Source organism: Gordonia polyisoprenivorans NBRC 16320 = JCM 10675 (assembly GCF_000241325.1).
In the GTDB taxonomy this organism is placed as follows: Bacteria; Actinomycetota; Actinomycetes; order Mycobacteriales; family Mycobacteriaceae; genus Gordonia; species Gordonia polyisoprenivorans.
Genome location: NZ_BAEI01000075.1, coordinates 1 through 57671, shown reverse-complemented (window position 1 = coordinate 57671; position 57671 = coordinate 1). Strand labels below are relative to the sequence as shown.

The 57671-nt window shown below is 67.4% G+C and carries 48 protein-coding genes; 19 read left to right on the top strand and 29 right to left on the bottom strand.

Annotation, left to right across the window (positions count from 1 at the left end; genetic code table 11):
• Positions 1 to 222: 222 nt before the first annotated feature.
• Both GOPIP_RS20215 and GOPIP_RS20210 read right to left on the bottom strand, forming a co-directional pair.
• On the bottom strand, positions 223 to 942 hold the full coding sequence (locus GOPIP_RS20215; RefSeq protein WP_006371645.1) for a type 1 glutamine amidotransferase: 720 nt from the start codon (positions 940 to 942) through the stop codon (positions 223 to 225).
• Positions 939 to 2231: a MurT ligase domain-containing protein gene (locus GOPIP_RS20210; RefSeq protein WP_006371644.1), complete on the bottom strand. Its 1293-nt coding sequence runs from the start codon at positions 2229 to 2231 to the stop codon at positions 939 to 941. The genes GOPIP_RS20215 and GOPIP_RS20210 overlap by 4 nt, the downstream gene beginning before the upstream one ends.
• Before the next feature lie 65 nt (positions 2232 to 2296).
• On the opposite strand from GOPIP_RS20210, the gene GOPIP_RS20205 reads away from it, so the two are divergent.
• Positions 2297 to 3352 (top strand): alpha/beta hydrolase, encoded by a 1056-nt coding sequence (locus tag GOPIP_RS20205; RefSeq protein WP_006371643.1) that lies wholly within the window; start codon positions 2297 to 2299, stop codon positions 3350 to 3352.
• Here GOPIP_RS20205 and GOPIP_RS20200 read toward each other — a convergent pair.
• A complete protein-coding gene (locus GOPIP_RS20200) occupies positions 3291 to 4268 on the bottom strand; it encodes an EamA family transporter (protein WP_006371642.1) in 978 nt (325 codons plus the stop codon). The genes GOPIP_RS20205 and GOPIP_RS20200 overlap by 62 nt on opposite strands.
• Before the next feature lie 260 nt (positions 4269 to 4528).
• Between GOPIP_RS20200 and GOPIP_RS20195 the strand changes: the two genes are divergently transcribed.
• Together GOPIP_RS20195 and GOPIP_RS20190 are read left to right on the top strand one after the other, a co-directional pair.
• A complete protein-coding gene (locus GOPIP_RS20195; RefSeq protein ID WP_006371641.1) occupies positions 4529 to 5944 on the top strand; it encodes an MFS transporter in 1416 nt (471 codons plus the stop codon).
• The gene (locus GOPIP_RS20190) at positions 5941 to 7332 is read left to right on the top strand and encodes an enolase C-terminal domain-like protein (protein WP_006371640.1); all 1392 of its coding nucleotides are present in this window, start codon (positions 5941 to 5943) and stop codon (positions 7330 to 7332) included. Before GOPIP_RS20195 ends, GOPIP_RS20190 begins: the two co-directional genes overlap by 4 nt.
• Positions 7333 to 7348: 16 nt before the next feature.
• On the opposite strand, the gene GOPIP_RS20185 is transcribed toward GOPIP_RS20190, so the two are convergent.
• The 5 genes from GOPIP_RS20185 to GOPIP_RS20165 form a co-directional block, all read right to left on the bottom strand.
• Complete coding sequence (locus GOPIP_RS20185) at positions 7349 to 8242, bottom strand: LysR family transcriptional regulator (RefSeq protein WP_006371639.1); 894 nt, start codon at positions 8240 to 8242, stop codon at positions 7349 to 7351.
• Between the two features lie 85 nt (positions 8243 to 8327).
• Complete coding sequence (locus GOPIP_RS20180) at positions 8328 to 9263, bottom strand: 5-dehydro-4-deoxyglucarate dehydratase (protein ID WP_006371638.1); 936 nt, start codon at positions 9261 to 9263, stop codon at positions 8328 to 8330.
• Between the two features lie 38 nt (positions 9264 to 9301).
• A complete protein-coding gene (locus GOPIP_RS20175) occupies positions 9302 to 10936 on the bottom strand; it encodes an aldehyde dehydrogenase (NADP(+)) (protein ID WP_006371637.1) in 1635 nt (544 codons plus the stop codon).
• 93 nt (positions 10937 to 11029) lie between these two features.
• Positions 11030 to 12052 (bottom strand): LLM class flavin-dependent oxidoreductase, encoded by a 1023-nt coding sequence (locus tag GOPIP_RS20170; RefSeq protein WP_006371636.1) that lies wholly within the window; start codon positions 12050 to 12052, stop codon positions 11030 to 11032.
• Positions 12053 to 12060: 8 nt separating this feature from the next.
• Entirely contained in the window at positions 12061 to 12468 is a 408-nt protein-coding gene (locus GOPIP_RS20165) for an SRPBCC family protein (protein ID WP_006371635.1), read from the bottom strand.
• 76 nt (positions 12469 to 12544) lie between these two features.
• Between GOPIP_RS20165 and GOPIP_RS20160 the strand changes: the two genes are divergently transcribed.
• Positions 12545 to 13429: a LysR family transcriptional regulator gene (locus GOPIP_RS20160; RefSeq protein ID WP_006371634.1), complete on the top strand. Its 885-nt coding sequence runs from the start codon at positions 12545 to 12547 to the stop codon at positions 13427 to 13429.
• A gap of 43 nt (positions 13430 to 13472) precedes the next feature.
• Here the strand turns inward: GOPIP_RS20160 and GOPIP_RS20155 are convergent, their stop codons facing one another.
• The 9 genes from GOPIP_RS20155 to GOPIP_RS20115 form a co-directional block, all read right to left on the bottom strand.
• The gene (locus GOPIP_RS20155) at positions 13473 to 14174 is read right to left on the bottom strand and encodes a glycoside hydrolase family 25 protein (RefSeq protein WP_006371633.1); all 702 of its coding nucleotides are present in this window, start codon (positions 14172 to 14174) and stop codon (positions 13473 to 13475) included.
• Positions 14175 to 14509: 335 nt separating this feature from the next.
• Positions 14510 to 15604: an MSMEG_0565 family glycosyltransferase gene (locus tag GOPIP_RS20150; protein WP_006371632.1), complete on the bottom strand. Its 1095-nt coding sequence runs from the start codon at positions 15602 to 15604 to the stop codon at positions 14510 to 14512.
• A gap of 8 nt (positions 15605 to 15612) precedes the next feature.
• Positions 15613 to 16464 carry a carbon-nitrogen hydrolase family protein gene (locus tag GOPIP_RS20145; RefSeq protein ID WP_006371631.1) on the bottom strand — a complete coding sequence of 284 codons (852 nt, stop codon included), beginning with the start codon at positions 16462 to 16464 and terminating at the stop codon, positions 15613 to 15615.
• 43 nt (positions 16465 to 16507) lie between these two features.
• Positions 16508 to 17965, bottom strand: coding sequence for an MSMEG_0567/sll0787 family protein (locus GOPIP_RS20140; RefSeq protein WP_006371630.1), 1458 nt, complete (start codon positions 17963 to 17965; stop codon positions 16508 to 16510).
• A gap of 4 nt (positions 17966 to 17969) precedes the next feature.
• Positions 17970 to 19025, bottom strand: coding sequence for an MSMEG_0568 family radical SAM protein (locus GOPIP_RS20135; RefSeq protein WP_006371629.1), 1056 nt, complete (start codon positions 19023 to 19025; stop codon positions 17970 to 17972).
• 36 nt (positions 19026 to 19061) lie between these two features.
• Positions 19062 to 20348: an MSMEG_0569 family flavin-dependent oxidoreductase gene (locus GOPIP_RS20130; RefSeq protein WP_006371628.1), complete on the bottom strand. Its 1287-nt coding sequence runs from the start codon at positions 20346 to 20348 to the stop codon at positions 19062 to 19064.
• Positions 20349 to 20372: 24 nt separating this feature from the next.
• Positions 20373 to 20669 (bottom strand): MSMEG_0570 family nitrogen starvation response protein, encoded by a 297-nt coding sequence (locus GOPIP_RS20125; protein ID WP_006371627.1) that lies wholly within the window; start codon positions 20667 to 20669, stop codon positions 20373 to 20375.
• A complete protein-coding gene (locus GOPIP_RS20120) occupies positions 20662 to 21552 on the bottom strand; it encodes a carbon-nitrogen hydrolase family protein (RefSeq protein WP_006371626.1) in 891 nt (296 codons plus the stop codon). The genes GOPIP_RS20125 and GOPIP_RS20120 overlap by 8 nt, the downstream gene beginning before the upstream one ends.
• Before the next feature lie 34 nt (positions 21553 to 21586).
• Complete coding sequence (locus GOPIP_RS20115; RefSeq protein WP_006371625.1) at positions 21587 to 22111, bottom strand: MSMEG_0572/Sll0783 family nitrogen starvation response protein; 525 nt, start codon at positions 22109 to 22111, stop codon at positions 21587 to 21589.
• Between the two features lie 338 nt (positions 22112 to 22449).
• Here GOPIP_RS20115 and GOPIP_RS20110 point away from each other — a divergent pair, with 338 nt between their 5' ends.
• From GOPIP_RS20110 to GOPIP_RS20100, 3 genes are all read left to right on the top strand, one after another.
• The gene (locus GOPIP_RS20110) at positions 22450 to 23556 is read left to right on the top strand and encodes an enoyl-CoA hydratase/isomerase family protein (protein WP_006371624.1); all 1107 of its coding nucleotides are present in this window, start codon (positions 22450 to 22452) and stop codon (positions 23554 to 23556) included.
• Positions 23557 to 23656: 100 nt separating this feature from the next.
• On the top strand, positions 23657 to 24439 hold the full coding sequence (locus GOPIP_RS20105; RefSeq protein ID WP_006371623.1) for an enoyl-CoA hydratase: 783 nt from the start codon (positions 23657 to 23659) through the stop codon (positions 24437 to 24439).
• Positions 24440 to 24519: 80 nt separating this feature from the next.
• Positions 24520 to 26118, top strand: a complete 1599-nt coding sequence (locus GOPIP_RS20100) for an MFS transporter (protein ID WP_035728502.1) — start codon at positions 24520 to 24522, stop codon at positions 26116 to 26118.
• A gap of 7 nt (positions 26119 to 26125) precedes the next feature.
• On the opposite strand, the gene GOPIP_RS20095 is transcribed toward GOPIP_RS20100, so the two are convergent.
• The 3 genes from GOPIP_RS20095 to GOPIP_RS20085 form a co-directional block, all read right to left on the bottom strand.
• Complete coding sequence (locus tag GOPIP_RS20095) at positions 26126 to 28198, bottom strand: neutral/alkaline non-lysosomal ceramidase N-terminal domain-containing protein (protein WP_006371621.1); 2073 nt, start codon at positions 28196 to 28198, stop codon at positions 26126 to 26128.
• On the bottom strand, positions 28195 to 28833 hold the full coding sequence (locus tag GOPIP_RS20090) for a TetR/AcrR family transcriptional regulator (RefSeq protein WP_006371620.1): 639 nt from the start codon (positions 28831 to 28833) through the stop codon (positions 28195 to 28197). The genes GOPIP_RS20095 and GOPIP_RS20090 overlap by 4 nt, the downstream gene beginning before the upstream one ends.
• A gap of 82 nt (positions 28834 to 28915) precedes the next feature.
• The gene (locus tag GOPIP_RS20085) at positions 28916 to 29686 is read right to left on the bottom strand and encodes a FadR/GntR family transcriptional regulator (protein WP_006371619.1); all 771 of its coding nucleotides are present in this window, start codon (positions 29684 to 29686) and stop codon (positions 28916 to 28918) included.
• 204 nt (positions 29687 to 29890) lie between these two features.
• Between GOPIP_RS20085 and GOPIP_RS20080 the strand changes: the two genes are divergently transcribed.
• The 4 genes from GOPIP_RS20080 (at position 29891) to GOPIP_RS20065 (ending at position 34302) form a co-directional block, all read left to right on the top strand.
• Complete coding sequence (locus GOPIP_RS20080; protein WP_006371618.1) at positions 29891 to 30631, top strand: (Fe-S)-binding protein; 741 nt, start codon at positions 29891 to 29893, stop codon at positions 30629 to 30631.
• Complete coding sequence (locus GOPIP_RS20075) at positions 30628 to 32178, top strand: LutB/LldF family L-lactate oxidation iron-sulfur protein (RefSeq protein WP_006371617.1); 1551 nt, start codon at positions 30628 to 30630, stop codon at positions 32176 to 32178. The genes GOPIP_RS20080 and GOPIP_RS20075 overlap by 4 nt, the downstream gene beginning before the upstream one ends.
• Positions 32175 to 32804 (top strand): LutC/YkgG family protein, encoded by a 630-nt coding sequence (locus GOPIP_RS20070; RefSeq protein WP_006371616.1) that lies wholly within the window; start codon positions 32175 to 32177, stop codon positions 32802 to 32804. The genes GOPIP_RS20075 and GOPIP_RS20070 overlap by 4 nt, the downstream gene beginning before the upstream one ends.
• 91 nt (positions 32805 to 32895) lie before the next feature.
• Positions 32896 to 34302 carry a purine-cytosine permease family protein gene (locus GOPIP_RS20065; protein WP_006371615.1) on the top strand — a complete coding sequence of 469 codons (1407 nt, stop codon included), beginning with the start codon at positions 32896 to 32898 and terminating at the stop codon, positions 34300 to 34302.
• Between the two features lie 541 nt (positions 34303 to 34843).
• On the opposite strand, the gene GOPIP_RS20060 is transcribed toward GOPIP_RS20065, so the two are convergent.
• The gene (locus GOPIP_RS20060; RefSeq protein ID WP_006371614.1) at positions 34844 to 36133 is read right to left on the bottom strand and encodes an HNH endonuclease; all 1290 of its coding nucleotides are present in this window, start codon (positions 36131 to 36133) and stop codon (positions 34844 to 34846) included.
• A gap of 335 nt (positions 36134 to 36468) precedes the next feature.
• Positions 36469 to 38115, bottom strand: coding sequence for a helix-turn-helix domain-containing protein (locus GOPIP_RS20055; protein ID WP_006371613.1), 1647 nt, complete (start codon positions 38113 to 38115; stop codon positions 36469 to 36471).
• A gap of 9 nt (positions 38116 to 38124) precedes the next feature.
• On the opposite strand from GOPIP_RS20055, the gene GOPIP_RS20050 reads away from it, so the two are divergent.
• Together GOPIP_RS20050 and GOPIP_RS20045 are read left to right on the top strand one after the other, a co-directional pair.
• Positions 38125 to 38628: a nucleoside deaminase gene (locus tag GOPIP_RS20050; RefSeq protein ID WP_006371612.1), complete on the top strand. Its 504-nt coding sequence runs from the start codon at positions 38125 to 38127 to the stop codon at positions 38626 to 38628.
• Entirely contained in the window at positions 38625 to 39629 is a 1005-nt protein-coding gene (locus tag GOPIP_RS20045; RefSeq protein ID WP_006371611.1) for an isopenicillin N synthase family dioxygenase, read from the top strand. The genes GOPIP_RS20050 and GOPIP_RS20045 overlap by 4 nt, the downstream gene beginning before the upstream one ends.
• Positions 39630 to 39643: 14 nt before the next feature.
• On the opposite strand, the gene GOPIP_RS20040 is transcribed toward GOPIP_RS20045, so the two are convergent.
• Positions 39644 to 41332: a SulP family inorganic anion transporter gene (locus GOPIP_RS20040; protein ID WP_108772645.1), complete on the bottom strand. Its 1689-nt coding sequence runs from the start codon at positions 41330 to 41332 to the stop codon at positions 39644 to 39646.
• 148 nt (positions 41333 to 41480) lie between these two features.
• Between GOPIP_RS20040 and GOPIP_RS20035 the strand changes: the two genes are divergently transcribed.
• Positions 41481 to 42131 carry a GAP family protein gene (locus tag GOPIP_RS20035; protein ID WP_006371609.1) on the top strand — a complete coding sequence of 217 codons (651 nt, stop codon included), beginning with the start codon at positions 41481 to 41483 and terminating at the stop codon, positions 42129 to 42131.
• 9 nt (positions 42132 to 42140) lie between these two features.
• Here GOPIP_RS20035 and GOPIP_RS20030 read toward each other — a convergent pair whose 3' ends face one another.
• The 3 genes from GOPIP_RS20030 to GOPIP_RS20020 all read right to left on the bottom strand — a co-directional run bounded on the left by GOPIP_RS20030 (position 42141) and on the right by GOPIP_RS20020 (position 47781).
• Positions 42141 to 44042: an alkyl/aryl-sulfatase gene (locus tag GOPIP_RS20030; RefSeq protein WP_006371608.1), complete on the bottom strand. Its 1902-nt coding sequence runs from the start codon at positions 44040 to 44042 to the stop codon at positions 42141 to 42143.
• Between the two features lie 108 nt (positions 44043 to 44150).
• The gene (locus GOPIP_RS20025) at positions 44151 to 45152 is read right to left on the bottom strand and encodes a TIGR00341 family protein (protein WP_006371607.1); all 1002 of its coding nucleotides are present in this window, start codon (positions 45150 to 45152) and stop codon (positions 44151 to 44153) included.
• Between the two features lie 133 nt (positions 45153 to 45285).
• Entirely contained in the window at positions 45286 to 47781 is a 2496-nt protein-coding gene (locus GOPIP_RS20020) for a LuxR C-terminal-related transcriptional regulator (protein WP_138944146.1), read from the bottom strand.
• Positions 47782 to 48091: 310 nt separating this feature from the next.
• Between GOPIP_RS20020 and GOPIP_RS20015 the strand changes: the two genes are divergently transcribed.
• The 3 genes from GOPIP_RS20015 to GOPIP_RS20005 all read left to right on the top strand — a co-directional run bounded on the left by GOPIP_RS20015 (position 48092) and on the right by GOPIP_RS20005 (position 51898).
• Entirely contained in the window at positions 48092 to 49024 is a 933-nt protein-coding gene (locus tag GOPIP_RS20015; RefSeq protein WP_014361818.1) for an LLM class F420-dependent oxidoreductase, read from the top strand.
• Positions 49025 to 49154: 130 nt separating this feature from the next.
• Positions 49155 to 50570: a M28 family peptidase gene (locus tag GOPIP_RS20010; protein ID WP_006371604.1), complete on the top strand. Its 1416-nt coding sequence runs from the start codon at positions 49155 to 49157 to the stop codon at positions 50568 to 50570.
• A gap of 86 nt (positions 50571 to 50656) precedes the next feature.
• Complete coding sequence (locus GOPIP_RS20005; protein ID WP_006371603.1) at positions 50657 to 51898, top strand: oxygenase MpaB family protein; 1242 nt, start codon at positions 50657 to 50659, stop codon at positions 51896 to 51898.
• Positions 51899 to 51914: 16 nt separating this feature from the next.
• Here GOPIP_RS20005 and GOPIP_RS20000 read toward each other — a convergent pair whose 3' ends face one another.
• Both GOPIP_RS20000 and GOPIP_RS19995 read right to left on the bottom strand, forming a co-directional pair.
• Positions 51915 to 52466: a dihydrofolate reductase family protein gene (locus tag GOPIP_RS20000; protein WP_006371602.1), complete on the bottom strand. Its 552-nt coding sequence runs from the start codon at positions 52464 to 52466 to the stop codon at positions 51915 to 51917.
• Positions 52467 to 52542: 76 nt separating this feature from the next.
• Positions 52543 to 53442, bottom strand: a complete 900-nt coding sequence (locus tag GOPIP_RS19995; protein ID WP_006371601.1) for a LysR family transcriptional regulator — start codon at positions 53440 to 53442, stop codon at positions 52543 to 52545.
• Between the two features lie 117 nt (positions 53443 to 53559).
• Here GOPIP_RS19995 and GOPIP_RS19990 point away from each other — a divergent pair, with 117 nt between their 5' ends.
• Together GOPIP_RS19990 and GOPIP_RS19985 are read left to right on the top strand one after the other, a co-directional pair.
• A complete protein-coding gene (locus tag GOPIP_RS19990) occupies positions 53560 to 54960 on the top strand; it encodes an MFS transporter (RefSeq protein ID WP_006371600.1) in 1401 nt (466 codons plus the stop codon).
• Entirely contained in the window at positions 54957 to 55715 is a 759-nt protein-coding gene (locus GOPIP_RS19985) for a 3-hydroxybutyrate dehydrogenase (protein ID WP_006371599.1), read from the top strand. Before GOPIP_RS19990 ends, GOPIP_RS19985 begins: the two co-directional genes overlap by 4 nt.
• Positions 55716 to 55825: 110 nt before the next feature.
• Here GOPIP_RS19985 and GOPIP_RS28390 read toward each other — a convergent pair.
• The coding region (locus tag GOPIP_RS28390; RefSeq protein WP_006371598.1) for an MFS transporter at positions 55826 to 57671 on the bottom strand (1846 nt) is incomplete at its 5' end.

Genomic DNA, 57671 nt, shown 5'->3' with positions numbered 1-57671 from the left:
CAGTACGTCGGGCTGCGGATTCCCGACATCCGCCGTCGTCGTGCGGCGTAGGGTGAGGCCATGTCCCAGCGTGGTGATCAGGTGTGCCGGTGCGGTCATCCGCGGTCGGCGCACGACCATCTGCGCGCGGGCACCGACTGCGCCCTGTGCGGGGCGTCGGGCTGCTCGCGGTTCCGCCGGCCCCGCTTCTGGCATCGGCGCGGACCGGGTGCGGCCGACGGCTCAGCGCCGGGCGGCGGCGAGTCGCTCGGAGCGCAGCCGGTTAACCTCTGGGAGGTCCAGCGGCGCAAGCGAATCGGTCCCGATCGCCCGGGCGAGGAGAAAATCGGCTAGCTCAGGGTTGCGCGCCAGCGCCGGGCCGTGCAGGTAGGTGCCGATCACCGAGCCGGCGACCACACCCTCGGTGCCGTCGCCCACGCCGTTGCCGACGCCGTGACGCACCCGCCCGAGCGGGGTGGCATCGGCCCCGAGAGTACTTCCGCCCCTATGGTTTTCGAATCCCGACAACGGCTGGGTGAGTCCGGGCAACACCGGGTCGGTGACGAGCTCGCCGATGCTGCGGGTCTGCTGCGGTGCGGTGGTGAGGTCGAACAGCGAGATGCCGTCCACGCGTTCGCCCGCCGACGTCTCGTACCAGTGGCCGAGGACCTGGATGGCCGCGCAGATCGCCAGCACCGGACGGCCTGCTGCCGCCGCACGCTGCAGCCCCGGATAGCGGGTGAGGTGCCGGGTGGCCAGCCGCTGCGCGTAATCCTCGGCGCCACCGAGGGTGTAGACGTCGAGTGAGTCGGGGACCTCGTCGTCGAGGGTGATCGAGATGATCTCGGCGTCGATGCCCCGCATCCGGGCCCGCTGCCGCAGCACCAGTGCGTTCCCGCCGTCACCGTAGGTGCCCATCACGTCGGGGAGCACCAGCCCGATGCGCAGTGTCGAGTCGCTCATTTGCGTTCCTCCCGTACGCGTTCCATCGCGGTGCCGAGATCGCGGAAGGCGGTGTAGTTCGCCAGGACCTCGACGCGTCCCGGGGGACATGAGGCGATGGCCTTCATCGGGTCGGCGATGGTGGTGTGCTCGGCGCCCGCGTAGAGCAGCCGCACCGACAGGTCGGCGGCGCGTTCGCCTGCGGCGACCACCGTCATCGTCTCGAACGCCTCGAACCGCACATCCCACAGCCAGGAGAGATCCTCACCGTCGGGGACCTGGCCGTTGACGGCGATGACCAGTCCGTCGGCGTCGTGGTCGATCATCGACAGCGCTTCCTGCCAGCCGGCCGGATTCTTGGCCAGCAGGGTGCGCACCGAGTGGTTGCCGACCTGATGGATGCCGTAGCGTCCGGCGACCTCGCCGACGGTCTGCACCGCCGCCACCGCCTCGGCCGGGTCGGCGCCCATCGCGACGGCCGCAGCGACCGCCTGCGCCGCGTTGCCGCGGTTGGCGCGGCCCGGGACAGCGAGCGTCATCGGCGCGATGAACCCGTCGGGGCCGTAGATGTTGTCGTCGTCGACCCACCAGTCGGGGGTGGGGCGCCGGAAGTTCTCGTCACCGGTCGAATACCAGTCGATACCGCCGGGTGGTATCGACGGTCCGTCGCTGGAGTCGGCGGTGGCACGCGCGATGGGTTCGCCGGTGCGCGGACAGCTCACCGAGTCGCCGACCCAGCTCGACCCGGCCGCCACCCACACCACCTTCGGCGCATCGAAGGCAGCGGAGGTGACCAGGACGTCATCGCAGTTGGCGACGACGATCGTGTCGGGGTGGCGGGCGATGCCGGCGCGCAGGGCGCGTTCGATCATGTTGATCTCCCCCACCCGGTCGAGCTGATCGCGCGAGAGATTCAGCATCACCACCACCTCCGGATCGGTGGCGTCGGCGACGTGCGGGACGTGCAATTCGTCGACCTCGAGTGCGCAGATCGGCGCCGAACGTTGCAGGCTGAGCGTGGCGATGATCCCGGCGTCCATGTTGGCGCCGTCGGCCTGGGTGGCGACCTCGCCGAGTTCGGCGAGCGCCGCCGCGGTCATCCGCGTCGTCGTCGACTTGCCGTTGGTACCGGTGATCAGCGCCGTACGCTTGCCGGCCGCCAGGCGGGTCATGATCTGCGGGTCGATCTTCTCGGCGACCAGCCCGCCGATCATCGAGCCCTTGCCGCGTCCGGCGGTGCGGGAGGCCCAGCGGGCGGACGCGGCGGCGGCCAGGGCCAGCGAGGTGCGCAGCGGAACTCGGTCGGACATGGGGACGAGTCTGGCACAGGGGCGTCGGCGGTGCCGCCGGACCTCGGCGGGGTACCCTCGCGGCCGTGAGTAGGGCCACAACGCTGACGATTCCGCTTCCGTTCCGCGCCGTCCGTTCGGTGATGCGCCTCGGCGGACACCTGCCGCCGGGTCTGCTGGGCGTTGCCTCCCGGATCTGTCCGGTGAACTCCGACGGCGAGCACATCGCCCCGGAGATGTTGGCCGCCGGTGTCGCCACGCGACTCATGCCCGGCGGCGACATGAGCGGCGCGACCGTCGAGCGCGCCCGCCACAACCTCGAGGTGAATTCGGCCATCTCCGCCGAGCGGACCCCGCCGCTGGCGGTCGTCGAGGATCTGGTGATCGACGGGCCGGGCGGCGACCTGCCGGCCACCCGCTACCGCGCCGAGGTCTCCTCGACGGGGCTGGTGCTGTTCTTCCACGGTGGTGGGTTCTCGCTGGGGAGTCGGGCCACCCACGACGCCTACTGTCGGCGACTGGCCCTCGACACCGGCGTCGACGTCCTATCCGTCGAGTACCGGCTCGCCCCCGAGTATCCGTTTCCGGCGGCCGTCGACGACGCCCTGGCCGCGTGGCGCTTCGCGGTGAGTGCGGCCCCGCGCTGGGGTGTCGACACCGATCGCCTCATCGTCGCCGGCGACAGCGCAGGCGGGAACCTGGCCGCGGTGCTCTCCCAACTCGTGCGCGGCGAGGAGGTGACGCCGCGTCTGCAGCTGCTGCTGTACCCGGTCACCGACATGACGCGATCCGGAGGTTCGCGGGAGGAGTTCGCCACCGGCTACTTCCTCACCGCCGAGCGCATCGAGTGGTTCACCGAGCGCTACGTCCCGGCCGGCGTGCCGCGCAGTGATCCGCGGATCTCCCCGCTGCTCGCCGACGACCTCACCGGACTGCCGCCCGCCCATGTGGTGGTCGCCGGCTTCGATCCGTTGCGCGACGAGGGCATCGCCTACGCCGACGCCCTCTCCGGCGCCGGAGTGCGTACCTCGTTGCAACGCGAGTCGGGCATGATCCACGGCTTCGTGAACATGCTCGGCTTCAGTCCCGCTGCCCGACAAGCGGTCTCGGGGATGCACGACGTGGTGCGTGGGGTGCTCTGACAGAGGTCGCCCCCGCGCCGGCCCGCACCCTCGACCGCGGCGCCGCCAACACCCCGGCGGCGCATCCGGCGATGACCAGTGCGGCACCGGCGATCTCGACCCCGCTCGGCACCTCGCCGAGCAGTAGCCAGGCGGCGCTGATCCCGACCACGGGTACCAGCAACGACAGCGGCGCGACCCGGCTGGCCTCGTACCGCTTCATCAGCATCGTCCAGAGCCCGGACCCGGCGATGGTGCCCAGCAGCACGACGTAGGCGAGGCCGGCCAGCGCGATCAGCCCGGACGACGACCCCAGCGTCGTCAACGACGTCAGGTCGGCGCGAGGGCCTTCGGTGGCAAAGCTCAACGCCAGGAACGGGATCGGCGGTACCACCGACATCCACAGTGTCATCCGCAGGGCGTCGTCGGGTTGGGCCAGGCGGCTGCCGATGTTGCCGAACGCCCACGACAGGCCCGCCAGCACGGTCAGCACCATCGGGACGACGATGCCCACACCGATCGACGAATGTCCGGCGCGGTCGACGCCGATGACGACGATCCCGGCGACGGCGATCGCGATGCCGACGATCTGCGCGGGCACCAACCGCTCACGAAGGAAGAACACGCCCAGCAGCACGGTGAACGGCGCCGAGGTCTGCAGGACCAACGAGGCCAGCCCGGTGGGCATCCCGAGGTTCATGGCGAGGAACAGGAACGCGAACTGCCCGAACCCGAAGCCCACTGCGTACAGCAGGAACCATCGCATCTGCACGCGCGGGAACTTCACGAACAGCACCACCGGGACGGCCATCACCGCGAACCGCAGAGCCGCGAAGAAGAACGGCGGGAAGTGGTCGAGACCGACGCGGATGGCGATGAAGTTGAGGCCCCAGAGGACGACGACGGTGAGGCCGAGCAGGCGATCGCGAGTGGTCATGAGTCCATCGTCGGGCCGACTTCGATGAAGAACAATCGAATTCTTTTGCATTGACTGTTCGGAATCACTTCAGTATCTGCGCAGTCTCGAGGACTGATGCTGATCAAGCATTAATCCATGTGTAATCGGTGTTGGACAGGCATCGCCGCAGGCCTCTAGCGTCTGTCGTGTGAGGTGACTCACTGAGGGTCACGCTGGTTGTATAGGTCGCAGCGCAGGGTTTCGTCCCCGACGGCTGCCAGATCGGAAAGGAGTGGGCGATGTCGTTCACTCGCACCCACGGCGCCGCGGTTGACCGCGCGGTCGCCAAGTTCTATCGGCGGGTGGTGCCGCTGTTCATCGTCATGCTGATCTGTAATCAGCTCAACCGCGCCAATATCGGGTACGCCGCCGAATACCTGCACACCGACGTCGGGATCGGTGCTGCCGCCTACGGATTCGGTGCCGGCGTGTTCTTCATCGCGTACGCCATCTTCGAACTGCCCAGCAACATGATGATGGAGAAGTTCGGGGCGCGGATCTGGTTGACCCGCATCATGATCAGCTGGGGTGTCATCTCCGCGGCCATGATGTTCGTACAGAACGAGATGATGTTCTACATCCTGCGCTTCTTGCTCGGCGCCGCCGAGGCCGGATTCTTCCCCGCCGTCATTTTCTACCTCGCCAAGTGGCTGCCCAACAGTTCCCGAGGTCGCGCCACAGCACTGTTCGTGGCGGGTTCGTCTCTCGCCGCAGCTATTTCGGGCCCGGTGTCCGGGCCGCTGTTGTCGATGCACGGGCTGCTCGGACTGCACGGGTGGCAGTGGCTGTTCCTCATCGAGGGTTCGTTGTCGGTGGTCGTGGGCATCATCGCCTACTTCTTGCTCAACTCACACATCTCCGATGCGAAGTGGCTGTCCACCGAAGAACGCGACGCGCTCTCGTCGACGATCGCCGAGGAGGAACGTCGCAAGGCGGCCGGTTCGGGTGTGGCGCACAAGACCTCGCGGTGGAGCATGCTGGCCGATCGGCAGCTCATCATCTTCTGCGTCATCTACTTCGCCATCCAGCTGTCGATCTATGCCAACACCTTCTGGCTACCCTCGATCGTGCGACGTATCCAGGGCACCAACGACGTCACCGTCGGGCTGCTGTCGTCGCTGCCGTGGATCTGTGCGGTCGTGGCCATGTATGTCTCCTCGCGCATCGGGGACCGCACCGGCAATCGCCGCCCGCTGCTGGTGATCGCGTTGCTGGTGGCCGCAGTGGGCACCTACGCCGCAGCCGTCGTCTCCCCGTGGCCGGCGCTGGTGTTCCTGTGCATCGCCGCCATGGGCTTCAAGAGCGCGAGCCCGTTGTTCTGGTCGATCCCACAGTCGACCTTGCACCCGATGGTGCTCGCACCGGCGATCGCGATCATCAACTCCCTGGGCAACCTGGGCGGTTTCGTCGCGCCCTTCGGCTTCGGTCTGGTCAAACAGGCCACCGGACAGGTCACCTGGGGTCTCTACGGTCTGGCCATCGCCTCGGTCATCGCCGCGATCCTGGTGTTCTTCCTGCGCCGCCCGACTCCCGAGTCGGAGGCTTCGGTGAATACCGACGTCCTCACCGACACGCCGGCGGTGACCCCCACCGCCGCCAACGCCGTGGCCACCCGCGCGGCGGAGAACAAGACCGCGCACGGTGTGGACCGATGACCACCGCCGTCGCTGCCACCCCGTCGCCCAAGGAGCGCCCGATGTCAAGCCACACCACTCCCGTCGTCGCCGAGATGGCCGTTTATCCGGTTGCCGGACGCGACAGCATGCTGCTCAATCTCAGCGGCGCCCACGCCCCGTACTTCACCCGGAACCTGGTGGTGCTCACCGATTCCGACGGCCGCGTCGGTGTGGGCGAGGTACCCGGCGGCGAAGCCATCCGTCGTACCCTGCAGGACGCGCGTGAGCTGGTGATCGGATCGTCGATCGGCCGCTACCACGCCACGCTGGGTGCCATCCGGACGACCTTCGCCGGACGCGATGCCGGCGGCCGGGGAGCGCAGACCTTCGATCTTCGGGTCACCGTGCACGCGGTCACCGCGATCGAATCGGCGTTGCTCGACCTGCTCGGTCAGTACCTCGACGTTCCGGTGGCGGCGCTGCTCGGTGACGGCCAACAGCGAGATCGGGTGCAGGCGTTGGGATATCTGTTCTTCGTCGGTGATCGCACCAAGACCGACCTGCCCTACGCCGCGCCTTCCGACGAGCCGACCGACGCCGACGACTGGATGCGCCTGCGTCACCAGGAGGCGCTGACACCCGAGGCGGTGGTCGCCCTCGCCGAGGCCGCCCACGCGCGATACGGATTCGCCGATTTCAAACTCAAGGGCGGTGTCCTCGCCCCGGTCGAGGAGGCCGCCGCGGTGCGCGCGCTGCACGAACGCTTTCCCGACGCACGAATCACCCTGGACCCCAACGGTGGTTGGCTGTTGCGGGAGGCCGTCGACATCTGCCGTGACCTCACCGATGTCCTGGCCTACGCGGAGGACCCGGTGGGACCCGAGGGATCGTTCTCCGGCCGTGAGGTGATGTCGGAGTTCAAGCGTGCCACCGGTTTACCGACCGCCACCAACATGATCGCGACCGACTGGCGGGAGTTGGGTCACGCCATCCGCTCCGGAGCCGTCGACATCCCGCTCGCCGACCCCCACTTCTGGACGATGAACGGCTCGGTCCGCGTGGCACAACTGTGCGACGCGTGGGGACTGACGTGGGGATCGCACTCCAACAACCACTTCGACGTGTCGCTGGCAATGTTCACCCACGTCGCCGCTGCCGCGCCCGGCACCATCACCGCGATCGACACCCACTGGATCTGGCAGGACGGTCAGCGCCTCACCACCGAGCCCCATGCGATCACCGACGGATTTCTCACCGTCGGTGACAAGCCCGGGCTCGGCGTCGAACTCGACATGGATCGGGTCGAGGCGGCGCACGAACTCTACCGCCGCGAGGGCCTCGGAGCGCGCGACGACGCCGTCGGAATGCAGTACCTCATACCCGGATGGACCTTCGACAGCAAGCGGCCCGCACTGTGCCGCAACTGAATCCGATATGGCGCGGCTAGTCCCATTCCTGCGTGGGCAGGACGTCGGCGAGCATCCGCGCCAGCGCCGGGTTGGTGTTGTCCGACCGCCACGCCGCGTGTAACCGAACCGGCCGCTCGCGGACGGCGGTGACCGGTCGGAACACCACTCCTTCGGGCCGCATCGTGGCCGCCGACTCGGGTACGAGCGCCATGCCGAGCCCTGAACGTACGAGCACCAGCATGGTGTGGATCTGCGTCACGTACTGCACGTGGCGAGGGGTCGCACCGACCGCGGTGAACGTGCTGATGAGCAATTCGTGGAAGTAGCGGGCGTCGACCGGGGAGTACATCACCACTTCACGCCCGTCGAAATCCTCGATGGTCAGCTCGTCGGCGTCGGCGAGGTCGTGATCGTCGGGCAGCGCGGCGATCAGGCGTTCGTGGTGCAGTGGCCTGCTGCTGACACCGGGCCTGCCCGGGCCCGGACGGACCAATCCCAGATCCAGTTCGCCGCCGGTCAGGGCTTCCATCTGGGCGTCGGTGACCATCTCGCGGAGCACGATCTTGACGTCGGGCAGCACTCGTCGGGCGGTGTCGAGGAGTCGTGGCAGGACGGCATGAGCGGATGCCCCGGTGAATCCGACGATGACGGTGCCCAGGTCGCCCGCCGGGATGCGCTTGACCATCAGGGAGGCGCTCTCGGCGAGCCGGACGATGCGGCGTGCCTCGGGGAGGAAGGCGTGTCCGGCGGCGGTCAGGGTGACGGTGCGGCTGGTGCGGTCGATGAGTTGCACGCCGAGCTCGTGTTCGAGTTGCTGGATCTGGCGGCTCAGCGGCGGCTGGGTCATGTGCAGTCGTTCGGCCGCCCGGCCGAAATGCAGTTCCTCGGCGACCGCGATGAACCCCGTCAGGCGCGACAACGCGAACATTGATCCACTCTCCACATGACAAACCCGTACCGTGATACCCGATTCGGATATCACGGTACGGGTTCGTCGATCGGCACGGGCCGGGTCAGGCGCCGACCTCAGCCGCCATCGCCCCGGCGAGCGCGGCACGCCCGGCTGCGGTGATCGCTGCCAGCTCGTCGAGATGAGCCGGGCTCGGATCGACCAGAGGTGCGCGCACCGACCCCGCGGGGATGCCCTCGAGCGTGACGCCTGCCTTCACCAACGACACCGCGTACCCGGGAACGCGATTGCGCAGACGGACGAGCGGATGGAAGAACGTACGCAGCAGATCGTCGGTGAGCGCGGTGTCACCGGATTCCAGCGAGTGGTAGAAGGCCAACGCCAGTTCCGGGGCGAAGGCGAAGGTCGCCGATGAGTACAGCGTCACGCCGATTGCGCGGTAGGCCTGCTGGGTGATCTCGGCGGTCGGCAATCCGTTGAAGAACAGGAACTCCTTGCCGGAGCCGACGAGTGAATCGGTCACCGCACCCACGATGCGTGCCATGGTGTCGAGGTCTCCGGTGCCGTCCTTGAGGCCGATGACCGTCGGCAGCGCGGCCACCTCGACGGCGGCCTGCTCATCGAAGACGGCGTTAGCCCGGTTGTAGACGATCACCGGTAGATTCGTCTGCGCCGCAACCTGTGTGGTGTAGGCGACCAGTCCGGCCGGCGGCATCGTCACCAGGTACGGCGGCAGCAGCAGCAGTCCGTCGGCGCCCTGATCTGCCGCGGCGGCGGCGAATTCCTTGGCCTGCACGAGGGAACCACCGGTGCCGGCGAACACCGGTACCCGACCGGCGACGACGTCGACGGCGCACCGCACGATCCGGGTGAACTCGGCGAGTCCGAGAGCATGGAATTCGCCGGTGCCGCAGGCGATGAACACCCCGCCGGGGCCGGCTGCGACACCGCGCTCGACGTGCTCGGCGAGTCGGTCGTAGTCGACCTCGCCGTCGGCGTCGAAAGGGGTGACGGGAAAGAACAGAACGCCGTCGAGCATGTCAATCTCCTTGTGGTGAAGGGAAAACCGGTGTGGAATCAGTCGCGGGTGAGTGCGCCGTCAATGCGCCGCCAGATGTTCTGCGGGTTGCCGTCGGCGATCGCGCCGGGCAACAGTGCGGCGGGAACGTCCTGGTAGGCGACCGGCCGCAGGAAGCGTTCGATGGCGCGTGAGCCGACCGAGGTGCTCCGTGCGTCCGACGTCGCCGGGAACGGCCCACCGTGAACCATGGCGTGGCCCACCTCGACGCCGGTTGGCCAGCCGTTGAACAGGATTCGGCCCGCAGTGCGCTCCAGGGTCGGCAGCAGGGCGCGCGCCGCCTCGAGGTCGGCGTCGTCGGCGTGGACGGTCGCGGTGAGCTGGCCGTCGAGACCGGCCGCCACCTCGGCGACCTGCGCGGTGTCGCGGCACTTGACCACGATGCTCGACGCCCCGAATACCTCCTGGCGCAAGGACTCCGACGAGAGAAAGGTGTCGGCGTCGGTGGAGAACAGCGCGGCACGGCACGCGTGGGGCGAGTCGGTGTCGAGGCCACGCGCCTCGACGGTGGCAACGCGTCGGAGGTCGTCGACGCCGGCACGATAGCCGGCCGCGATCCCCGGACTGAGCATCGTGGCCGGAGAGGTTGCGGCGACGGCGCTGGCAGCGGCGGAGATGAAGGTGTCGAGGTCGGGGCCGTCGACGGCGATCACGACTCCGGGGTTGGTGCAGAATTGGCCGGCACCGAGGGTCAGGGAGCCGACGAATGCGGCGCCGAGATCGGCTGCGCGGGTGGCGAGAGCGGCGGGGAGCGGGAACACCGGGTTGATCGAACTCATCTCCACATACACCGGAATCGGGCGCGGGCGACCCTGGGCGGCCGCGACGAGCGCCAGGCCCGCGCCGCGGGAACCGGTGAAGCCGACGGCCTGGACACGCGGGTCGGTGACGAGGGCGATTCCGAGGTCGGGTCCGTCGCCGTAGAGCAGCGAGAACACCCCGGCCGGCATGCCGGTGTCGCGTGCGGCGTCGGTGATGGCGCGGCCGACGAGTTCTGAGGTGCCCGGGTGCGCGTCGTGGGCCTTGACGATCACCGGGCATCCGGCGGCGAGCGCCGAGGCGGTGTCGCCACCGGCCACCGAGAAGGCGAGCGGAAAGTTACTGGCGCCGAACACGGCGACGGGCCCCAGTGCGACCTTGCGCTGTCGAATGTCGGCTCGCGGCAAGGGCGTGCGGCCGGGGAGGGCGGGATCGATCCGCGCGCCCTGCCAGCTGCCCTCGCGCAGGGTGTCGGCGAACAACCGGAGCTGGCCGCTGGTTCGAGCGACCTCGCCGGTGAGTCGCGCTGCAGGAAGCCCGGTTTCGCTGCCGGCACGGGCGACGAGGTCGTCGGTGAGTGCGTCGAGTCGTTCGGCGATCCGCTCCAGGAAGGCTGCGCGCTCGGTGGCGCCGGTGCTCCGGTAGGTGTCGAACGCGGCATCGGCCGCGATCGAGGCCGATGTCACGTCGGTGGCGGAGCCGTACCGGTAGCTGGGCTCGAGGTGTTCGCCGGTGGCCGGGTCGATGGCACTGATCGTTGCCCCGCCGCCGGTCACGAGTTCGCCCGCGATGATCATCTGGCCGGTCAGCGTGGACTCGGTCGGCGTGGACTCGGTCGGCGTGGACTCGGGTGCAATCGTGGATTGTGGGGCCATGTCTCGACGGTAGGACCCGGATCAATACATGTCCAAGACCACTTTGGGACCGATCAATGCCGAATGGGTATCAGTCATCGCCGAACGGTGGAGCTACCGCCATCCGAGTGCCGGTGCCACGTCCTTCAGGATCGCCTCGATGACATGCGCGTTGTACTCGACGCCGAGTTGATTCGGCACCGTCAGCAGCAGGGTGTCGGCGGCGGCGATGGCCTCGTCCTCCCGGAGCTGTTCGATGAGCTTGTCGGGTTCTTCGGCGTAGGACTTGCCGAACCGCGCGATACCGCCATCGATGTGACCGACCTGGTCGGAGCTGTGCCGGTCCCGGCCGAAGTAGGCCCGGTCCATGTCGTTGACCAATGGGAAGATACTGCGGCTCACCGATACTCGTGGCTCACGCTCGTGTCCGGCGAGCTTCCAGGCGTCGCGGAACCGCTGGATCTGTTCGGCCTGGAGTTGGTGGAACGGCACTCCGGTGTCCTCGGTGAGCAGCGTCGACGACATCAGGTTCATGCCCTTCTCCGCGGTCCACTCGGCTGTCGCGCGCGTGCCCGCACCCCACCAGATGCGATCGCGCAGGCCCGGTGACTGGGGTTCGATGCCCAGCGGTCCCGGCGGGTTGGGGAACATCGGCGATGGATTCGGCTCGGCGAAGCGCGCACCATCGATGACCTGGAGGAACACGTCGGTGTGCGAGCGCGCCATGTCGGCGTCGGTCTCGCCGTCGGCGGGAACGTAGCCGAAGTACTTGTAACCCTCGATCACCTGCTCGGGGGACCCCCGGCTGATGCCGAGCTGGAGTCGTCCGCCGGAGATCAGATCGGCCGCGCCGGCGTCCTCGGCCATGTACATCGGGTTCTCGTACCGCATGTCGATGACGCCGGTGCCGATCTCGATGGTCTCGGTTTTCGCGCCGATCGCGGCGAGCAGCGGAAACGGCGAACCGAGTTGCCGTGCGAAGTGGTGCACGCGGAAGTAGGCGCCGTCCGCGCCGAGTTCTTCGGCCGCGACCGCGAGGTCGATGGATTGCAGCAGGGTGTCCGCGGCCGAGCGGGTCTGCGAGCCGGCCGACGGGGACCAATGTCCGAAGGAAAGGAAACCAATCTTCTTGCTCATGACACCAGTTAACCGGACTTGGGTCCGCTTTGTTCCACCAGGTCGGCGAGGCGTGCAAGATCGGCCGCGACCGTCGCGGCGTCACGGTCGAACTCTTCGTCGGTGAGGTCGAGTTGGCGCAGGGTGAAGACCACTTCCGAGCCGTCGGGGTGGGCCAGCACCCGCACCGGATTGGTGACCGTCGACCCCGTCGGAAGGGTGACGTCGTGGTCGATGACCCCGTAGTCGTTGGGCGGGACAAAGCGCACCGTGACGGTGCCCATCGGGGATTCGACGAGGAGGTCGTCGCCACGGCGCGTGACCGGTGCCTGCGCCAGCCCCGACGCCCAGAGCGCCAGGTTGCCCGGGTCCGACGCGAACTCGTAGACCTGATCCGGCGAGGCGGCGATGACGTGACTCACGTGGCGACTACGCATTCATCCATCATGCGTGCCGGGTCCGACATGCGTGGAGCTTCCCTGACGTGGGATCTCACCGTCATAGGATCGCGCCATGGAGGTTCGCCGACTGCGGTTGCTGCGCGAGTTCGCCGATCGCGGCTCGATCGGCGCGGTCGCCGACGCGCTGCACATGACGCCGTCGGCGGTCTCGCAACAACTCAAGGTGCTCGCCGAAGAGGCCGGCGTGGCGCTGCTCGAACCGGATGGCCGACGCATCCGCCTGACCGGGGCGGGCCACGCGCTGGTGCTGCGCGCCGATGACGTCATCGCCGCGGTGGAGCGAGCGCAGGAAGAGATGGCGTCGTACCGATCCGGTCACGCCTCGGTGCGTCTGGCGATGTTCCCGTCGGGCGCGACGCTGCTGCTTCCTGACGTGCTGACGCGGGCCGCCGAGGCGGGAATCGACGTGCACGCCTTCCACCTCGATGTCGGATATCCGGAGGCCGCACCGGGTTTGGCCGATTTCGACATCGTCGTCACCCACCGTGACGAGCGGATGCCCGCGCTGACCGATCCGCGGGTCGCGGTCACCGAGCTGATGCGCGAACCGCTGGATGTGATCGTGGCGCGCACCTCGGATCTCGCCGGCCAGCGGCGGGTCGCGGTCTCCGAACTCGCCGACCGCGACTGGATCAGCGTGGAGGGCGGATTCCCGGTCGATGATGTGCTGCAATCGATCTCGGCGCTCACCGGCGTGGCACCCCGGGTGATCCAGCGGATGCTGGATTTCACGACGATCGAGGCGCTCGTCGCCGCCGATCACGGGATCGCCCTGATGCCGCGGCATGCGGCCCGGCAGCCCGACGTGGTCGCGTTGGAGCTCAAGGGAGTTCGTGCGGCGCGGGTGTACGAGGCATTCACCCGGCCGCATCCGCGCGCCGCGATCGCCTCGGTCGTCGACGACCTGCGCTCGGTTGCCGACGCCGTGGCCCGCTGAACGGCTCGCCCCGCTCAGCTGCCGGTGTGCCGGTCGTACTCATTCAGGCGGCGTTGCCCATCGTCTGCAATTGCGATGGCGTGCCGTTGAATCGGTTGAGATCGACCGGCGTCGGAATGCCGGGTAGCTGGCCGGAATCCGTGTACTGCCAGAACGTCCAGGTGCTCCAGCCGCCGTGCGGCATCTCCGGTGCGGCCTGGCCGTTGTAGGACGCGATCCACAGCGGGTGGTCGGCGAACTCGGTGGTGCTGCCCATCGCGGTGTCCCAGAACTTCGGATAGGTGTACAGGATCGTCTTGCGCCCGGTCAGCGACTCCAGGGTGGCGAAGAACTCGCGCACCCATGCGGCGAGGTCCGTCGGATTGAGCCCGCCGGAGTTCTCCAGGTCGAGAACCGGTGGGAGATCCAGCATTCCGTTCTGTCCGAGCACGACCCCGGCGTAGAAAAGTGCTTGCGCGGCGGCCGACTGCGAGGGGTCGGCGTAATGATAGGTGCCGCGGATGAGGCCGGCGGCACGCATGGTGAGGCTGTCGGGAACGAAGTACGGATTGACATAGTTGAGGGATTCGGTCGCCTTCACCATGGCGATCTGCTGGCCGGCGGCGCGCACCGCGAACCAGTTGATCAGCGACACGTTCGGATGCTGGTAACTCGACACGTCCGGCCCGACCGACGGGGCCGCGGTGGCCGGCGCAACGGTCAGTGAGCCGGCGACACCCACCACCGTCGCGACGGTGGCGGACATGACAAGACGACGGCGCATCATGCGCCCCAGGATAGGTCTGCTCGTATCGGTTTACACCTCATTCGTCACTTCTGTAACACACTCGTGGCCGCATGCTCCCGTAACGGTCAAGTCCGGCAGGGGTTTTGACCGAGTTGGGTGGATAGGAGGGTCTCGAGGCCTCGTCGCTGGCGCTCGTCGGCACCTCGACCATCGGCTAGGGCGCCGCCGAAGCGGGGGTGTTTCCCCACCAGGGGGCGGTTGGCAGGGCGTTTCCCACCCGATGGTCGAGGTGTGAGGCGCGTGCGCCGAGCCTCGAGACCGCTTGTGGCAGTGCTGGTTCCGGACCAGGCGGACTACCAGGTCGGATGCTCGCGATAGAAGTCCAGGTGTGCCCGCGCGGCGGAATCCCAGGTGAGGGATCGGGTCAGGACGCGGCCGGCGTCGACGCGCGAATCGGGATCGGCGAGAGCGGCGGCGAGGTGGTCGGCGAGGTCGGCAGGATCGGTGGCATACCGCACGGTCTCACCGAACACCTCACGGAGAATCGGCAGATCACGGGCGACCACGGGACGGCCGGCAGCCAGTGCCTCCATGGCGGCCAGCCCGAATCCCTCCTTGGTCGACGGGAAGGCGAAGGCGTCACACGCGGCGACCAGCGGTGGCAACACGTCGTCGGCGACCGCCCCGAGGACGACGGGCTCGACCCCGAGATCGTGTGCTCGCCGATCGAATTCCGCACGGTAGTTGCGGTAGTCGAAAAGCGTTTCACCGCCGGCGAAGACGAGCGACAGGCCCGGAACGCGAGCCCGCAGCACCGCAAATGCCTCGACGAGATCGATACTGCCCTTGCGGGGTTCGATGCCACCGACCGCCAACACGAAGGGGCCCAGCCGATCCCGCCATCCTTGCCGAGCGGCCGTTGCCGCCGGGTCTGCACCCGCCGCGACCGAGAACCGATCGTGGTCGACCCCGTTGGGAATCACCGTGGGGTGCAGTCCCCATCCCGCTCGCACCTCCTCGGCGACCGATCGTGACACGCAGATCCGCGCATACGGGTTGACGACGGCCTTCTCGTGGCAATCGACGAGGATCGGGGTGGTGAATTGGTCGAGATGATGAATCGTGCGGATGCAACGTCCGACGGCGTTGGCGCTGATGCAGTCCTGGGCGTGCACGATGTCGGTGCCGGTGGCGTCGAACTGTTCACGCATCGTGGTGATCGACCGCATGATCCGGTCGGTGATGGACTCGTTCTCACGATCGGGAAACGGGATGAGACGCAACGCGACCGACGGATTCACGGCTCGGAAGAATCCCTCGTCGCCGCCCCGCGCCAACGACCACACCGTCACCTCGGCGCCCTGATCGACCAGTGCCTCGGCGAGATTGAGGGTGTGGACCACCCCGCCACGCGGCTTGGTCGAATAGGTCAGGAGCGCGATGCGCATGGAGTTCGTCATCTCCGGATCTCGGTGTTGCTCGGCAATCGGTAGGCGTCGGTACGCAATTCGGCCAGATGGTCCAGAACCCTGCGAGCCCGGCCGATCTCGTGCTCGACGTCGACGGTGACCTTGGCGAGCCCACCCTTGGAACGGGTGGTCGTCAGGATGTCACCGCCGGGGCCGACGACCTTGGCCTGGCCGAGGAATCGCAGCGACCCGGTGATGCCGGTCAGATTCGACGACACGACGAACACCTGGTTCTCCGCGGCGCGGGCACTGTCGTAGAGGTCGAACAGGCGCGACTGTCGGTCGGCGGGTAGCCGTGCGGCGCGGTCGGTGACGCTGGCCGGCCAGGCCGAGAGCGCGGCGATGGTCGTCGCCCCGTCGAGGGCCAGGGTGCGCGCCGATTCCGGAAAGGTTTTGTCGTAGTCGATCAGCATGCCGAGCCGGCCGATCGGGGTGTCGAACGCCTCGAACCGATCACCGGCCGTGTACGCGAGGGACTCGCCGGCGGGCTGGTGGACCTTGCGATGTGTTCCGAGCACACCATCACCGTTGACACAGACCGCCGAGTTGTACCGAACCCCATCGGCTGCCTCGGCATAACCGATGCACACCACCATCTTTCCCGCGGCCGCAGCGATGGCCGCCAATTCGGGCCCATCCCGGTCGAGGGTCGGCGGCAGGTCGTCGACGTCGGGCGCGCGGAGATCACCGATGTACCCGCCGAGTGCAGCGTCGGGAAACACGAGCAGGTCCACACCCTCGCGTGCGGCGGCCTCGATGATGCCCAGCGCCTTGGACACTGCGCGCTCGACGTCGCGGCCGAAGTGCGCGGCGAGAGCTCCGAGTGTCACGGTTGTCATGGACGTTCAGCCTACCGAGTGCGGTGGTCGGTTGATGGGTAACTCACGCCGCCCCGAGCCCGGTCACACCGCCGGCCACGGCGACGGTACTGACCCCGTCCGGCCAGCGCAGCCGTACTCCGGCTCCCGCAACCAGACGTCCACACGCCGCCGACACCACGGGTGCGGCCGACCCGGGGTCGGCGGGTCGGGTGTCGGCGAGGAGCATGCCGTACCCCGGAAAACAGGTGAGCCAGTCACCCATCGCGGCTTCGGTGGGCCGCGGCACCGCGGAGACATCGAGTTCGGCACCGGTCCCCGACGCTTCCGCGAGCATTCCCAACGTGCCGACCACCCCGGCCATGCTGACGTCCTTCGCGGCGCGCGGGCGCAGCCGCGCGGGCAACTCCGTCATCTGTCGCAGCGCCTCGGGATCGCGTGAACTGGTGCTGTCCCATTGCCTTCCGTGATATCCGGGCCGCCACTCCCCGGTGGTGTCGGCGAGTAAAGACACGACGTCGCCGACGCGGCCGGCGCCCGCGGCGATCGGACGATCCGTACGGCCCAGCGCGGTCACCGCCAACACCGACGGCACCCCGAACTGTGTATGGCCGCCGAGAACCGCTGTGCCCCAGGCGTCAGCGGCCTCGGCGATACCGCGGATCACGCGTTCGACGTGTGCCCGGGTCGGGCCGCCGACCGCGTCGAGCAGACCGATCGGCGCCGCGCCCATCGCGGCAAGGTCGTTGATGTTGACCAACACCGAGCACCACCCGGCCCACTCGGGATCCCGCTCGACCATGGACGGAACGATCGCGTCGCAGGCCGCAATCAGATCAGTGCCCGGGACCGGCGCACCGTCGTCACCGCGAAATCCCGCCGGACCCAACCCCGTCGGCTGGGCCCGGAACGGCGTGAGGATCTGCGCCAGAGGTGCTTTGGTGGCGTCGGCGGCTCGCTGGATGCGACCGATCGGCCAGCGCATCCGGCGATGGGCCCGGCCGCGCACGGTGACGTCGGCGCCGCAGTCCTCCCAGCCGAGTCCGGTGAACAACCCGGCGAAACGGTCCTGGACGCATGCGTCGAACCGTAGGGCGCCCGCGGTCTCCACGTACGCGCACGCGGCCCGGATCAATGCCGCGCCCACACCGCGGATCGGACGGTCGGGGTCGACGACGAGTCGGCTGCCCGCCCAATATCCGATGTCGGGGTCCAGACAAGGAGCCACCCGCACTCCGCCGACCACAGCACCGTCGTCGGTGACCGCGATCAACGCCACCATGCGTGGATCGTCGTCGACGTCGTCGGCATCGGAACCGTCGAAAAGTCCTTGACGGAGTACGAATTCGGCGCGCCGCAGAGCCCGATAGGCGTCCACCTCGGCGCGGGAGTCGGCGACGTGGATCAGGTGGGCGGTCTCGTTGCCGGACTGTCGACGATGCGGGGTGCCCGCGAGGATCGACAGGTCGCCCCGAGCGGGAGCTGGTGGCGCGGCGTGGGGGAGGCTCCGATGATCGAGCATGTTCTCACCCACCGACGTTCGCCAACACACTGCACGCACCGCAGGCAGCGCATCCGGCGCGTTGGTCGCTGCCGGCCATGTCGATCAGCTGTAGATGGGACGCGACCTCGCGGCTGATCTTCTCCACCGTCGCCGCGTCGGGGCCGGTGGCCCCATCCACATCGACGGCCAGGGTGCCCTGTTGCGGGCGGAACGGCACGATGAACGGGTAGACCCCCATGTCGGCGAGTTCCATGGCACCAGAGATCATTTCGTCGGCATCCTCGCCCAACCCGACGAGGAGGTAGGTGGAGACCTGGTTGCGGCCGAACACGCGGACGGCCTCGGCCCACGCTGCCCGATACTCGGCGAGCGGTACCGTCGACTTCCCCGGCATCCACCGGCGTCGCACCTCGTCGTCGAGGGACTCGACGTGGATGCCGATCGCATCGGCACCGGCGTCGCGCAGGTCGCCCAGAACCGAGAGATCGGCGGGCGGCTCGCACTGCACCTGAATGGGGAGGTCGGGGACGGCATCCTTCACCGCGCGGACGCATCGTGCGAGATGCCGTGCGCCCCGGTCACGTCCGGCCGATGTCCCGGTGGTCATCACCATCTGGGTCACACCGTCGAGGTCGACGGCGGCACGCGCGACCTCGGCGAGTTCGTGGGGTCGCTTGACAGCGGTCGTGGAACCGGCTCGCAGCGACTCCTCGATGGAGCAGAACCGGCAGCGTTGATCCTCGGCGTAGCGGATACAGGTCTGAACGACGGTGGTGGCCAGGACGTTCTGACCGTGCAGCCTCGCGATCTGCTCGTACGGCACGCCGTCCGCGGTGGCGAGATCGTAGAATCTCGGCCGGCCGATCGGCGTGATCTGCACGCCGACGTCGTCCCCGTCGAGGAGTACGCGATCACCGTCGAAGATGAAGGGGCTGTTGTCGTTCCGGGGGATCGCGGCGTGCAGTCCGTCGACGACGAGGTGCCCGTCATCGCTCGGACCGGCACCGCCGGTGCGATGGACCGGCGGCGTGCCCCGGATTCCCAGCAGTGCGAGGTCGACGCGGGTGGAGACGCTCATGATCGTCCTCCGATCGGTGGGGTGAGGGAGCAGGGGTTATTGGCTGGCGGCGAGGCGTAGCGGGGAGCGGGTGATGCCCTCGCAGATCGTTTCCGCGATGTGGCGGGCGTCGCGGTCGATGCCGAGGAATCGTCCGGAGCCCCAGGTGTGCATCCACGGCAGACCGACGAAACTGAGTCCGGGTACCTCGGTGACGCCGCGGGTCTGCATCGGACGGCCCGACCCGTCGAAGGCGCTGGCCTCGATCCACCGGTAGTCGGGTCGGTAGCCGATCGCCCAGACGATGGAGGTGATGCCGGCGTCGGCCAGGTCGAGGGACTCGGGTTGCGAATCCGGTTGCCACACCGGCGTGTATCGGGTCGGCGGGGGTGCGTCGACGCCGTTGGCCGCGATGTGGCGGTCGATGTCGGCGCAGATGGAGTTGTACACCGTATCGGCGTTGTCGAGGGCCGCGGTCAGCGTCGGTGCGAATCGCAGGTGCGCGTCCTTGCCGTCGATGAGGGTGCCGTACAACCGCATGCCCTCGAGTGCGAAGCGTCGCAGATCGATGTCACGGCCCCCATCGCGACCGGTGACATAGTGGTTGGTCTTCTCCCGGGCGGCTTTTCCGCCGGGATACTCCTGCGCCGGGGTGTCGTAGAGGCCCATCTCGGCCAGCCACGTCATGCAGTCGCGTCCACGGTAGGTGCGCGCGACCCGGGGAGCGTTGCCGATCGCGAGATGTACCTCGCGGCCGGCGAGATGGAGATCCTCGGCGATCTGTGCGCCGGACTGACCGGACCCGACAACGAGTACCGCGCCCTCGGGCAATTGATCGGCGTTGCGGTACTGCTCGGAATGAATTTGTGTGACAACGGGATCGAGCGATGAGGCGAACGCCGGGACGACGGGCAGTGGATAGCCGCCGGTGGCGATGACCACCTGATCGCAGGTGAGTACCTCCTCGCCGGCGTCGCCGCTCACGGTCAGCTCGAATCGGTCGTCGGCGATCCGGGACAGGCGCGTCACGGTGGTGTGGGTACGCAGCGGCGGCTCGAAGGTCTCCAGCCAGCCCGCGAGCCAGGCGACCACCTCGTCGCGGGTCATGAACCCGTCGGGGTCGGCGCCGTCGTAGGAGTAACCGGGCAGCCGGCAGTGCCAGTTGGGGGTCACGAGGGTGAAGTTGTCCCAACGGGTATCGGCCCAGGCGTGCATCGGTGTGTCGCGCTCGATGACGACGTGATCGATGTGTGCGTTGCCGAGATACCAACTGACCGACAGGCCGGCCTGGCCGCCGCCGACGATGACGACGGGGATGTGCGGGGGATGGGCGGAAGTGCTCATGGGAGCTCCGAACGATGTGGGGATTCAGGGGTGGGGGAGCGGCGGGTGCATGCTCAGGACTTCGACGACGGCGTCGTCGGCGAAATCCGTTGCGGTGACGGTGATCGCCTCGGCCGTCGCAGCTGCCGACGTGCAGGCGAAACCGAACTTGGCACGGACGCGTTCGGCCGCCTCACCGAGTGCGACGAGGCTGCGGGCGCGGAACTCGGCGACCGTGTAGTGATGCCCGCTGCTCAGATGGTCGTGAACGACCAGCGACGGTGAATAGCATTCCTGCACACGCCCGTCCGGCCAGCGCACCGCGAAGGTCATCTCAGGCATGAGCGGGTTCCCGCCACGCGGCTGCCTCGGTGTCGGTGATGAGCCCGTAGGCATCGGGCCGTCGGTCGCGCAGATGGAACATGCCGGCGCGCATGGCGGTGAAGGTGGCGTCGATGTCGACCTCGGCGACGGCCATCCCGCTGCCGAGGAGGGTGGAATCCAGTACGTTGCCACCGGGATCGACGATCTTGGCGTTGCCGACGTAGCGCAGCGAACCGAAGGTCCCGGACTGGTTGGCGGCGATCCAGAAGACCTGATTGTCCAGTGCGCGTGCGGTATCGAAGAGATTGAAGCGGTAGGTCCAGCGGTCTTCCTGCAGGTTCTCCGCCGTTGCGGTGCGGGCAGCCGGCCACGCCGAGAGACTCGCGATGATCTCGGCACCCTGCAGCGCCATGATGCGTGCGGCTTCGGGAAAGGCCTTGTCGTAGCAGATCTGCAGGCCGACGCGCCCGACCGGGGTGTCGAAGACCCCGTATCCGGTGCCCGCCGAGTAGGACATGTTCTCGCCCAACGGTTGATGCACCTTGCGGTAGCTGCCGTAGATCCGCTCCCCATCGAGAACGGCTGCGGCGTTGTACCGCGTGACCCCGTCCTCGGCGAGTTCGCAGAACCCGATCGCAATGAGCATGTCGCCCGCGATCGCCTGAACGCGCTTGATCTCCGGACCGTCGAGCGAAATGGCCGGTGGCAGTGAGCGACTGGTGGTCGCGACGGTGTCACCGTGATTGCCCAGCGAGGAGAGGTAGCCGCCGATGGCGGCCTCGGGGAAGACGAGGAAATCGACTCCCGCTGCTCGGGCCCGTTCGACGTGGTCGGCGATCACCCGATAATTGTCCTCGAGATCGCGGGTGAAGTTGGCCGCGACGGCGGCAAGTGTCGTCATGAGCTGATCCTGGTCGTGGGCATCGGAACTCGGCTCACACCATGTAGGTGGAGTTGATGATCGCGCCCTTGCGGGCGTAGTGGATGAGCGCGTCCTGCACGTCGAGCGGATGTGCCGGGATCACGCCCTCGATCAGGTCCTCTTCGCGACCGCCATGCAGGGCGAGCCCGAACCGGCAGCAGAAGACCGTTCCGCCCTCGGAGATGAAGGTCGCCAAGGAGTCGTTGATGTTCTGTTCGCCGGGGAAGCCCGAATCGCCGGTGGTCGGGAAGCCGCGGGTGGCAAGGCAATTGATGGCGCCCGGCCCGTAGAAGTAGATGGCCGACTCGAATCCCTTGCGCAGCGCCCGGGTGGCCTGCAGGACGGCGACGAACGAGACCGATGACTCGTGGGCGATGCCGTGGACGAGGGTGAAGTACGATTCGCCGTTCTCCGCCTGGTAATCGGGGAAGATCTTGGTTCCGCCATAGATGTTGGAGCCCTTGGGAAGTGACGGATGGGGGATCTCGGCGAGGGAGGCGGCGATGTTCTCGGTGATGGTCTCGTCGAATGCGGGCATGGCTTCTCCTGTGGAGACGGCGCGTGGATGTGCGCGGCGAATGAGGGGGTGGGCGACGTTGCCCGGGATGTGAACGGGGATCGGAGTCGGCGTGGGCCGGTCGATCACCTGCCACCAATTTCAGACCTCGGGTATTGCGTGGTGGTTACCGGAGGAATAAGGGATCGGCCGATTCATGTAACACAGCCGTGGGCCGACTTGGGGCGCCACCGATGCCTGTTCCCATGGTAGGCCGACCCGTGCGCCTGGACCTTGTGTGCGGGGAGAAACTAGGATATGCAACTATTGCAGACAGGCGAGCAGCGCCGAGCATGTGACAGCGTGAGGGAAGGAAACCGATGGCCGACGACGCGTCGATCCGCACGGAACGCCGGGGGCGGGTGGCTCACCTGGTACTCAACCGCCCGAAATCGATCAACGCCCTCGACCACGAGATGGCGCTGACCATGGACAACGCGCTGCACGCGTGGGCGAGGGACGACGCGATCGAGACCGTGGTGATCTCCGGGGCCGGTGAGCGAGGCCTCTGCGCCGGCGGCGACATCGTCGCCATCCACCGCGACGGCGTCGAACTCAGCAACGTCGACGCCGATGGCGGCGCCCACGACGACCACGACGCCGCGGCGAGCCCGTCCGGACGCTTCTGGCACGACGAATACCTCCTCAACGAGTACATCGCGCACTACCCCAAGTCCTACGTCGCGATCATGGACGGCATCGTCATGGGCGGCGGCGTCGGGATCTCCGCCCACGGCAACACCCGCGTCGTCACCGACCGCACCAAACTCGCGATGCCCGAGGTCGGCATCGGCTTCGTGCCCGACGTCGGCGGCACCCATCTGCTCGCGCACGTCCCGGACCAGTTCGGCACCTACCTCGCGCTGACGGCCGCACCGATCGACGGCGCCGAGGCGATCGCCCTCGGACTCGCCGACCACTATGTGCCCGCCGAGATACTCGACGAACTCGTCGCAGCGCTCGCCGACCGGCCGGCCGCCGAGGTGCTCGCCCAGTTCTCGATCGAACCACCCGCCGCGGGGCTGCTCGAGCAGCGATCGTGGATCGCCGAGGCCTTCGCCGCCGACGACGTCGACGAGATCATCGCGCGGTGCCGTGCCGTCGGCTCGGACTTCGCGACGAAGACCGCCGAGCGGATCGCCGCGAAAAGCCCACTGGCCCTGCGGGTGGCGCTGCGTTCGCTGCGGGAGGCGCAGCACGACGCGACGCTGGCCGACTCGTTGCGCCGCGAATACCGGGTGTCGTTGCGCTCGTTGCTGTTTCCCGACCTCGCCGAGGGCATCCGGGCTCAGGTCATCGACAAGGACCGCAACCCCGCCTGGCGGCCTGCCGCCGCGATCGACGCCGCCGCGATCGACGCGTTCTTCGCGCCGCTGCCCGATGACGTCGAGCTGACGTTCGAGGTCGAATCCTCCGCCGACGCCTGATCTTTCGCATCATCGCCTCGCCGCCGAAGCAATTGACGAACCGAAGCCATTGACGAACCGAAGCCATTGACGAACCGAAGCCATTGACGAAGGAGTCATCATGAGCACCACCGAACCGCAGACGATCCTGACCGAGCGCCGCGACCGCGTCGGCCTCATCACCCTCAACCGTCCCAAGGCGCTCAACGCGCTCAACACCGAACTGATGACCGAGGTGGTCGCCGCGGTCAAGGAGTTCGACGCCGACGCGGGTATCGGGGCGATCGTGCTGACCGGATCGCAGAAGGCGTTCGCCGCCGGCGCCGACATCAAGGAGATGTCGTCGAAGACCTACGCCGAGGTGGTCGGCGAATCGTTCATCGGTGCGTGGGATGAGCTGTCGCGCAGCCGAACCCCCATCATCGCCGCCGTGACCGGGTATGCGCTGGGCGGCGGGTGCGAGCTGGCGATGCTGTGCGACACGATCATCGCCGGCGAGAACGCCGTCTTCGGGCAGCCCGAGATCAACCTCGGTGTCATCCCCGGCATCGGCGGATCGCAGCGCCTGACCCGCGCGGTGGGCAAGGCCAAGGCGATGGACATGGTGCTGACGGGCCGGCAGATGAAGGTCGACGAGGCCGAACGGATGGGTCTGGTGTCGCGGGTGGTGCCCACCGAGGAAGCGCTCGACACCGCACTCGAGGTCGCGGCGACCATCGCGTCGAAGTCGGCGATCGCGACCGCGCTGGCCAAGGACGCGGTGAACCGAGCCTTCGAATCGAGCCTCACCGAAGGTGTTCGCGCCGAACGCGCGCTGTTCTATTCGACATTCGCCACCGATGACCAGACCGAGGGGATGGCCGCGTTCGTCGAGAAGCGGGAGCCGCGGTTCACCCACCGGTGACCCATGGCGTCACCCGACCGGGGTGACGAGTGCGGCGATACGCCGTGAAACGGGCACCTCCGTCGTAGGCTCGACGCGTGATGACGACCGATGCCATCGACGCCGACAAGGAGACGAGTCCGCCACGGGCGGCCCTGGTACTCGGGGCGCTGATCCTGGTGGCCGGTGTCGCCAACATCAATCTGTCCGTGGCCAACGTCGCACTACCCGATATCGGCAAGGCCCTCGACGCCAGTTCGACGCAACTGAATCTGATCGCCGTCGGCTACTCGCTGGGACTGGCGGCGTCGGTGCTGTACTTCGGTGTACTGGGCGACCGTTTCGGCCGACGGCGGCTGCTCATCGCCGGCATGCTGTTGACGTTGCCGGCGTCGCTGATCGCCGGTTTCGCGGTGGGCCCGAACGTCTTGTTCGCCGCACGTGTCCTCGGCGGGATCTCGGCCGGTCTGGCTTATCCGACGACCCTGGCGATCATCACGGCCCTGTGGACCGGTGCCCGCCGCACCGGCGCGATCGCGGCGTGGTCGGCGATCGGCGCGGCGATCTCGGCGACCGGCCCTGTCGTGTCGGGGGCGTTGCTGGAGCAATTCGCTTGGCAATCGGTCTTTTTGGTGACGTTGCCCCTTGCAGTGCTCGCACTGGCCGGCGCGTGGTTCCTGGTGCCCGCCGACGGCGGTGACACCGCCGTCGCCGTCGACAACCTCGGCGGCGTCCTATCGATCGTGCTGGTGGGTTCCACCGTGCTGGCGATCAACTTCGCCCCGCTGAGCAACATGCGGACCGCGGTGTGGGTACTCGCGGCGATCGCGGTGGTCTCGATCGTCGTGTTCGTGTGGCGCCAGCTTCGGATCAGGGTGCCGCTCTACGACTTCCGGATCGCATCTCGGCCGACGTTCTGGGTGGCGGCGGTCGGCGGCATCGTCATCTTCGGCACCCTGATGGGTGCGATGTTCGTCGGTCAGCAGTATCTGCAGAACGTGCTCGGCTACTCCGCTCTCGCCTCGGGTGCGATGGCCTTGCCCGCCGCCGCGGCGATGGTGGTGGTCGCCCCGCAGTCGGCGAAACTCGTGGAGTCCATCGGATCTCGATACACCCTGCTCATCGGGTATCTGTTCATCATTCTCGGCCTGGCACTGGCACTGATCATGTGGCATGACACCGCGCCCATCTGGTCGGTGATCGGTACCTACATCCTGATCGGCGCGGGCGTCGGATTCGCCGGCACCCCGGCGTCGCATTCGTTGACCGGCTCGGTGCCGGTCTCACGCGCCGGAATGGCGTCGAGCACCTCGGATCTACAGCGCGATCTCGGCGGCGCGATCATGCAGTCGGTACTCGGGGCGATCCTCACCGCCGGATACGCCAAGACCTTGACGGCGGCGATCTCCGCCTCACCCGACGCCGACCACGTCAGCAGCGAGACCCAGGCGGTGCTCACCAAATCCTTTGCCAGCGCAGCGGATCTGGCACAACGCTATCCGCAGTACTCGGACGAGATCATCACCGCCGCACGCGAGGCCTTCGTGCACGGCGACGCCCGGGCAAACGCGGCGGCCATCGTCATCGTGGGATGCGGGGCCCTGCTGGTGGCCGTGTGCTACCCGAAGGCGGCCAAGGAACGAGAAGCGATGCGCCGCTACGCCTCCGAACGCGGGGTATCAGCGTCCGACGACACCTGAGCGGTGCTCAGGTCACCTCGAACGACGGGCTGACGCCGACGATCGGGCGCAGACGACCGGTCGTCGACTTGACGTCACCGAAATACCGGATGCGATGACGACCGGCTGCGCCCTGCGGGATTCGCCACGTGATGGTCACGATCGATGCCGAATCCTGACCGTCGGGGCGCTTCCACTCGAGTTCGCTCGCCGCCTCGGTGTCGTCCTCCGCGGTGATCCAGCGTCCCCCGTCGAAACGCTCGATCACGTAGTAGCCGTCGGTGGGCCGGGACCCGTCGGCGGGCACACGTCGCACACGATTGCTCGGATGTGCTCCGGAGAACGACACCGAGACCGATTGTCCGGCAACGTAGGTGGTTCTCGGCGAGGCGACGACCGCGCCGAAGGTGGTGTCGCGGACCGGGGTGTCGGCGGGGACCGGCGCGAGGAGATTCGGTTGCAGCCCGCTGGTGTCGGCGGGTGTCGGTCCGAGGTCGCCGCGTCTTCCCGCGGCCATCGTGCGGGCCAACCGGTCGAACTCCTGCATGTAGGCGCACAACGTGTAGCGCCCGAACAGTGTCTCGCCGCCCTCGTACTGTTGCGACAGGAACTCCTCCGGCGTCGTCACGTACTGGCTGTAGCCGTTGGCGTAGCCCTGCATCAGCACGTTCTCCAGTGGCACGTGCAGCGCATCGGCGACGATGCGTCGGATGCGCAACCCGGCGACGATGGTGAATTCGGCAGGCCCGCAAGCCAGGACGAGGTCACCGATCCGGATCAGCTGGATCGGCAGCACCTGCTGTATCCAGGGTCGCGGGGGAAGGTAGCCGAGTGGGAACAGGTCGAACTTCGGTGCCTGGATCGCGACCGCCCAGTCCGGCGGCGTCACGCTGGTGTCGACGCCGAGGGCCTGCGCGAACGGCAGCGTCACACCCTCCTGGAGAAAACTCAGCTGGCTCCGCGTGTTGTCCTCGGTGCTGGTGGCCGCGGCGGCCGCACCCATGATCGCCGGGGTGGTGCGGGTGGGTTTGCCGTCCGGGGTGTAGTGGCCGTCGATCCGGATGTCGGAGAGATCGAGGAAGCGATAAGCGTAGCTGATGGCGCCGGTCAACGGCCGTGTTGCGGCGAAAGCACGTTGCGCGGCGCGATATTGGCGGTCGCCGATCATCACCCGGTTGGTGCGGTGGTCGGCGGTGGGTCCGCCGGGGTGCATCTTGCGCAGCCACAGGTTCGGTGTCATGTCGCCGGCGTTGGTCTGCGGGAATGCCGCCACCACACCGGGATTCGCGCTCTCGGCCAGATAGGAGGCGTAGCCCTTGTTGTCACTGGAGATCAGGGTGTTGGCGTCGGTGAGTGAGGTGCCGTGCGTGGCGAACCAGGTGATCTCGCCGATCACGGTGCCGCCCTGGCGCAGTCGCAACGCGGTGACCTGCGGGTCGATGTGTTCGGGGAAGTGCTTCTGGTCGGCTGCCGGATTGCGGACGAACGCCTGCACGGACCGGTTGGCACTTGCGTCGTGCAGCTCGCTGTGGCCGAGCTCGAGAGTTCCCGGAGCGAGACTGTTGTGCGCGGCGACGATGGCCTCGACGATTCCGTCGACCTCGGCGCGATACGAGTTCTCCCGATGCCCGAGTGCGGCAAGGACATACGCATAATCCCAGGCGGTACCGCCGCACGAGTTGTGATTGTGCGTGGCGTTGATGTTGACGTTCTCGTTGGTGTAGGCGTTGCCGAAGCGTTGTGCCAGCGCCTTCATCACTCCGACGCGGTGGGATTCGAAGATGCACGCGAGATCGGCGTTGACGAAGACGATCCGGGTACCGGTGGCGGCGTCGGCGATGATGTAGGCACGCGCCCAGACGCGTTGCAGGAGGCCGGTGGCCACCTGCGAGAGATCGGAGTAGCCCATCATGCCTTGTCCGGCAATGGCTCCGGTGATGTCACCGCGTCCGGCGCCGACGAGATAGCCGCCCGATGGTGCCGCCTGTGCTGGACCGGGGGTACCGGCGACGCCGGCCAAGCCGAGTGCTGTGGCCCCGACCGCCGCTCCGGCCAGTAACCCTCGCCGGCTGACCCCGGCTGCTCTCGCGGTGTCCGTCATCGTTGTCGCCCCTCCGAACCGGTCCTGCCCGCATCGTCGGCGGGTGCCGCCATTGCGGCAAAAGTGGTGGCCAACACGGCGATATGGCGCCGCGCGGCGTCGCTGTCATGATCGGTCAGCCACGACAGCGTCAACCCGTCGAGCGACGAGGTGACGATGTGGGCGAGTTCGTCGGTCGGCATCGTCCACCGCAGTGACATCGTGTCGGCGATGAAGCGCAGGGCGTCGGCAACCGCCGACCGATAGACCTCCCACTGGCGACGCCCGGCTTCCGGATCGTGGCGCATCGCGTGAGTGGCGACCTCCAGCAAGGCGATCTCTCGCCTCGGATCGCTCTCCAGGAGGCGCAGATAGGCGTCCATCGCCGCGGTCAGCACCTCGGTGAGTCCGGTACCGGGGTCGGTGAGTTCCACGCTGAGCAGCGCGCCGAGCCGTTCGGCGCTGGTGATCTCCTCGATCACAGCGCTGATCAGTGCCTCGCGTGAGGAGAAGATGTAGAACAGTGCGCCCTGCGGCATGCCGGCCTCGCCGACGATCGCCCGCGTGGTCGCCGCGGCGAGTCCGTCGCGCGCGATGACCCGGATTGCGGCGTCGATCAGCTCCGCACGTCGCTCGTCGAACGTCATTCGGCGCATCGAGAATCCCCCCGGATCAGTTGATCGTTCGGTCAACTATGCATCACGGGGGGTGATCTGTCGCGCGGATTGCAGGAATTCGTCAGATCGTGTGGTCGTGCAGGGTGGGCAGACTGTCATAGGCGTTGCGGATGTGGCGGGCGGCGAGTCGGGACGCGCGACCGGCGTCGCCTGCGCTGATGGCGTCGAGGATCTCGCGATGCTCGGTCATCAATGCCGCGCGGAGTGCGGACCAGTCCTCGACGTCGGTGAAGGCAGCGAGGATCGCGCGACGCTGGGCATTGCGAATGGCGACCGTCATCGCGGTGACGAGCCGATTGCCGCCGGCCTCGGCGATGGCGGTGTGAAAGGCGATGTCGGCGTCGTTGAAGGCGGCTCGATCGTCGACGGCGGCCTCCATCGCGGCCATCGCCTCGTGGACCGGTGCAAGGCGTGCGGGATCGTGTGCCCGCGCTGCCAATTCGACGCTCGAGGACTCCAGGGTCACCCGCGCGTCGACGACGTCGGCGAACGCGAAGTTCGACAGCGCGATGTGCAGGCGCAGAAAGTGGGTCAGGGCCTCGGCGGGCATCGCGGCGACGAAGGTGCCGGCGCCGGAACCGCTGCCGACCGCCGATCGGAGCACGCCCTGGGCCTCGAGGACGCGCAACGCCTCGCGGACCGCGGGCCGGCTGACCTGCAGGCGCGCGGCGAGATCGCGCTCGGGTGGTAGCGGATCGCCGACACCCAATGCTCCGGAGAGGATTTGCTCCTCGATCGCGTCGATCACCATCTCGTAGGTGCGGGTACGCGCCACCGGTTGCCAGTTCGGGCTGGGCGCGGACGCCGTCGCAGATGACCGGCCGATCGTCATGGGAACCACCTTCCGTGCGGAGTCGGTGGCCCCGCGTCGATCCGGGTCGCTCTGTTGACAGGCGCGACGGGATCACCTTACCGTGAATCGTGTGGTCAGACCACAGGTCTTTCCAGCTCACAGCCCAGCCATCTCCCGCGGAGTCCGTATGCGCATCCCCGATCAGCTCGCCCGGCCATCGATCGCACCGTCGGGGCACCCGTGATGAGGGTCGCCCTGTTCGCCACCTGCTTCAACGACACGATGTGGCCCGGTACGCCCCGGGCGACCGTGCTGCTCCTCGAGCGACTCGGCGTCGAGGTCGAGTTCCCCGTCGAGCAGACCTGCTGCGGCCAGATGTTCACCAACACCGGCTATGCCGACGAGGCGATCCCCGGTGTGCGACAGTTCGCCCAGGTTTTCGGTGAGTACGACGCGGTCGTCGCCCCCTCGGCCTCCTGCATCGGCTCTGTGCGCCACCAGCATCCGGGGCTGGCGGCTCGCTCGGGCGACCACGGGTTGCAGGACGCGGTGGCTGCCTACACACCGAAGGTGTACGAACTCAGCGAATTCCTCGTCGACGTCCTCGGTGTCACCGACGTCGGCGCGTACTTCCCGCACCGGGTCACCTATCACCCCACCTGTCATTCGCTGCGCATGCTGCGCGTCGGCGACAAACCGCTGCAACTGCTCCGGGCGGTCAAAGGCATCGACCTCGTGGAACTGCCTGCCTCCGACCAATGTTGCGGATTCGGTGGCACCTTCGCGATGAAGAACCCCGACACCTCGGTGGCGATGGGTTCCGACAAGTCCGCACATGTCAAGGAGACCGACGCCGAAGTGCTGGTGGCGGGGGACAATTCCTGCCTCGCCCACATCGGCGGACTACTCAACCGGGAACGCGCCGGGGTGCGGATGATGCACCTCGCCGAGATCCTCGCCTCCACCGAGAAGGAGCCGGCATGACCACCTCTCGCGACCCGGTGCACGAGATGCCCACGATGGCACCGTCACTGGCGTTGGGCTCCGGCCATCCGCACGTCGGGGTCACCTCGACCTTCGTCGGAATGCCGAAGTTCCCCGAGGCCGCCAGGACCGAGCTGGCCAACACCACCCAACGTCGAAATCTCGCCCACGCCACCGGGATCATCCGCACGAAGCGCGCCGGGGTGGTCGGCGAACTCGACAACTGGGAGCAGTTGCGCGTCGCTGCCGAACAGATCAAGAACCGTACCCTGCGCAACCTCGACCGCTATCTGATCGAGTTCGAGGAGAAGGCGAGTGCCGCGGGGGCGGTGGTGCACTGGGCCCGGGATGCGCAGGAGGCCAACCGGATCGTCGTCGACCTGGTTCGTCAGACCGGAGCCGACGAGGTGGTCAAGGTCAAATCGATGGCCACCCAGGAGATCGAACTCAATGAAGCCCTGCAGGAGGCGGGGATCAACGCCTGGGAAACCGATCTCGCCGAACTCATCGTCCAACTCGGCGACGACTGGCCCAGTCACATCCTCGTGCCGGCCATCCACCGCAATCGCAGCGAGGTCCGCGAGATCTTCCGGCGAAGGATGAAAGAGGTCGGCCGCCCGGCACCCGACGATCTCACCGACGATCCCAAGCGGCTCGCCGAGGCCGCACGACTTCACCTGCGCGAGAAGTTCTTACGCGCCAAGGTCGGCATCAGCGGCGCGAACTTCGCGGTCGCCGACACCGGCAGTCTCGTCGTCGTCGAATCCGAGGGCAACGGCCGCATGTGCCTGACCCTGCCGGAAACGCTGATCTCGGTGGTCGGGATCGAGAAGATCCTGCCCACCTGGTCTGACCTCGAGGTCTTCCTGCAGGTGCTACCGCGGTCGAGTACCGGGGAGCGCGAGAACCCGTACACCTCGATCTGGACCGGCGTCACCCCCGGTGACGGACCGCAGAACGTGCACATCGTCTTGTTGGACAACCATCGCACCGACGTGCTCGCCGACGAGGTCGGCCGAGATGCGTTGCGCTGCATCAGATGTTCGGCGTGCCTGAATGTGTGTCCGGTGTACGAGCGCGCCGGCGGACACGCCTACGGCTCGGTCTATCCCGGGCCGATCGGCGCGATCCTCACACCGCAGCTACGGGGTACGTCGTCGGAGGTCGACAAGTCGCTGCCGTTCGCGTCGAGTTTGTGCGGGGCGTGCTTCGATGTGTGTCCCGTGCGTATCAACATCCCGGACATATTGGTGCACTTACGAACTCGTGTCGTCGATGAGAAGCGCGGTGGTCTGCCGAGCGGTGAGGCCGCCGCGATGAAGGCCGGCGCGTGGATGTTCGCCGACCATCGGCGGCTCGAGGCGGCGCAGAAGGCGGCCACCACCAGTCACCGGTTCTTCGGCAAGCGGACGACGATCGGTGCCCTGCCGTGGCCGTTGTCGGCGTGGAGCTCGGCCCGTGACGTCCCGGTGCCGCCCGCGGAATCGTTCCGCGACTGGTGGAAACGCGAACGCGGGAACCGTGCGGCCGGGGAGGAGGACCGATGAGCGCCCGCGAGGAGATCCTGACCCGTGTGCGAGCCGCGATCTCCGACGTCGACGACGCCACACGTGAAAGCGACATCGACTGGGACTACGGACAAGCGGTGCCGACCGGTGATCTCGACACCGTCGAACGATTCGCCGAGCGCGTGGCCGACTACCGTGCCGTCGTCGAGCGCGTCGGAGAGCACGACCTGGCACAACGGATCTCTGCGGCGCTGGCCGACGTCGACGGGCCGGTGCTCGCCGACCCGGCGTTGCGCTCGCTACTGGGCGTCGAGGAGAACTGGATCGATGACGAGACACTCTCCCCGACGCAGCTCGACCGGGTCGGTGCGGTGGTGACCACGGCCGCCGTCGGGATCGCCAACACCGGCACCATCGTGTTGGACCACGGCGCCGGGCAGGGTCGGCGTGCGTTGTCGCTGGTGCCCGACGTCCACCTCTGCATCGTCGACGCCGCACAGATCGTCAGCGACGTCCCCGAGGCCGTCGCTCGGCTGATCGCCGACGGTGCTGCCGCACGCCCGCAAACCTGGATCAGCGGGCCCAGTGCCACCAGCGACATCGAACTCGACCGTGTTGAAGGCGTGCACGGTCCGCGCACCTTGCACGTGGTGATCGTGGGCTGAGAGCGGGGTGGGCGGATTGTCCCGCCGTGGGCAGCGATCAACTGACAGATCGTCGGTTGCCGGGTGGAGGTGGACGCAGCACAGTATCGCCATGACAGCTACACCCGATATTTCCGCCGATCCGGCAGCCGTCGAGTACGGCGGCAAGGTTCTCGCCGTCGAACCCGGCGGCAACGAGCCGATTCCTCTCGAGGCCCGGCACGGCAAACCCCGCGGCCTGTTCTGGACGTGGACGGCGCCGAACCTGGAGTTCGCCACGATCTTCGTCGGCGTCATCTCGGTCGCCTACTTCGGGCTGTCATTCTGGCAGGCCGTCGGCGCCGTGGTGCTCGGCAACCTGCTCGGTGCGGTCGCGCACTTCCTGCTCTCCGCCGAGGGACCGCTGCACGGTGTACCGCAGATGGTGTTGGGGCGCTTGGCCTTCGGTCACAATGGCAACATCCTGCCGGCGACGTTCATGGCGGTGATGTGCGGCGTCGGGTGGTTTGCCACCAACAGCGTCAGCGGCGCCTTCGCCCTGGCGACCCTGCTCGGCATCACGCCGCTCGCCGGACTCATCGTGATCGTGGTGCTACAGACGGCATTTGCGTTCTTCGGCCACAATCTGGTGCAGCGCTTCGAGCGCCTGGCGGCCCCGATCCTCGCGATCGTCTTCCTCATCGGCGCGGTCATCATCTTCAGCAAGTCCGACGTGTCGGCGGGCTCGGCCGAGGGTGGTTTCTCGATGGGGGGCTTCCTCCTCGCCGTGGGCGCCTCGTTCGGCTACACGGCGGGCTGGACGCCCTACGCCGCGGACTACACCCGCTACCTGCCGCCGACCGTGTCTAAGATGCAGACCGGACTGTTCGCCTCGGCCGGCCTGTTCCTCTCGTGCACGCTGCTGATGGTGGTCGGCGCCGCGTCGATGACGATCGGTGCGCCGACGTCGGACAATCCCACGGACGCATTCACCGCCAACTTCCCGTCGGCCATCGCCGACCTCACCCTGCTGGCCATCGCGGTGGGAGCGATCGCCGCCAACGCCATCAATGTGTACTCGGGCGCAATGGCTTTCGTGACAATGGGGTTCAAACTCCCGGTCGGCGCGCAGCGGGCACTGGTGTCGGTGTTCTTCGGTGTCGTCGGGTTCCTCGTCGCCTGGTGGGCGCTGGCCGACGCTGCGGCCTCCTATGAGGCGTTCCTGCTGCTGGTCGCGTACTGGATCGGTCCCTGGCTCGGCGTGGTCTTCGCCGACCGTGTGCTGCGACGCGAGCCGCCATCCCTCGAACTCCTCTACGACCGCAAGTACACCAACTGGGGTGGTCTGGCCGCCTTCGTCATAGCTCTCGTCGCCTCGGTCCTGTTGTTCTGCAACCAGGAACGCTTCATCGGCTTCGTCGTCCGGGCGGTACCCGAACTCGGTGACATCGGCGCCTTCGTCGGCTTCGCCATCGCCTTCATCGCCTACCTCCTCCTGGCCCGCTCCCGGGTCGAGAAGTCGGTGCAGCAGTACGGCTGACACGAGGCGTAGGGTTCCAGCGTTTACTTGCGGCGGTCTCGGGGCTCGCCGCACGCGGCTCGCACCTCGACCAGCGGAGGGACCGTTCCCATCCCGGTGGCCGTCCCACCCCGCGCGGAATGCTCCAGGCCTTCCCATCCGATGGCCGCCCCATCCCGATGGTCGAGGTGCCGAGGAGCGCTAGCGACGAGCCTCGAGACCTGTTGTGCTGAAAGGAGTCCGGGGCACGGTGGTCCGGTTTCAGCGCTGCTGCAAGTGGTCTCGAGGCTCGCCGCACGCGGCTCGCACCTCGACCATCGGGGGGAGACGACTCGCCATGGAAGGATACTCGCCCTTCCCGGTGGTCGTCCCATCCCGATGGTCGAGGTGCCGAGGAGTGCCAGCGACGAGCCTCGAGACCCCTTGTGCCGAAAGTAGTCCGGGCCACAGGCGGCACCACACCTCGACCATCGGGAGGGGATTATCTCTATGGAGTTCTCAAACAACAGATGCGGTCCCGGCGATGCCGGGTGCAAGGAATCAGGTAGTGGGGCAGGGTAGGTCAGGCTGCGGCGTCGTCGAGTCGCATGGTTCTACGGTGATACGACGGCACGGGTCGGCGTTTCGGGTCGATGCTGGCGGGTGGGATCAACCAGGGGTGCCGGTCGAATCCCATGATGATGTCCCAGCCGTGGTGATGCACATCATCGTGGCAGCTGGTGCACAGCAGGCATCCGTTGTCGAGGTCGGTGGGCCCGCCCTTGCTCCAGTGGACGAGGTGGTGTCCTTGGCAGCGTCCAGCGTGCGCGCCGCATTTGATGCATCCGCGATCCCGGACGAGTAGTGCTTTGCGTTGGCCGGGGGTGAAGAAGCGTTTTTCTTCGCCGACGCTGAGGGGCACCCCGTTGGGGTCGAGGATGATTTTGGTGATGGTTGTGTCGCACGACAGCATTTTCGCGGTTGCTTCGGTGATGGCGCCCATGTTCTGCAAATTCCCGCCCAGTGCCGGGTTGTCAGCCGACCATGTCCATAACAGGCCGTTGGTCGGTTTCGCCGAGAACGTGGTGTCGGCCAAGCCTCGTGCCGCGAGTTCAACAATCGTCTCGAACGCGGCCGCGCAGATTTGTTCGGGTGTGCGGGGGTCGGGGGAGCCGTCGGGTTGAGGCTTGGGCGCCGACAAGGTTTCCATCAGAGTTCTGGTTTTCTCCCCGGCGATGATGTCGAGGTTCGCCGAGATCTCCAACCGTCCGTCGTCGGTGATGCGGTCGCTGTAGGAGTTGATCGACTTGTCCTCGGCGGCCGGTAACCCGCCCGGTGTTTCGGCCGCCAACTCGTTACCCAACTGCCGCGCGTAGATGTTGATCTCGGCGGGGGTGAAACCGGCAAAGTAATGCGACAGCAGCTTTTGGAGGTATTCACACCGTCGCACGGTGTCCAAAGGTTCGGGGCATCGGGTATCGATGTGCGCCAACCCGCGCACGATGGCATCGGCGTGTTCGGACGAGATGGACCCGTCCGCGGCATGTGCCAACAACAGATCCACATCGGTGGTGGCGGCGACCCGCACATACCGACCTGCGACGGCAGGTGCGCAACCCATGCTGATCAACAACTCCCGCAGTCGGGTGGTCTTGTGATCGGCCACGCCCAGCCGGTCCATCTCGCCGGTGAGGGTGGTGGCGTGGTGATCGACCAGATTGCGCAACAACAGGACTTGTTTCATCGCGCCGAAGGCTTGCGGCCCGGTCATCTCCGGATTCCATTGCAGGTCGCTGAGTTGGGTGACGATGGTGGCGAAGACTGCTTCGGCGTCAACGGTTTCCGCGTCAAGGACTGTAGTGGATTCGATCATGGGCCCCTCCCCGGTGGGTGATCGGTGTAATGCCTCCATGGTACTCGAACATATGGATTAGGGCAAGGGTGTTCGATGATTCTGGGGAGGGAAAAGTGCTTGTGGACAACGGGTTTCGGTGGTCTGCAGGGAGCAGTTTTCTGTCGGTGGGGTGTGGTAGGGGGTGCGGATTCAGCTGTGGATGTTCGATGTGGTTGGGAGGCTTGTTGTCTCGCCGGGTCTCGAGGCTCGCCGCACGCGGCTCGCACCTCGACCATCGGGGGGGCGCTCGGGGAGCGGGGTCCTTGACCATCGGGGGAGGGACTCCTCGACCAGCGGATGGCTGCGGCGGGAACTCACCGCTGATGTGCAGCCCGGGAGTGGAAGACGTTGATGGCCAGCAGGATTGATGCGTACATGGCCGGGGCGGTCGGGTCGAAGCCGAGTAAGGCGCGAATACGATCGAGGCGCTGATACAGACTCTGGCGCCCGATGTGGAGGGCCTCGGCCGAGCGGGTGGCGCTGCATCCGTACGTGAGATGAACTTCGAGAGTATGGACGAGTTGCGAGGACGACGTCGCATCCTGGCGTACCAGCGGCTCGATGATGCGGCTCAGCTCGCTGCGTAATCCGTCCGACAACTCGCGCGCCGCGGCGTCGGAGACGAGTTCACGGCTGGTCCTGATGTCGGTGGCCGTGCCGCCGGCAGAGCGCAATTCGACTGCCACACCCAGCCTTTCCGAACAGATGCGGAGTTCGTCGGCCAACGTCAGGGCGAGGCCGGGACCCGCGCCGGTGCCGGCGAGCGGGCATGGCGTCCCGACGACGACGGTGAGCCGGCCGAGGCGCCGCGGATCGTCGGCCAGCGCCGCGCGGACCTTCTCGGCCGGTTCGGTGAGTCCGGCGTCGGTGGTCACGACGAGGCCGTAGACGGTCGCATCGACGGTGGCGTGGACGAGTCCGCCGAGATCCGTGGCCGCCGACAACGCCGTCTCGACCATCCGGGTGTCGGGTGCGTGGCCGGCCACCGGGACGAGCACGGCCTTGTCACCGACCGGCAAACCCGACGTCGACAGCCGCGCAAGAAGATCCGCGCGCCGCAGAGGCCGACGGTCGACGAGCTCGGCCACCAGTTGCGCACCGATGGACGACCGCCCACCTGATCGGGTCAGCACCGCCGCCAGCGGTCCGGCTCCGACACCGAGCAGCGCCTGCACACGTGCGGCGGGTATCGAGGACGCGCTTTGTCCCGCGAAGACCTGCCCGATCTCGCGGCCGCGCAAGGTGATCGGTTGCGCGGCGATCGCGCCGTCGACCACGCGCCACGCGGCCCGATCGTCGTTCACACCGTGTACCGCCAGCAGGGCGCCGCCACTACCCACCACGACGATCGGTGTCCCGGTCACCTCGGCGATGTGCTCGATCATCGCGGCCGCGGCGCCGCGGGCGAGGTCGTCGTGCAGGGTCGCGTCGAGTCCACTGCGCAGCCGCAGGTCGCCGACCTCCTCGGACACGATCTCGGTGTTGGCCGTCCGGCAGACCTCGATGAACGGCACGATCCGCGTCAATTCGATGATCGGGAGGTGCGCGGCCGAACCCTCGCGAATCATCTCCTCGGGTACCGCGTCGAAGCTGCGGCCGACCTCGAACGCCAACCCGGCGACGCCGCGTTCGGCCAGGTCACGCACGTAATGGCGACGGGTACCGGCATCAAGGCCCGCCAAGCCCAGGCCGGTGGTGAGCAAGAGTTCGCCACCGGTCAGCAGCGGGCCGATCTCGAAGATCTCGCTGGAATGCACCCAGCTCACCGCAGCGTCGAGCCGGTCGTGCGCGGTCAGCACACGTGGGGCGGCCGGGGCGAGGTGCGTCTCGACCATGTGCCGCAGGGTGAGCGACGGTGCGGCGGGCAGCGGAGATTCAGACACGACGCAGACGATATGCCCGTTGACGCTCACTCGCGACCGGACGATTTGTCGGTTGAGTACGGCCGCGCCCGACGGCACCCTCGAAGCATGACCTCCACGATTGCCGACACCGGGCTCGACCCGCGATCACTGCTCGACGTCGCCTACGGCCAGGCGCAGACCGGTCTCGCCGAGGGCGGTATCCCCATCGGTGCCGCCCTGTTCGCCGCCGACGGCACCCTGCTCGGTCAGGGCCGCAATCGGCGCGTGCAGCATGACGATCCGTCGGTGCACGGCGAGACCGACGCCTTCCGCGCCGCCGGCCGGCAACGGGACTACTCCTCGACGATCATGGTCACCACCCTCGCCCCCTGCTGGTACTGCAGTGGGCTGATCCGACAGTTCGGGATCGGGTCGGTGGTCATCGGCGAGACGACGAACTTCTCCGGCGGTCAGGACTGGCTGCGTGAGCTCGGAGTGCAGGTCACCATCGTCGACGACGACCGCTGCATCGCGATGATGAGCGGCTTCATCGAGAGCCATCCGCACCTGTGGAACGAGGACATCGGTGTCGCCGACACCGTGTCCGACCCAGCCGAGGAGACAGCATGACCGCCGCGAACCCCCGAACCGCGAACCCCCAAACCGCCAGCCCCATCCTCACTGTCGATCTGCAGCAATGGCGGCAGGGCGGGGACGCCGCAGCGCAGGTGTGTGCCGCCGTCGACGAATCCCTGCAGAAGGCCGGTTTCCTGCTGGTGACCGGACACGGGATCGATCCGTTCCTTCCGGCGGCGTTGCGTGCCGCGGCCCGTGAATTCTTCGCCCTGCCCGCCGAGGTCAAGGCACAGTATGCGGTCGGCGTCGGCGGTCGCGGATGGATCGGCCCGGGTCTGGAGGCCAACGGTTACGCCGAGGGCACCGAAACACCACCGGACCTGAAGGAGACCTACAATTCCGGCGCACAGACTCCGGTCGGGATTCCCGAGGTCGACGACTACTGGTTCGCCCCCGACGTCTGGCCCACCGAGACCCCGCGACTGCGGGAGTTGTTCACCGCGTGGACTTCTCAGATGAAGGCTCTCTCCGACGACCTGCTCGCGCTGATGGCCGAGGCGCTGGGTAAGGCCGGTGAGGACAACCCGTTCCGCAATCTGGCGGGCAATGCCACCTGGACGTCGAACATCAACCACTATCCGCCGATGACGGTCGTCGGCGATCCCGAGCCCGGGCAATTCCGGATCGGCCCGCATACCGACTTCGGCACCGTCACCGTACTCGACCGTGAACCGGGAGCCGGTGGCCTACAGGTGTACAGCGACGAAAGTGGTTGGGCCGACGCCCCGTACGATCCGACCGCACTCACGATCAACATCGGCGATCTTCTCGAGTACTGGTCGGGTGGACGGTGGCCGGCCGGGCGTCATCGTGTGCTGCCACCGCAGCCGGAGAGCCCGGAGGAGGATCTCGTGTCGTTGATCTTCTTCTACGAGCTCGATCACGACGCCGTCGTGACTCCGCTGGCTCCGCCGGTCGGTCGGGTCTCGGGGCGGCCCGATGTGATTGCCGGGGAGTTCATCAAGGAGCGGTTGGACGCGATCACCCTGGGGTGACTAGAATTCCGGCGTCACGAGTCGTCGGCGAGCCAGCGGCAGCCTTCCTCGTAGGCGAGATCGGCGGCCTCGAAGACGACGTCGGTGGCCATGACGATGTTCTCGGCGCCGAGCGTGGCGGTCAGCCCGGACCTGTCGAGGCGGCGCCGCATCGCCGGGTTGACCCCGGCGAGAATGAAACGTCCGCCCCGACTGCGGAGTTCGGCCGTGCGGGCGGCCAACAGCTTGAGGACGGTCGCCGACGGGACGTCCGGCAGGGTGCGAACGCTCAGGATCAGCACACAGCGACGGGAATCGGGTCCGAGCTGCGGCCAGTCCCTGGCCACTCGCGGCACCTCCGCGAACAGTGACGTGCCCGAATAGTGCACCACGGTGACCTGTTCTGGCGGTAGCTCTTTCGGCGGCGAACCGAGGACCCACCGGCCGCTGTCACGAGTGAGCCCCGCAAGTTGCGCAATCCTCGCCGACTGCACGCAGAACAGAACGAGCGACAGGACGGCACCCAGGAGGATCGCGTTCTGCAAGGGGAGGCCGGTGGTCGCCACGAAGGTGACCAGCATCGCCACCGCACTCAGTGGCGCACTGCGTATCACGAGGACGATGTCGTCCCAGCGCCCACCGATCAACTCCGCACCGATCACGATCAGCAGGGCACCGATCACCGCCATCGGGATCGCCTGCGCGAGTGAACCGGCGATCACCACCAGAAGGATCAGCCAGGCCCCGGCGAACACCCCCGCCCATCTCGTGCGGGCGCCCGCCGACACGGCAACACCGGTGCGCGACAACGAACCACCGGCCGGCAATGCACCGAAGAACGCGCCGACGACGTTCGCGGCGCCCTGCGCGGTGAAGTCACCCGACGCGTCGGGCCGGGACTTGTCCGGGTTCGGTACGGCGGCGGAGATACCGGCCGCCTGGGCGAGGGCGACCTGCGCGATGGCGAACGCGCCGAGAACGAGATGAGGCAACGCCGACACATCGGGAACGGTGATGGGCGGCAAGCTGTTCGGAACCACACCGATGTCGCCGACCGTCTCCACCCCGGTGTGCAACACCGCAACTCCGAGACTGACCGCGAGCAACGCGATCAGCGTGGCGAAGGCGCGTAACCGCTGCCAGAGCCGCGCCAACGCCCAAACGACGATCGTGGCCACCGTGACCAGGACCGCGTCGAGGGACCACTGCGAGATGTGAACGGCGGCATCGACGAACTTCATCAGGGTGTTGTGGGCGTCGGGCGTGTAGCCGGTGACGTCCTTGACGACGCCCGCGACGATCTGCACCGCGATGCCCACCGTGAAACCCGTCATCACGGCGCTGGAAACGAAGTCCATGACGGCGCCGATACGCAGGACACCGAGAATCAGCATGAAGGCGCCGACGAGCAGGGTGAGCAGCGCAATGTTGCCGAGGTCGTCGGCGGCGAGGCCGGCCGACCCCAGCACGCCATGCGCCGACAGCGCGATCGCGCTCGTCAGCGTCGTCACCATGAGGACGGTCCGCGACAGCAGCGACCCCACCAGCGTCGGCAGCATGCCCGAGTACAGGCCCGCCACCGGGGTGAATCCGCCGATGGATGCGTATGCCATGCCCTCCGGGATGGAGAACAGTGCTGTGACCAGACCGGATACCGCGTCGGACACGGTGGGCCGCGCGGTGCTCTGCCAGGGGCGCCGGAGACGAGATCGCCACGATCTCACGTGTTCACCCTAGGCATCGGAGACGGTGCGGCCTCATCCGTGGAAGGTGATTTCCGGGATGTGCCGCCCTCCAACGCTTGCTCTGGCGACGTGGTTCTTGGAAGTGTGAGTCGATGGGGCGCGACACAGAGCGGCGAAAGGTGACGACGTGGGTGCGGTGATCGGCGATGTCCTCCCACTCGCGGTGGGTGTTGCGGTGTCGCCGATCCCCATCATCGGCGCGATCCTCATGTTGCTCGGCCGGCATGCGCGGACGACGAGCGTGGGATTCGCGACCGGATGGCTCGCCGGAATCGTGATCGCCACCGTCGTTTTCGTGCTGATCGGTGGTTCCGCGGGAGGCGGCTCGACCCTCACGGGCTGGATCAAGCTGGCGCTCGGCGTACTCCTCCTCCTGGAAGGGGCACGCGAGTGGCGGGCCCGGGGCGGCGATGTGTCCACCCCGAAGTGGATGGCGGCCATCGACGACATGAAGCCGCCGAAGGCGTTCGGGCTGGGATTCGCGCTCGCCGCCATCAATCCGAAGAACCTGATGATGTGTATCGGCGCCGGCGTCACCATCGGTGCAGCTGGACTCACCAGCGGGTCGGTGGTGGTGGCCGTCGCTGTGTTCGCCGTGCTGGCGGGATGCACGGTGATCGTGCCGGTGGTGGCCTATCAGGTTGCCGCACAAGCGTTGCGGGCGCCGCTGGACCGACTCAAGGAGTGGTTGCAGGCCAACAACACAGCGGTCATGGCCACCCTCTTCCTCGTCATCGGGGTGGTGCTGATCGGCAAGGGCATCTCGGTGCTCGCCTGATCCCGTGCGTCACGGTGTGACGATCGCGAAATCCGGATCGGGCGAATCGAGGTAGCCTGCGAGCTCGGCGAAAAGTGCACCGTCGCCCTCGATCTCGACCGACCCATCGGCCACCGCCGCCGCGGGATCGGCCCCGGCGAGAACGATGGCAAGCAGTTCTGCGCGGGTGCAGCTGACCGTCAGTCCGGCCGCGGTTGAACCGTCGTCGGGTGTGCGATCGTGATGTACCAGAAGACCGTTGCGCAGTTCTGTGCGGTGCAACCGCTCCTCGTCGGTGATCCGCCAGTCGATGATGATGTGGGCATCGAATGCCGCAGGTCCGTTGACCCGCAACGAGACTGCGTCGAACAGTTGGTCCACCGACAGGGCTGCGGCAATATCGGGAGCCGAGGTGGTGGTCGGCGTGCCGATCGGTCCGTGGCGTAGCTCGTAGGCGCCCATCAGATAGAAGTTGCGCCACGTTCCGTTCTCCGAGCCGTAGCCCAGTTGCTCGTAGGTGTCGGCCTGCAACCGCTTGGCGTCGACGTTGTCGGGGTCGGCGAAGATCACGTAATTCAGCACGGTGGCCACCCAACGGTAGTCGCCGTCGTCAAAAGACTTGCGGGCCTTGGTAATCACTTCTTCGGCGCCGCCCATGAATTCGACGTGACGGGTCGCCGACGCCACCGGCGGGTGTTCCCACAAGTGCGCGGGATTGCCGTCGAACCAGCCCATGTACCGCTGGTAGATGGCTTTGACGTTGTGGCTCACCGAGCCGTAATAGCCGTGGGTGTGCCAGGCATTGGTCAATGCGGGCGGCAACTCGATGTCCTCGGCGATCTCGAGTCCGGTCTTGCCCTGATTGAGGGCACGCAGTGTTTGGTCGTGCAGGTAGCCGTACAGATCGCGTTGTAGTGCAAGGAATTCGGTGAGCTCCTCGGTGCCCCAGGTGGGCCAGTGGTGGGAGGCGAAGAGCACATCGGACCGCCCGGCGAAGGTGGTGATGGCCTCGGTGAGGTACTTGGCCCACACGTGCGGATCGCGGACCAGCGCTCCGCGCAGCGTCAGCAGGTTGTGCAGGGTGTGTGTGGCGTTCTCCGCCATGCACAGTGCGCGCATCTGCGGGAAGTAGAAGTTCATCTCCGCGGGCGCCTCGGTGCCCGGGGTCATCTGGAATTCGATGGTGACGCCGTCGACGGTTTCGGTATGACCGGTGGTGGAGATGTCGACGGTGGGCAGGATCAGCGTGGCGGTGCCTGTCGAGGTCGACTGACCCAGGCCCGCGCCGATCGCGCCCTGCGGCCCACGGGGTAGCGCCGCACCGTACATGTAGGCGGCTCGACGGCCCATCGCCGTTCCGGCGTAGACGTTTTCGGCCACGGCATGTTCGACCATCCCGGCCGGTGCGATGACCACGCATTCCCCGGCATCGACGGCCGCCTGTGTGGTCACCCCCTTGACGCCGCCGAAGTGGTCGATGTGCGAGTGGGTGTAGATGACGCCGGTCACCGGCCGCTCACCGCGGTGGGCGCGGTAGAGTGCCAACCCGGCGGAGGCGGTCTCGCTGGAGATGAGCGGATCGATCACGATGACACCCGAATCACCTTCGACGATGGTCATATTGGACAGATCGAACCCACGGACCTGGTAGATGCGGTCGGTGACCTCGTAGAGGCCGTGTTTGGCCACGAGTCCGGATTGACGCCACAAACTCGGATTCGCGGTCGGCGGGCACGAGTCCTCCAGAAAACCGAATTCCGAGCAGTCCCACACCGGATTGCCGTCGCCACCCGCTATCACCGGGGAGTCCAGCGCTGCGACGAAGCCGCGTCCGGAGGCCGCCTGGTCGCGAGTGTCCATGAAAGGCAAGGACGACTGTTGGGGATCGTTGGCTGCGGAGATGGTCGGGGTCGCGTCGCGCGGGTCGGTCATCGTTCACCTCGAGTGAGTGGGTCGACGGTCGGGTGCAGTCGTTCCCAGTCTGGTGGCCACGACATGTCGTGTCCTCACCTTCGGCGGATGACTTCGGACCTCGCGACCTCAGTTGGCGGTCTCGCGGCTACCCGAGGTGTGCTCGACGATGACCTGCGGATTCCAGGGCACCAGACCATCGACGGTCTTCTGTAATGCCGCAACCGGCGGCAGATCGCCCGGCGCCAGGACGTGCACGGTCACCGTGTCCCCGCTCCACGACGCACTGGTCACCACGGCCGAGGGCACGTGCGCGTCGTCGAGCCATCTACGCGTGGCGTCGGCGACCTGCTGGGCCCACAGCGATGTCAGCGAGTTGACGACCATCGGAACGGCCACAACGACCAAAGCGATCAGCAACACCACATAGGCGCGCGCCCGGCGCGGTCTCGCGGCCGACTCTGCGGTCGCCTGCGCGGGATGCGCGACACCGGCGATGGTGAACACGACGACACTCGTGATCACCATCGCCACCACGTTGGACGCGAACAACACGAAGGCGCCCAACGCCAATGACGGCGCACCCGACCCCAGACACACCCCGACGACACCGAGTGGCGGAACGAGGCTGATGGCGATGGCCACTCCCGGCAGCACATCACCGACGTCGCGGCGCGTGACCGCGACCGCGCCGACGAGCCCGGTGGCCAGCGCCGCGAGGAGGTCGACGAGCCGCGGTGACGTGCGGCCCTGCACCTGCGAATTGGTCAGCACGTTGGTCGGATCGGGCAACAGTTGCGCGAAGAGCACCCCGAGCACGGTCACCAGCACGACCCCGGCGAGCACGTAGGCGATGCTCGTCAGCACGAGCCGACCGCGACCGGTGACGATCCCCAGCCCGATCCCGAGAATCGGTGTCGACAGCGGCGCGACGATCATCGCGCCGATGACGGTGGCGGTACTGTCGCCGATCACGCCTGCCACGGCGATGACGGCCGAGAGGGTCAGCATCACCCAGAACGCCGACTGCTTCGACAACCGTTCTCCGGAACCGAGGTCCAGGCGATCGACGAGCTCGTCGAGGGTGCGCCGTTGCTTGGTCGGGACCAGGTGTTCGGGAATGCCAATCATCGGAGCCTCCTCCTTCGCCGAGGGCGAAGTGATCTGCGCCGAGAATAACTGGGACACCGATCTTTCCGGTCTGTTTGTGACCGGACTCGTGCGTGACGCGCAATTCTCACCCCGAAGGGATGACCCGAACCGGTCAGGGCCGCAGGAACCCCTTGACGCGTACCGCGTCGCGCCGGTTGTCGACGCCGAGCTTGCGATACAGCGAGCGGCAGTGCGTCTTGAGCGTGTTGGGAGAGATGAACAACGCAGCCGCGATCTCCTGCACGGTCATCGGCGTCCGGAGGTATTCGAGCACCTCGAGTTCGCGTGTCGTCAGCCCTCTGGTGGACTCGGAGTCGTTGCGCAACAGTGTATGCCGTCGAGTCAACATCTCGGCCAGGAAGCCGGGCTCGGACACCCGGGGGGCGTGCGCCGCGAGTAGATCGGTGGTGGGCTGGTCGTGATTGTCGAGGAAGGGCAAGGCGATGAACTCGGGGGCGGCGAGGGTGATCGACCGGTCGAGCAGGCGATGCGCCGCACGCCGATCACCCGACTGCCACGCGACGACCGCATCGGTGAGCATGGCGTACACCCGAACGTAGGCAGGCAGGTCGGGAGCGTCGAGTCCGTGGGTGAACCGCCGCGCCTGGATGAGGTCACCCTGGCGGCGCAGCATGCCGGCGAAGAGTGCGCGCGACACCGGTACCGCCGAGGTGCTCTCCACCTCGGCGGCCAGTCGCCGGACCTCGTCGTCGGCGTTGCCGAACTCCGCCGCCCGCGCCTGGGCCAGACGTCGGTAGACCGGCCACGGCACACCGTGCAGATCTTCGTCGGTGACCCACTCCAGGTCGGCGCTCGCGGAGTCGACCTCGGCGCCACGCCGCAGAATCGACGCACTGATCAGGCGATATACCCGCGCCAGCGGCGGATATCCGTCCATGGATCGCGAATTGTCGTGGCGGGAAAAATTGTGCAGCGCGGCGTCGAGATCGCCGGTCCAGAAATCGATCCAGCCGCGGGTGAAAGCATTCATGCCGACGTCGTAGTAATCCCATTCATCCCCGCCGTCGGAGTCGGCGATGACGCGGGTGATCTCGGTGAATCGCCCGGCGAAGGCAAGTGCGAAGGTGTGGCTACTCTCGGCGCGTGTGGCCATCGCGGTCAGTCCGGCGGCCCGGCATTCCTCGATTGCGTTGCGCAGCAGGTCGACTCCTCGGGCGGGGTCGATACGCAGCCGCGGAGCGGTCCATCCGACGAGAAAGGTGCAGCCGGCGCGGAAGACCGGTCGGATGCGGGCGTCCTGCGCCGGATCGTCGAGTACCGACACGATGTGGGTGTGCGCCTGCACCAGCAGGCGGTGATCGTCGTGGTACAGCAGCGTGGCGACGGCGCGGGTCAGGTCGGTATCGGGATTCGGGTGGAGCTCGTGGAGGGCTTCGGCGTCGGCGAACAATCGGCGAGCCCCGATCGCGTCGCCCCGGATCGCCCGGCAGCACGCACGGATGTAGGTCAGTCGGCTGGCGCGGACCGGGTCGTCGACCTGGGACTCGAGTGCGGTGGCCGTGGTCTCGGTTGCCGTGACGCCGGAAGAGATGACGAGGCCGATCCAATTGTCGGTGAGGATGTCGACGGCACGTTCGGCGTCGTCGGCCAGCAGGGACAGCTCGGCGGCGTGGAGGGGGTGGGAATCGCGAAGATGTTCGGCGGCGGAGATTCGACGTTTGCGCTGACGGTCGGGGTCGGTGCGCTGCAGGATCAGCCGGCAGTGCTCGACGAAGAGCGAATGCCACGTGTAGACGGTGGTCGGGTCGCCGTCCGTCGAACGCCGGTCGGTGACCCGGCTGAGGAACAGCCCGCGGACGACGCAGTCGGCAACCAGGGTGGCGGCGTCGGCGCGGCCGCTGAGTGCCATCGCCAGCGCGAGATCGAAGCGTGACGTGGTGGTCATGTCGAGGATGAACTCGGCAAGTTCGGCCGGCAACGGAGCGAGGATCTCGGTCGCGACGTAGTCGGTCAGCAGGGTGGAAGGGGTGTCGGGGCCGGTGGGGGTGAGGCCGCCGCCCATGAGCGCGGCGTGGACGGCGATCGGCCATCCGCCCGTGGCCGCCCAGAGTTTTTGCGGATCGAGGGATGTTCCCGACGTGGCGCACGTTCCCGCCACCTCCTCGGTGGTGAACGTGAGGTGGGACGCATCGACCATCGCGCACGTGCCGTGCAGCAGTGCGCGGCTGAGCGCGTGGGTCAGTCCACCGCTGTGACCGACGAGGACGAACCGGAGAGTGTCCGGGCCGTTCTCGATCAGGTCGGCGATGCCGGGATCGGCGAGGGCGTCGGCGACGCGATGGGCGTCGTCGATGACCACGACCACGCGTTGACCGATGGTGTCGATCGCGTCGGCGAACTCGCACGGCCTGATCGATGCCGTCACCGTGGGTTTGTGTAACGAGGCCAGCGTCGGATGATCACCTAGTTCGGGCAGGCGACTGATCGCGCTGATCATGCCGCGTAACAGCTCGGCGGGATCGGCTTCGGTGCGGGGCATCGACAGCCACGCCACCGGGAGCCCGGTGTCGCGGGCCCAGTCGGCGACGGCGACGGTCTTGCCGTGGCCGGACGGGGCGTTCACCGCCACCACGCGGTGCTCACCCACCAGGGTCCCGAGTGCGATGCTGAGACGGTGCCGAACAATGGTGTCGGGCCGAGCGTGAGGAATCGAGGTCAAATACCACGGAAAAGGCTGCCACACCGCTGACGTAGAACTCACAGGGCCTCGCGGCGCCACACGGATTGCTTTATGCAATTTCGCATTCTCAATCCCCGAATCGTTGAATAATGCGTGTGATGCGATTGAGCTTATGTCACAAACCGTCCTCGGTGACGGCGAGCTTGACAAAATCGCCGCCGGTGTCCTGTTATCGGGGGACACCGATCGCGGATCGGGGCTGACGTACCGTGGCCACGTGGACTTCCGAATCTTCACCGAACCCCAGCAGGGCGCCGATTACGACCAGTTGCTCGCCGTGGCCACGGCGACCGAGGATCTCGGATTCGATGCGTTCTTCCGGTCGGATCATTTCCTGGCGATGGGCGATGCCGACGGCCTACCCGGCCCGACGGACGCGTGGGTGACGCTGGCCGGTCTTGCCCGCGACACCTCCCGTATCCGGCTCGGTACGCTCGTCACCTCGGCGACCTTCCGGCTCCCCGGGCCGCTGGCGGTCTCGGTCGCCCAGGTCGACCAGATGAGTGGTGGCCGTGTCGAATTGGGCCTCGGAGCGGGGTGGTTCGAAGAGGAGCACCTCGCCTACGGCATCCCGTTTCCATCGCTCGGAGAACGGTTCGACCGGCTCGAGGAATCACTGGAGATCATCACCGGACTCTGGCAGACACCCGTCGGCGAGCGCTTCGACCACCATGGCGCGCACTACACGGTGAAGAATTCCCCCGCATTGCCCAAGCCGACGCAGTCTCCGCGGCCGCCGATCATCATCGGGGGCATGGGCCGCACACGGACGCCCGCCCTCGCCGCACGCTTCGCCGACGAGTTCAACATCCCGTTCCAGTCACTCGACACCGTGGCCGCACAATTCGACACGGTGCGCTCGGCGTGCGCCGCCGCCGGCCGCGACGCCGACGATCTCACCTACTCGGTCGCCCTCGTGTTGTGTTGTGGCCGTAGCGAAGACGAACTGTCACGTCGCGCGCAGGCGATCGGTCGCGACGTCGCCGAACTGCGTGCGAACGGCGCCGCCGGCACACCCGACGAGGTCGTCGAGACGATCAGCCGTTTCCGCGACATCGGTGTGAGCCGCGTTTACCTGCAGGTCCTTGATCTCGCCGATCTCGATCATCTCGAACTCGTGGCGAAAGAGGTTGTGCCGCAAATCGCTTAGCACTGCGCAGATCGGCGGGAACCGCACAGCTCGGCGAGAACTGCGCTACCGTACCCGAGAGGATTGCCCGATTCGGGTGATCAGGTCACGACCGAGAAGGCTCTCAGGGGGCCGAGAGGGCGGTGCGGGTATGCGGGTTCGGGGTCGGTCGGTACGCCGCACGGCGCTCGTGGCGGTGATCGCCGCGACGGTGATCGCGACGGCAGGAGGTGCCGCTGCCGCACCGGCTTTCGCGAGCACGCTGCCCGAAACATACGGCACCACGGTCGCCGGTGGGGTGACGGCGTCGAATGTGTCGAATCACCTTCGGGCACTGCAGGACATCGCCAACCGCAACGGCGGCAACCGTGCCCTGGGCACCGCCGGGTACCTCCGAAGCCTCGACTACGTCGAGACCCGGCTGCGCGAGGCCGGCTACACCCCGACGCGGCAGGAATTCAGCGCGACGATGTTCGAGGAGAAGAGCCATCAGCTCAGCGCGGGTGGCGCGCCGATCGATTCGCAGGTTCTCGGCTATTCCGGGGCGAGTGCGCCACTCACCGCGCCCGTGAGCGCGGTGCCGACCACCGACACCACCCCCGGTTGCCAGCCGGGCGATTTCCCGGCGACCGCCCGCGGCGCGATCGTCGTGGTCGACCGTGGTGTGTGCCCATTCGGTGACAAGGTGGCCAACGCGAAGATCGCAGGGGCGCGCGCAGTGGTCATCGTGAACACCGAGAATGGCCCGCTCCAAGGCACTTTGGGTGAAGACGCCCGCGATCCGCTGCCGGCGGTGGCGGTGTCACGCGACCTGGGATCGCAGGTGCGGCAAGCGGGGTCGCTGACCCTGGCGGTCGATGCCCGCACCGCGCGCGTGACATCGTGGAATCTCCTGGCCGAGACCCACACCGGCCTGCCGAATTCGGTGGTCATGCTCGGCGCGCACCTCGACAGCGTCCCCGAGGGCCCCGGCATCAACGACAACGGCTCTGGCTCCGCGGCCGTGCTGCAGACCGCGCTGGCGATGACCGCACTCGCGCCGGTGAAGAACAAGGTGCGCTTCGCGTTCTGGGGCGCCGAGGAGGAGGGGTTGATCGGCTCCACTCACTACGTGGAGACGCTGCCCGCCGCCGGCCGTGCCTCGATCCGGCAGTACCTCAATTTCGATATGCTCGGCTCCCACAATGGTGGCTACTTCGTCTCCGACGGCGACGGGTCGTCGCACCTGCCGGACTCCTACGCCGGGCCGCGAGGGTCCGGGGAGATCGAGCGGGTGTTCACCGACTTCCTCACCCGCAGAGGAGTTGGCCCCGAGCCCTCCGGATTCGACGGCCGCTCCGACTACGATGCGTTCGCGCAGGCGGGCATCGCCACCGGCGGCGTCGACTCCGGTGCCGACAAGGTCAAGACCCCCGAGCAGGCGACACGCTGGGGCGGGACCGCGGGTGAGATCTTCGATCAGAACTACCACACCGCCCGCGACACCTTCGCCAACGTCAACCAGAAGGTGCTCGGCACGATGGCCCCGGCCGTCGCGTACGCCGCGGGGTACTTCGCGATGCTCTGACCCGGGCCGCCGCGATCGGCTACCCTAACCACGTGAGACGAATTGCAGAATCCATCTCAGACGCCTCTGTCGCGGGCGGTGGCGACGTGGGCGCCGGCGCACTGCCGACCGCGTACCGCTGGCCGTTGGGTGATTCCGCGCATCGTCGAGTGGCCGAGCGGGTCAAGCGATGGACCGGCGTTGACCTGCTGCCCGACGAGCGCATCGCGCAGCGCTACGGCGAGTTGCTGCTCGCGGGTGACCCGGTGGCCGAGCGGTTCGTCGCCGACACCTACCGCGGCGAGCTCGGTCCGCAGCGCAGCCGCGAGTTGCTCGACCGCGCGCTGGACGAGGGAATCGACGCCGTCGACGATGCACCGGAGTCCATGCGTGCGTTGTTCGCCGACTTCGACGCGATGCCCGACTGGGCCGATCCCGTCCAGATCGAAGCCGGCGCCGCGGTGTGGCGTCGGTGGGCGTACGCGCTGGGCGGCGTCGGCAACGCCGGAACGATGGATACCTACACCGAGGGGTCGCTGGCGGTGCCGCTGTCGTTGGCCGGAGGCTATGCCGGCGAACGCGCACTCAATCGCTATCTCGAGACAAGCCGCTGGTGGATCGAGGTCTCGCGGCCGGGAGCCATTGTGCGCCAGGGAAGTCTGGCCCGCGCGATCACCATGCGCGTTCGGGTGATGCACGTCTCGGTGCGCGCCGGGGTCCGGCGCCACGACGAGTGGGACGACCAGAAGTGGGGGCTGCCGATCAGCCAGAGCGAGATGATGCTGACGCTGCTCGGCGGTAGCGTGGGGCCCGCGATGGGGCTCTACGGATTGGGCTACCTCACCTCGAAGGCCGAACTCGAGGCATCGTTGGTCTTCAATCGCTACCTCGGCTATCTGCTCGGGGTGCGCGTCGACGACATCTATCCGCGGACCATCTCCGACGGTCTACGCCTGCTGTATCTGTTCGACGCCACCCGATCGCACGATTCCGGTTCTGCCGGAGCCGAACTCGTCGAATCGTTCGTGCCCGGCTTTGCGCCGCGACCCGATATGACCCGACGCGATCGATGGCGCGCCTGGTATCACCTGCAGGCCCAATCGGGATATGCGCGACTGTTCATGCTGCCGCAGAATCGCCGGCGTTTCGATCTCCCGGCCGGCTGGATCGGCGTTGCGCTCCTGCTCGCGCAGGTGCCGCCACGACTCGTCGGTGAGGTGGCCCGACGACTCGTACCCGGCGTCGACGAGCGTCTGCAGCAGTGGTCGGTGGCTCATTGGGAGCGTTGGCACACGTGGCAGTCCGATCGTCCGGCGGAGTTCGCGGCGCCCTCGGAATTGCGGCGCTGACGGGAAATGATTCCGGTCAATGAGTCGAATATCGCAGCAGTGCAACCCCATTGGTGAACGACCGCGCTTCCAGCAGGCGTAGCTGTGGAGCGGACCCGTGCTCGGGAAACAGCCTGCGGCCGCGGCCCTGCACCGCGGGGTAGACGAACAGGCGGAACTCGTCGACGAGGCCGGCCGTGATGAGTGCGTGGGTGAGTATGATGCTGCCGGTGACGACGATGTCGAGGCCACCTCGTTGTTTCAGTGCCGCAACGGATTCGGTCACGGACGTGCCGGGCACGATGGTCGAGTTCTGCCACCCGGGTTCGGTGAGAGTGGACGACACAACATACTTGTCGACCGCGTTCAGGTAGTCGGTGATGCCCGTCGGATCGTCGTGCTGGTGCGGCCAGTAGCCGCGAAAGTCCTCGAACGTCCGGCGTCCGACCAGGAGTGCGTCGGATTCGGCGTCCTGACGGTGACTCTCGGCCATCAGGTCCGGGGTCTGGTCCGTCGGATCGAACCACGACGTCAGCATCTCGATCGATCCGTCCAGGGTGACGTTCTGGGTGACGACGAGCTTGCGCATGACTTCTCCTCTGCCGGTGGTTGTGGCACAGAGACAGACCGCCCGGCGCACGTGAACTCATCGGGAGGGCACCCGCTCACGCCCCCAACAGCGCCTCCCGATGTGCTTCGACGACCTCACGGATCGCCTCGACCATCGCGGCCACCGCGGGCCGGCGATAGGCCTCGGTCCGGGTCACCAGCCAATAGGTCAACTGGGCGTTGACATCCGGGAGTACGCGCACCAGATCGTCGTGGCGATCGGCCAGATAGCAGGGGAGTAAACCGATCCCGGCGTGGGCCCTGGTCGCCTCGACGTGGACGAAGACGTTGGTCGAGGTGAGCCCCTCGGCCATCTGCGGGACCAGGGTGCGGGCGAGGTCGAGATCGTCGACCTGCAGCATCGAGTCGACGAAGTAGACGAGCGGATGCGAGGTCAGCTCCGTGGCGGTGTGCGGCATGGCGTGTTCGGTGACGTAGCGCCGCGACGCGTACAGCCCGAGCCGGTAGTCGGCCAACCGCATCGCCTCGGCCCGATGGACGTGCGGCTCGCCGACCACGATCTCGATGTCGAGACCGGTGCGGGTGTGCGAGGCCAAGCGGGTCGCGGTGACGATCTCGACCCCGATACCCGGATGCCGGGTGCGCACCGCGACCGCGGCGGGTGCGGCGAGCAGGGCGGAGAAGCCGTCGGTGGCCGAGATCCGGACCACGTCGTTGATCGACACACCGTCCCGCGCATCGGCACCGAGGTCGCGAACGGCAGCCTCGATCTGTTCGGCCGCGGCGAATGCCCGCCTGCCGAGATCGGTGAGCTCCCAACCGCCCGACCCGCGCGCCAACGCGCGACCGCCCAGTGCCTTCTCCAGGCTCTCGATTCGCCGCGCGACCGTCGTGTGGTTGAGGCCCAACGAGTCGGCGGCGGTGGTGAAGCGGCCGGTCCGTCCCACGGCCAGCAGCACCAGCAGGTCGTCGGAGCTGGGGCTGGTGGACGGCATATCTGCATATTTGCAGATCCGATGCGACGAAGAGGTCATTGAAAGCGCATTGACGGGCATTGATACTCGGACGAGATGTGAGTGGCATCACACCCGGTGCCCGGAAGAGGAGTGATCATGGCCAACCGTGAGAGCGCAGACGGGCCGAATCCCGACGCTGCGCAGACCTATCGACCCTCGGGGCTGCGACGCGTGGTGGCGGCGTCGATGGCCGGCACCGTCGTCGAGTGGTACGAGTTCTTTCTCTACGGCACCGCCGCGACCCTGGTGTTCAGCAAGGTGTTCTTTCCCGCGGGTGGCAACGAACTCGACGCCATCATCGCCGCGTTCGTGACCTACGCCGTCGGCTTCGCCGCCCGCCCGCTCGGCGGGGTGGTCTTCGGTCACTACGGCGACAAGTTCGGTCGTAAGAAGTTGCTGCAACTGAGCCTGGTGCTCGTCGGCGTCTCGACGTTCCTGATGGGCTGTCTGCCGACCTTCGGCGCCATCGGCTACCTCGCGCCGGTGCTGCTGGTGGTGCTGCGATTCGTCCAGGGATTCGCCGTCGGCGGTGAGTGGGGTGGCGCGGTGCTGCTGGTGGCCGAGCACAGCCCCGACCGCAGCCGCGGCTTCTGGGCGTCGTGGCCGCAGGCCGGTGTCCCCGTCGGGAACCTGTTGGCCACGATGGTGCTGCTGATCATGACCTCGACGTTGAGCGACGCGGCCTTCCTCGGCTGGGGGTGGCGGGTGGCGTTCTGGCTGTCGGCGGTCATCGTGTTCGTCGGCTACTACGTGCGCACCAAGGTCACCGACGCCCCCATTTTCGTTCGCGCACAACAGGAGATCGAGGATGCCAAGGCCACCTCGTTCAGCGTGCTCGAGGTGATCCGGCTCTACCCGCGCGGGGTGCTGACCGCGATGGGCCTGCGCTTCGCCGAGAACATCATGTACTACCTCGTCGTGACCTTCTCGATCACGTATCTGAAGGTCGTCGTGCACGCCGACACCGAACTCATCCTGTGGTGGATGCTGGTCGCCAACGCGGTGCACTTCGCGGTGATCCCCTTGGTGGGGCGGCTCTCCGACCGCGTCGGCCGCCGACCCGTCTACGCCCTCGGCGCGTTCGCCACCGCATTCTGGGGATTCTTCGCCTTCCCGATGATGGACACCGGTCATCACCTGGTGATCATGTCGGCGATCATCATCGGCTTGGTGTTCCATTCCTTCATGTACGCCGGTCAGCCGGCGATCATGGCCGAGATGTTCCCCACCCGGATGCGGTATTCCGGTGTGTCCCTGGGCTATCAGGTCACCTCGATCGTCGCCGGATCGCTGGCGCCGATCATCGCCGCCGAACTGCTGAGCAGCTTCCACTCCTCCGTGCCCATCGCGATCTATCTGGCCGGGGCCTCGGTGGTCACCTTGATCGCGGTCGCCTTCGCCCGCGAAACCCGTGGTGCGTCACTGGAATCCATCGACGCCGCCGACGCCCGGGACAATCTCGGTGTGCGGCAGGTGCGGACGGAGGTCACGGCATGAGCGCCGCCGGAGTCGATCTCAGTGGCCGTCGGGCACTGATCACCGGTGCCGCCAACGGAATTGGCGCCGCCTGCGCCCGCGGTCTCGCCGCCGCAGGAGCACAGTTGACGATCGCCGACGTGGACGGGATCGCCGCCAAACAGGTCGCCGCCGACCTCGACGGCGAGGTCTGGACGGTCGATCTGACCGACACCACCGAACTCGACGATCTCACCCTCGACGTCGACATCCTCGTCAACAACGCCGGTATCCAATCGGTCGCGCCGATCGAGGAGATGGCGCCGGACACCTTCCGCCGGATGCACCGCCTGATGGCGGAGGCGCCGTTCCTGCTGATGCGCGCGGCGTTACCGGCCATGTACCGCAACGGGTTCGGGCGGATCGTCAACATCTCGTCGGTCCACGGGCTGCGGGCGTCGGCATACAAATCGGCCTACGTCTCGGCCAAGCATGCGCTCGAAGGACTGTCGAAGGTCGCCGCACTCGAAGGCGCCGCGCACGGTGTCACCAGCAACTGCGTCAATCCCGGCTACGTGCACACCGATCTCGTCGACCGGCAGATCGCCGATCAGGCACGCGTACACCACATGTCGGAGACCGAGGTGGTCGAGAACGTGCTGCTCGCCGAAAGTGCCATCAAGTCGATGACGACCCCGGACATGGTGGCCTCCCTGGTGGTCTGGCTGGCCTCGGAGAACGCGGCGATGGTCACCGGTGCGTCCTACCCGATGGACGGCGGGTGGAGCGCGAGCTGAGACGGTCAGCCCCGCATACGATCCCGCACCACAAACGACTGCGCGGTGTGCCGTTGGGGGCACACCGCGCAGTCGCTGGTGAATGACGTGCCGTTACGTCACGGCGGTGCTCATCGCACCGTCGGGCGGTCGACGCCGAGACCGATGTCGACGGTGGTGCGCTCGCCGGTCACGACGCGTGCCTGCACCGCTGTCGGCTCATACATGTTGGCGACCAACGTGAATTGGGCGTCGGTGAGGCCCTCGATCCGGTAGCGGCCGTCCGCGTCGGTGGTCACCGACGCGACGATCGTCTGATCCGGCCCGATCGCCGACACGGTCGCCCCGACCAACGGGGTGCCGTCGACGGTCCGGACCGTGCCCTGGACGCCGCCGGTGGCCGACAACACGATCTCGGCCTCAGCGGCAGAACCGTTCTCAACCGTGATCAGCTGGCTCGACGGCGCATAGCCCGGTGCCGAGGCCGTCACCGCGAGGGTGTCGCCGGCCGACAGACCGGTGACGGTGAACCGACCGTCCGAATCGGCCTGAGCGTTGGCGATGACCGCACCCGACTGGTCGGTGACAACCAGATTCGCGGGCAACGGACGATGCGCGTCCCGGACCCAGCCGCGCAGCGACGCACCGCCACCGAGGGCGAAGTCACGCCGGAAGACCAGATCCCCGACCACCGAGACCGCCAGCGCCCGCGGCGAGAGCCCGGGAGCCGTCGCGATCACCGTGTAGGTGCCGTCGACCAGATCGGTCACCGCATACGACCCGTCGGGGTGAACCGCGGTCGCGCCGACCTGATGGCCGCGCAGATCGGTGACGGTGATCGCCGCGTCGGTGACCGGCGACCCGTCGCCCGAGGTGATCAACCCTGCGATTCGCGGCCGCACCGGTTGCGCCCCGGCCTCGCCGGTCGAGGTCAACAGATGCCGCGGCGCAGCCATCGGGCGAGTCGACTCCTCCTCGGTGACCAACTCGGACGGCGTGCCGAAGCCGACATCACCGGCCACCGCGGCCAACTCCGCACCCACGGTCTCCGGAGTCGCAGGCTTCTTCTTCGAGCCGGTGAACAGTGAGGCGATGGCGCCGAGGACGCAGCAGATGAGTGCGAAGGTGAATGCTGCGGTGAGGCCGTCGGAGAAGGGGTCGCTGATCAGGTGGGGGAAGAAGTTGAGGCCGGTGAGGTGATCGACGCTGGTTTGGGGGAGTCCTTGCAGTGCTTGGCCGGCGACTTCACGGATCGGGTTGTAGCCGAGGAATGCCGCGAACAGGATGCCGACGGTCGGGATGTGGGCGATGCCGTCGGCGGCGGGTGCGGGCATACCGTTGGCGGTCAGTCCGGAGTACATGGCGTCGGGTAGGTGGGTGGAGAGTCCGGCGATCATCAGCGAGAAGAACAGGCCGATGGACAGGACCATGGCGGCGTTCTGGAAGGTGGTCATCATGCCTGCACCGGAACCACGCGAGGTGATGGGTAGGGAGTTCATGACCTCGGCGCGGTTGGGGGAGGCGAACAGGCCCATGCCGATGCCGTTGATGAGGAGCACGAGGGCGAACACCCAGTAGGTGAAGTTCACCGGCATCGCGATCAGTGCGCCGAAGGTGCCTGCGGTGATGAGCATGCCCATGGTGGTGAACCACTTGGTGCCGAGCTTGTCCGAGAGTGCTCCGGAAACCGGTGCGCTGATGAGGAAGCCGATGGTCATCGGGATCATGTAGATACCGGCCCACAGCGGGGTACGCGAGTAGTCGTAGCCGTGCTGCGGCAACCAGATGCCCTGCAGCCAGATGATCAGGATGAACTGCAAACCGCCACGGCCGATGGAACCGGCGAGGTTGGCGAGGTTACCGAAGGTGAACGACCGGTTCTTGAACAGGCTCAGTTCGAACAGGGGGCTGTCGACCTTGGTTTCGATGAACACGAACGCGGCCAACACGATGACGCCGCCGATCAGCCCGGTCAGC

What these genes read in the sequence shown, in the direction of transcription:
- GOPIP_RS20200 (WP_006371642.1), bottom strand. Translation starts at nt 4,268, where the DNA reads ATGACCACTCGCGATCGCCTGCTCGGCCTCACCGTCGTCGTCCTCTGG.
- GOPIP_RS19985 (WP_006371599.1), top strand. Translation starts at nt 54,957, where the DNA reads ATGAGCGCCGCCGGAGTCGATCTCAGTGGCCGTCGGGCACTGATCACC.
- GOPIP_RS20215 (WP_006371645.1), bottom strand. Translation starts at nt 942, where the DNA reads ATGAGCGACTCGACACTGCGCATCGGGCTGGTGCTCCCCGACGTGATG.
- GOPIP_RS20050 (WP_006371612.1), top strand. Translation starts at nt 38,125, where the DNA reads ATGACCTCCACGATTGCCGACACCGGGCTCGACCCGCGATCACTGCTC.
- GOPIP_RS20110 (WP_006371624.1), top strand. Translation starts at nt 22,450, where the DNA reads ATGGCCGACGACGCGTCGATCCGCACGGAACGCCGGGGGCGGGTGGCT.
- GOPIP_RS20100 (WP_035728502.1), top strand. Translation starts at nt 24,520, where the DNA reads ATGACGACCGATGCCATCGACGCCGACAAGGAGACGAGTCCGCCACGG.
- GOPIP_RS20080 (WP_006371618.1), top strand. Translation starts at nt 29,891, where the DNA reads ATGAGGGTCGCCCTGTTCGCCACCTGCTTCAACGACACGATGTGGCCC.
- GOPIP_RS20185 (WP_006371639.1), bottom strand. Translation starts at nt 8,242, where the DNA reads ATGTTCGCGTTGTCGCGCCTGACGGGGTTCATCGCGGTCGCCGAGGAA.
- GOPIP_RS20180 (WP_006371638.1), bottom strand. Translation starts at nt 9,263, where the DNA reads ATGCTCGACGGCGTTCTGTTCTTTCCCGTCACCCCTTTCGACGCCGAC.
- GOPIP_RS19995 (WP_006371601.1), bottom strand. Translation starts at nt 53,442, where the DNA reads ATGCCGTCCACCAGCCCCAGCTCCGACGACCTGCTGGTGCTGCTGGCC.
- GOPIP_RS20075 (WP_006371617.1), top strand. Translation starts at nt 30,628, where the DNA reads ATGACCACCTCTCGCGACCCGGTGCACGAGATGCCCACGATGGCACCG.
- GOPIP_RS20090 (WP_006371620.1), bottom strand. Translation starts at nt 28,833, where the DNA reads ATGCGCCGAATGACGTTCGACGAGCGACGTGCGGAGCTGATCGACGCC.
- GOPIP_RS20010 (WP_006371604.1), top strand. Translation starts at nt 49,155, where the DNA reads ATGCGGGTTCGGGGTCGGTCGGTACGCCGCACGGCGCTCGTGGCGGTG.
- GOPIP_RS20210 (WP_006371644.1), bottom strand. Translation starts at nt 2,231, where the DNA reads ATGTCCGACCGAGTTCCGCTGCGCACCTCGCTGGCCCTGGCCGCCGCC.
- GOPIP_RS20140 (WP_006371630.1), bottom strand. Translation starts at nt 17,965, where the DNA reads ATGCTCGATCATCGGAGCCTCCCCCACGCCGCGCCACCAGCTCCCGCT.
- GOPIP_RS20170 (WP_006371636.1), bottom strand. Translation starts at nt 12,052, where the DNA reads ATGAGCAAGAAGATTGGTTTCCTTTCCTTCGGACATTGGTCCCCGTCG.
- GOPIP_RS20105 (WP_006371623.1), top strand. Translation starts at nt 23,657, where the DNA reads ATGAGCACCACCGAACCGCAGACGATCCTGACCGAGCGCCGCGACCGC.
- GOPIP_RS20000 (WP_006371602.1), bottom strand. Translation starts at nt 52,466, where the DNA reads ATGCGCAAGCTCGTCGTCACCCAGAACGTCACCCTGGACGGATCGATC.
- GOPIP_RS20120 (WP_006371626.1), bottom strand. Translation starts at nt 21,552, where the DNA reads ATGACGACACTTGCCGCCGTCGCGGCCAACTTCACCCGCGATCTCGAG.
- GOPIP_RS19990 (WP_006371600.1), top strand. Translation starts at nt 53,560, where the DNA reads ATGGCCAACCGTGAGAGCGCAGACGGGCCGAATCCCGACGCTGCGCAG.
- GOPIP_RS20085 (WP_006371619.1), bottom strand. Translation starts at nt 29,686, where the DNA reads ATGACGATCGGCCGGTCATCTGCGACGGCGTCCGCGCCCAGCCCGAAC.
- GOPIP_RS20065 (WP_006371615.1), top strand. Translation starts at nt 32,896, where the DNA reads ATGACAGCTACACCCGATATTTCCGCCGATCCGGCAGCCGTCGAGTAC.
- GOPIP_RS20130 (WP_006371628.1), bottom strand. Translation starts at nt 20,348, where the DNA reads ATGAGCACTTCCGCCCATCCCCCGCACATCCCCGTCGTCATCGTCGGC.
- GOPIP_RS20160 (WP_006371634.1), top strand. Translation starts at nt 12,545, where the DNA reads ATGGAGGTTCGCCGACTGCGGTTGCTGCGCGAGTTCGCCGATCGCGGC.
- GOPIP_RS20195 (WP_006371641.1), top strand. Translation starts at nt 4,529, where the DNA reads ATGTCGTTCACTCGCACCCACGGCGCCGCGGTTGACCGCGCGGTCGCC.
- GOPIP_RS20175 (WP_006371637.1), bottom strand. Translation starts at nt 10,936, where the DNA reads ATGGCCCCACAATCCACGATTGCACCCGAGTCCACGCCGACCGAGTCC.
- GOPIP_RS20115 (WP_006371625.1), bottom strand. Translation starts at nt 22,111, where the DNA reads ATGCCCGCATTCGACGAGACCATCACCGAGAACATCGCCGCCTCCCTC.
- GOPIP_RS20150 (WP_006371632.1), bottom strand. Translation starts at nt 15,604, where the DNA reads ATGCGCATCGCGCTCCTGACCTATTCGACCAAGCCGCGTGGCGGGGTG.
- GOPIP_RS20095 (WP_006371621.1), bottom strand. Translation starts at nt 28,198, where the DNA reads ATGACGGACACCGCGAGAGCAGCCGGGGTCAGCCGGCGAGGGTTACTG.
- GOPIP_RS20030 (WP_006371608.1), bottom strand. Translation starts at nt 44,042, where the DNA reads ATGACCGACCCGCGCGACGCGACCCCGACCATCTCCGCAGCCAACGAT.
- GOPIP_RS20155 (WP_006371633.1), bottom strand. Translation starts at nt 14,174, where the DNA reads ATGTCCGCCACCGTCGCGACGGTGGTGGGTGTCGCCGGCTCACTGACC.
- GOPIP_RS20135 (WP_006371629.1), bottom strand. Translation starts at nt 19,025, where the DNA reads ATGAGCGTCTCCACCCGCGTCGACCTCGCACTGCTGGGAATCCGGGGC.
- GOPIP_RS20060 (WP_006371614.1), bottom strand. Translation starts at nt 36,133, where the DNA reads ATGATCGAATCCACTACAGTCCTTGACGCGGAAACCGTTGACGCCGAA.
- GOPIP_RS20045 (WP_006371611.1), top strand. Translation starts at nt 38,625, where the DNA reads ATGACCGCCGCGAACCCCCGAACCGCGAACCCCCAAACCGCCAGCCCC.
- GOPIP_RS20125 (WP_006371627.1), bottom strand. Translation starts at nt 20,669, where the DNA reads ATGCCTGAGATGACCTTCGCGGTGCGCTGGCCGGACGGGCGTGTGCAG.
- GOPIP_RS20070 (WP_006371616.1), top strand. Translation starts at nt 32,175, where the DNA reads ATGAGCGCCCGCGAGGAGATCCTGACCCGTGTGCGAGCCGCGATCTCC.
- GOPIP_RS20145 (WP_006371631.1), bottom strand. Translation starts at nt 16,464, where the DNA reads ATGACAACCGTGACACTCGGAGCTCTCGCCGCGCACTTCGGCCGCGAC.
- GOPIP_RS20190 (WP_006371640.1), top strand. Translation starts at nt 5,941, where the DNA reads ATGACCACCGCCGTCGCTGCCACCCCGTCGCCCAAGGAGCGCCCGATG.
- GOPIP_RS20165 (WP_006371635.1), bottom strand. Translation starts at nt 12,468, where the DNA reads ATGCGTAGTCGCCACGTGAGTCACGTCATCGCCGCCTCGCCGGATCAG.
- GOPIP_RS20025 (WP_006371607.1), bottom strand. Translation starts at nt 45,152, where the DNA reads ATGATTGGCATTCCCGAACACCTGGTCCCGACCAAGCAACGGCGCACC.